Annotated in this window: 50 protein-coding genes and 1 tRNA gene (2 of these 51 running past the window's edge); 32 read left to right on the top strand and 19 right to left on the bottom strand. The window is 37.0% G+C overall.

Going from position 1 to position 57,671, the window contains the following annotated elements; translation table 11 throughout:
* Together hypF and QQS39_RS10755 are read left to right on the top strand one after the other, a co-directional pair.
* A protein-coding gene (gene hypF / locus QQS39_RS10760; protein ID WP_285804500.1) for a carbamoyltransferase HypF crosses the window boundary here: on the top strand, window positions 1-175 show its 3' portion. The gene continues 2,129 nt to the left of window position 1, outside the view; 175 of the gene's 2,304 nt are visible here — the last part of the coding sequence; its start codon lies off the left edge, out of view; it ends in the stop codon at window positions 173-175.
* A 94-nt stretch (window positions 176-269) separates the two neighbouring features.
* A complete protein-coding gene (locus tag QQS39_RS10755) occupies window positions 270-1,022 on the top strand; it encodes a MipA/OmpV family protein (protein ID WP_285804499.1) in 753 nt (250 codons plus the stop codon).
* A 103-nt stretch (window positions 1,023-1,125) separates the two neighbouring features.
* Here the strand turns inward: QQS39_RS10755 and QQS39_RS10750 are convergent, their stop codons facing one another.
* Window positions 1,126-2,010 (bottom strand): D-hexose-6-phosphate mutarotase, encoded by an 885-nt coding sequence (locus tag QQS39_RS10750; protein ID WP_151435358.1) that lies wholly within the window; start codon window positions 2,008-2,010, stop codon window positions 1,126-1,128.
* Window positions 2,011-2,124: 114 nt separating this feature from the next.
* Window positions 2,125-3,120: a glyceraldehyde-3-phosphate dehydrogenase gene (gapA, locus tag QQS39_RS10745; protein WP_023581959.1), complete on the bottom strand. Its 996-nt coding sequence runs from the start codon at window positions 3,118-3,120 to the stop codon at window positions 2,125-2,127.
* Window positions 3,121-3,463: 343 nt separating this feature from the next.
* On the opposite strand from gapA, the gene msrB reads away from it, so the two are divergent.
* Both msrB and QQS39_RS10735 read left to right on the top strand, forming a co-directional pair.
* Entirely contained in the window at window positions 3,464-3,901 is a 438-nt protein-coding gene (msrB, locus tag QQS39_RS10740; RefSeq protein ID WP_285804498.1) for a peptide-methionine (R)-S-oxide reductase MsrB, read from the top strand.
* An 81-nt stretch (window positions 3,902-3,982) separates the two neighbouring features.
* Window positions 3,983-4,264: a YeaC family protein gene (locus tag QQS39_RS10735; protein ID WP_285804497.1), complete on the top strand. Its 282-nt coding sequence runs from the start codon at window positions 3,983-3,985 to the stop codon at window positions 4,262-4,264.
* Between the two features lie 107 nt (window positions 4,265-4,371).
* Here QQS39_RS10735 and pncA read toward each other — a convergent pair whose 3' ends face one another.
* The 3 genes from pncA to sppA form a co-directional block, all read right to left on the bottom strand.
* Window positions 4,372-5,016 (bottom strand): bifunctional nicotinamidase/pyrazinamidase, encoded by a 645-nt coding sequence (gene pncA, locus QQS39_RS10730; RefSeq protein WP_285804496.1) that lies wholly within the window; start codon window positions 5,014-5,016, stop codon window positions 4,372-4,374.
* 22 nt (window positions 5,017-5,038) lie between these two features.
* Window positions 5,039-6,061: an asparaginase gene (gene ansA / locus QQS39_RS10725; protein ID WP_285804495.1), complete on the bottom strand. Its 1,023-nt coding sequence runs from the start codon at window positions 6,059-6,061 to the stop codon at window positions 5,039-5,041.
* A gap of 245 nt (window positions 6,062-6,306) precedes the next feature.
* Window positions 6,307-8,163: a signal peptide peptidase SppA gene (gene sppA / locus QQS39_RS10720; RefSeq protein ID WP_285804494.1), complete on the bottom strand. Its 1,857-nt coding sequence runs from the start codon at window positions 8,161-8,163 to the stop codon at window positions 6,307-6,309.
* A 545-nt stretch (window positions 8,164-8,708) separates the two neighbouring features.
* On the opposite strand from sppA, the gene QQS39_RS10715 reads away from it, so the two are divergent.
* The 3 genes from QQS39_RS10715 to QQS39_RS10705 are packed head-to-tail and all read left to right on the top strand — an operon-like array spanning window position 8,709 to window position 12,285.
* On the top strand, window positions 8,709-9,260 hold the full coding sequence (locus tag QQS39_RS10715) for an NAD(P)H nitroreductase (protein ID WP_151435354.1): 552 nt from the start codon (window positions 8,709-8,711) through the stop codon (window positions 9,258-9,260).
* 15 nt (window positions 9,261-9,275) lie between these two features.
* Window positions 9,276-10,319 (top strand): selenide, water dikinase SelD, encoded by a 1,044-nt coding sequence (selD, locus tag QQS39_RS10710; protein WP_196569091.1) that lies wholly within the window; start codon window positions 9,276-9,278, stop codon window positions 10,317-10,319.
* Window positions 10,320-10,323: 4 nt separating this feature from the next.
* Window positions 10,324-12,285, top strand: coding sequence for a DNA topoisomerase III (locus tag QQS39_RS10705; RefSeq protein ID WP_151435352.1), 1,962 nt, complete (start codon window positions 10,324-10,326; stop codon window positions 12,283-12,285).
* A 67-nt stretch (window positions 12,286-12,352) separates the two neighbouring features.
* Here QQS39_RS10705 and xthA read toward each other — a convergent pair whose 3' ends face one another.
* Entirely contained in the window at window positions 12,353-13,159 is an 807-nt protein-coding gene (gene xthA, locus QQS39_RS10700; protein WP_285804493.1) for an exodeoxyribonuclease III, read from the bottom strand.
* 447 nt (window positions 13,160-13,606) lie between these two features.
* On the opposite strand from xthA, the gene QQS39_RS10695 reads away from it, so the two are divergent.
* On the top strand, window positions 13,607-14,470 hold the full coding sequence (locus tag QQS39_RS10695; RefSeq protein WP_151435350.1) for a helix-turn-helix domain-containing protein: 864 nt from the start codon (window positions 13,607-13,609) through the stop codon (window positions 14,468-14,470).
* 31 nt (window positions 14,471-14,501) lie between these two features.
* Here the strand turns inward: QQS39_RS10695 and QQS39_RS10690 are convergent.
* The 3 genes from QQS39_RS10690 to QQS39_RS10680 form a co-directional block, all read right to left on the bottom strand.
* A tRNA-Tyr gene (locus tag QQS39_RS10690) sits at window positions 14,502-14,586 on the bottom strand.
* Window positions 14,587-14,841: 255 nt separating this feature from the next.
* On the bottom strand, window positions 14,842-15,690 hold the full coding sequence (gene purU, locus QQS39_RS10685) for a formyltetrahydrofolate deformylase (RefSeq protein ID WP_151435349.1): 849 nt from the start codon (window positions 15,688-15,690) through the stop codon (window positions 14,842-14,844).
* Window positions 15,691-15,728: 38 nt separating this feature from the next.
* Window positions 15,729-16,202 carry a YchJ family protein gene (locus QQS39_RS10680; protein WP_285804492.1) on the bottom strand — a complete coding sequence of 158 codons (474 nt, stop codon included), beginning with the start codon at window positions 16,200-16,202 and terminating at the stop codon, window positions 15,729-15,731.
* 149 nt (window positions 16,203-16,351) lie between these two features.
* Here QQS39_RS10680 and rssB point away from each other — a divergent pair, with 149 nt between their 5' ends.
* The 3 genes from rssB to QQS39_RS10665 all read left to right on the top strand — a co-directional run bounded on the left by rssB (window position 16,352) and on the right by QQS39_RS10665 (window position 19,735).
* Window positions 16,352-17,371, top strand: a complete 1,020-nt coding sequence (gene rssB, locus QQS39_RS10675; protein WP_285804491.1) for a two-component system response regulator RssB — start codon at window positions 16,352-16,354, stop codon at window positions 17,369-17,371.
* Window positions 17,372-17,552: 181 nt separating this feature from the next.
* Entirely contained in the window at window positions 17,553-18,461 is a 909-nt protein-coding gene (gene galU, locus QQS39_RS10670; RefSeq protein ID WP_151435346.1) for a UTP--glucose-1-phosphate uridylyltransferase GalU, read from the top strand.
* A 266-nt stretch (window positions 18,462-18,727) separates the two neighbouring features.
* On the top strand, window positions 18,728-19,735 hold the full coding sequence (locus QQS39_RS10665; RefSeq protein WP_151435345.1) for an NAD-dependent epimerase: 1,008 nt from the start codon (window positions 18,728-18,730) through the stop codon (window positions 19,733-19,735).
* Window positions 19,736-19,966: 231 nt separating this feature from the next.
* On the opposite strand, the gene hns is transcribed toward QQS39_RS10665, so the two are convergent.
* Window positions 19,967-20,371, bottom strand: a complete 405-nt coding sequence (gene hns, locus QQS39_RS10660; RefSeq protein WP_088495367.1) for a histone-like nucleoid-structuring protein H-NS — start codon at window positions 20,369-20,371, stop codon at window positions 19,967-19,969.
* A gap of 509 nt (window positions 20,372-20,880) precedes the next feature.
* On the opposite strand from hns, the gene QQS39_RS10655 reads away from it, so the two are divergent.
* Window positions 20,881-21,477: a thymidine kinase gene (locus QQS39_RS10655; protein ID WP_023581977.1), complete on the top strand. Its 597-nt coding sequence runs from the start codon at window positions 20,881-20,883 to the stop codon at window positions 21,475-21,477.
* A 1,212-nt stretch (window positions 21,478-22,689) separates the two neighbouring features.
* Here the strand turns inward: QQS39_RS10655 and adhE are convergent.
* Window positions 22,690-25,356, bottom strand: coding sequence for a bifunctional acetaldehyde-CoA/alcohol dehydrogenase (gene adhE, locus QQS39_RS10650; protein ID WP_196736300.1), 2,667 nt, complete (start codon window positions 25,354-25,356; stop codon window positions 22,690-22,692).
* Window positions 25,357-25,870: 514 nt separating this feature from the next.
* On the opposite strand from adhE, the gene QQS39_RS10645 reads away from it, so the two are divergent.
* Entirely contained in the window at window positions 25,871-26,515 is a 645-nt protein-coding gene (locus tag QQS39_RS10645; RefSeq protein WP_151435343.1) for a YchE family NAAT transporter, read from the top strand.
* Between the two features lie 131 nt (window positions 26,516-26,646).
* Here QQS39_RS10645 and QQS39_RS10640 read toward each other — a convergent pair whose 3' ends face one another.
* From QQS39_RS10640 to QQS39_RS10620, 5 genes are all read right to left on the bottom strand, one after another.
* The gene (locus QQS39_RS10640) at window positions 26,647-27,363 is read right to left on the bottom strand and encodes an ABC transporter ATP-binding protein (protein WP_285805894.1); all 717 of its coding nucleotides are present in this window, start codon (window positions 27,361-27,363) and stop codon (window positions 26,647-26,649) included.
* Window positions 27,350-28,186, bottom strand: a complete 837-nt coding sequence (locus tag QQS39_RS10635) for an ABC transporter ATP-binding protein (protein ID WP_285804490.1) — start codon at window positions 28,184-28,186, stop codon at window positions 27,350-27,352. Before QQS39_RS10635 ends, QQS39_RS10640 begins: the two co-directional genes overlap by 14 nt.
* The gene (locus QQS39_RS10630) at window positions 28,179-29,009 is read right to left on the bottom strand and encodes an ABC transporter permease (protein ID WP_196736298.1); all 831 of its coding nucleotides are present in this window, start codon (window positions 29,007-29,009) and stop codon (window positions 28,179-28,181) included. The genes QQS39_RS10635 and QQS39_RS10630 overlap by 8 nt, the downstream gene beginning before the upstream one ends.
* Window positions 29,009-30,052, bottom strand: a complete 1,044-nt coding sequence (locus QQS39_RS10625) for an ABC transporter permease (protein ID WP_285804489.1) — start codon at window positions 30,050-30,052, stop codon at window positions 29,009-29,011. Before QQS39_RS10625 ends, QQS39_RS10630 begins: the two co-directional genes overlap by 1 nt.
* A gap of 76 nt (window positions 30,053-30,128) precedes the next feature.
* Window positions 30,129-31,694 (bottom strand): ABC transporter substrate-binding protein, encoded by a 1,566-nt coding sequence (locus QQS39_RS10620; protein WP_151435338.1) that lies wholly within the window; start codon window positions 31,692-31,694, stop codon window positions 30,129-30,131.
* Window positions 31,695-32,023: 329 nt separating this feature from the next.
* Between QQS39_RS10620 and nirB the strand changes: the two genes are divergently transcribed.
* From nirB to oppF, 9 genes are all read left to right on the top strand, one after another.
* Window positions 32,024-34,570 carry a nitrite reductase large subunit NirB gene (nirB, locus tag QQS39_RS10615; protein ID WP_151435337.1) on the top strand — a complete coding sequence of 849 codons (2,547 nt, stop codon included), beginning with the start codon at window positions 32,024-32,026 and terminating at the stop codon, window positions 34,568-34,570.
* On the top strand, window positions 34,567-34,911 hold the full coding sequence (nirD, locus tag QQS39_RS10610) for a nitrite reductase small subunit NirD (protein WP_285804488.1): 345 nt from the start codon (window positions 34,567-34,569) through the stop codon (window positions 34,909-34,911). Before nirB ends, nirD begins: the two co-directional genes overlap by 4 nt.
* Window positions 34,912-34,925: 14 nt before the next feature.
* The gene (gene cysG, locus QQS39_RS10605; RefSeq protein ID WP_285804487.1) at window positions 34,926-36,308 is read left to right on the top strand and encodes a siroheme synthase CysG; all 1,383 of its coding nucleotides are present in this window, start codon (window positions 34,926-34,928) and stop codon (window positions 36,306-36,308) included.
* A gap of 664 nt (window positions 36,309-36,972) precedes the next feature.
* Entirely contained in the window at window positions 36,973-38,610 is a 1,638-nt protein-coding gene (locus QQS39_RS10600; RefSeq protein ID WP_285804486.1) for an ABC transporter substrate-binding protein, read from the top strand.
* Between the two features lie 272 nt (window positions 38,611-38,882).
* Window positions 38,883-40,520, top strand: a complete 1,638-nt coding sequence (oppA, locus tag QQS39_RS10595) for an oligopeptide ABC transporter substrate-binding protein OppA (RefSeq protein ID WP_151435333.1) — start codon at window positions 38,883-38,885, stop codon at window positions 40,518-40,520.
* A 79-nt stretch (window positions 40,521-40,599) separates the two neighbouring features.
* Complete coding sequence (oppB, locus tag QQS39_RS10590) at window positions 40,600-41,520, top strand: oligopeptide ABC transporter permease OppB (protein ID WP_072064086.1); 921 nt, start codon at window positions 40,600-40,602, stop codon at window positions 41,518-41,520.
* An 18-nt stretch (window positions 41,521-41,538) separates the two neighbouring features.
* Window positions 41,539-42,447: an oligopeptide ABC transporter permease OppC gene (oppC, locus tag QQS39_RS10585; RefSeq protein ID WP_023581989.1), complete on the top strand. Its 909-nt coding sequence runs from the start codon at window positions 41,539-41,541 to the stop codon at window positions 42,445-42,447.
* 10 nt (window positions 42,448-42,457) lie between these two features.
* Window positions 42,458-43,444: an ABC transporter ATP-binding protein gene (locus QQS39_RS10580; RefSeq protein WP_151435331.1), complete on the top strand. Its 987-nt coding sequence runs from the start codon at window positions 42,458-42,460 to the stop codon at window positions 43,442-43,444.
* A complete protein-coding gene (gene oppF / locus QQS39_RS10575; RefSeq protein WP_151435330.1) occupies window positions 43,441-44,448 on the top strand; it encodes a murein tripeptide/oligopeptide ABC transporter ATP binding protein OppF in 1,008 nt (335 codons plus the stop codon). The genes QQS39_RS10580 and oppF overlap by 4 nt, the downstream gene beginning before the upstream one ends.
* 94 nt (window positions 44,449-44,542) lie before the next feature.
* Here the strand turns inward: oppF and QQS39_RS10570 are convergent, their stop codons facing one another.
* Window positions 44,543-44,701 carry a hypothetical protein gene (locus QQS39_RS10570; RefSeq protein WP_285804485.1) on the bottom strand — a complete coding sequence of 53 codons (159 nt, stop codon included), beginning with the start codon at window positions 44,699-44,701 and terminating at the stop codon, window positions 44,543-44,545.
* Window positions 44,698-45,453 carry a T6SS immunity protein Tli3 family protein gene (locus QQS39_RS10565; RefSeq protein ID WP_285804484.1) on the bottom strand — a complete coding sequence of 252 codons (756 nt, stop codon included), beginning with the start codon at window positions 45,451-45,453 and terminating at the stop codon, window positions 44,698-44,700. The genes QQS39_RS10570 and QQS39_RS10565 overlap by 4 nt, the downstream gene beginning before the upstream one ends.
* Window positions 45,454-46,100: 647 nt before the next feature.
* Between QQS39_RS10565 and QQS39_RS10560 the strand changes: the two genes are divergently transcribed.
* From QQS39_RS10560 to QQS39_RS10525, 8 genes are all read left to right on the top strand, one after another.
* The gene (locus QQS39_RS10560) at window positions 46,101-47,000 is read left to right on the top strand and encodes an endonuclease/exonuclease/phosphatase family protein (protein ID WP_151435329.1); all 900 of its coding nucleotides are present in this window, start codon (window positions 46,101-46,103) and stop codon (window positions 46,998-47,000) included.
* A gap of 574 nt (window positions 47,001-47,574) precedes the next feature.
* Entirely contained in the window at window positions 47,575-47,913 is a 339-nt protein-coding gene (locus QQS39_RS10555) for a helix-turn-helix domain-containing protein (RefSeq protein ID WP_151435328.1), read from the top strand.
* A gap of 188 nt (window positions 47,914-48,101) precedes the next feature.
* Window positions 48,102-48,662, top strand: coding sequence for a type 1 fimbrial major subunit FimA (fimA, locus tag QQS39_RS10550; protein WP_151435327.1), 561 nt, complete (start codon window positions 48,102-48,104; stop codon window positions 48,660-48,662).
* 60 nt (window positions 48,663-48,722) lie between these two features.
* A complete protein-coding gene (locus QQS39_RS10545; protein ID WP_285804483.1) occupies window positions 48,723-49,265 on the top strand; it encodes a fimbrial protein in 543 nt (180 codons plus the stop codon).
* A 24-nt stretch (window positions 49,266-49,289) separates the two neighbouring features.
* A complete protein-coding gene (locus QQS39_RS10540) occupies window positions 49,290-49,982 on the top strand; it encodes a fimbria/pilus periplasmic chaperone (RefSeq protein WP_151435325.1) in 693 nt (230 codons plus the stop codon).
* 33 nt (window positions 49,983-50,015) lie between these two features.
* Entirely contained in the window at window positions 50,016-52,598 is a 2,583-nt protein-coding gene (locus QQS39_RS10535) for a fimbrial biogenesis usher protein (RefSeq protein WP_285804482.1), read from the top strand.
* 24 nt (window positions 52,599-52,622) lie between these two features.
* Complete coding sequence (locus QQS39_RS10530; RefSeq protein WP_285804481.1) at window positions 52,623-53,618, top strand: fimbrial protein; 996 nt, start codon at window positions 52,623-52,625, stop codon at window positions 53,616-53,618.
* A gap of 18 nt (window positions 53,619-53,636) precedes the next feature.
* Complete coding sequence (locus tag QQS39_RS10525) at window positions 53,637-54,197, top strand: fimbrial protein (protein ID WP_285804480.1); 561 nt, start codon at window positions 53,637-53,639, stop codon at window positions 54,195-54,197.
* A 73-nt stretch (window positions 54,198-54,270) separates the two neighbouring features.
* On the opposite strand, the gene QQS39_RS10520 is transcribed toward QQS39_RS10525, so the two are convergent.
* Window positions 54,271-55,428: a pyridoxal phosphate-dependent aminotransferase gene (locus QQS39_RS10520; RefSeq protein WP_151435321.1), complete on the bottom strand. Its 1,158-nt coding sequence runs from the start codon at window positions 55,426-55,428 to the stop codon at window positions 54,271-54,273.
* A 672-nt stretch (window positions 55,429-56,100) separates the two neighbouring features.
* Between QQS39_RS10520 and codB the strand changes: the two genes are divergently transcribed.
* Window positions 56,101-57,351: a cytosine permease gene (gene codB / locus QQS39_RS10515; RefSeq protein ID WP_196736284.1), complete on the top strand. Its 1,251-nt coding sequence runs from the start codon at window positions 56,101-56,103 to the stop codon at window positions 57,349-57,351.
* Window positions 57,341-57,671, top strand: the start of a protein-coding gene (locus QQS39_RS10510) for a cytosine deaminase (RefSeq protein ID WP_285804479.1). 947 nt of this gene lie beyond the right edge of the window; 331 of the gene's 1,278 nt are visible here — the first part of the coding sequence; the start codon lies at window positions 57,341-57,343; its stop codon lies beyond the right edge, outside the window. Before codB ends, QQS39_RS10510 begins: the two co-directional genes overlap by 11 nt.

Genomic DNA, 57,671 nt, shown 5'->3' with positions numbered 1-57,671 from the left:
TCAGATTGATACCATTGTACTTACGGGGGGAGTGTTAAATAACACGCTACTCAAACAGCTGTTTAAGAAAAAATTAAACAATAAAAAAGTATTAATACCTATGATGTTACCTGCTGGTGATGGCGGTATTGCATTAGGACAAGCACTGATTGCTACACATTTAATGCAAAAATAGAATAATTGTAGGTAAAATAATGCCAGTTTTAGTTAATTGTGACTGAAATAGTTTTTTGGTTGCTACTTTATTAATGACAATATGGAAAATCATCGTGAGTAATAAGAAGATTATCATTTCTTTGGCCGTTATTGCAGGATTAAGCACGCCAGCAGCATTTGCTGGAGAATGGTCAATTGGTGGTTCGGTTTTAGCACAAGTCACTCCTTATAAAGGAGCGAAATCAAAAGATTATTTATTACCAGTACCACAAGTTAACTATCAATCAGAAAATTTCTATTTCGCAACGTTAGCAGCGGGATATTACCTGTGGAATACACCGAAAGATAAACTTTCAGTTGATTTACACTACTATCCACAAGCCTTTAAACCAAGCGATAGTGACGATGAACAAATGAAAAAACTGAATCGTCGCCGTGACACAATGATGGGTGGCTTTACTTATAAACACCACGAATCATGGGGTAGCTTAAGAGCGATCGTTTCTGGTGATATGCTAGGCAAAAGTAACGGTATTATCGCTGACGCCGCTTATTTATATCCTTTCGAATTTGGTAATTGGTCTTTACAACCAGGTGCAGGTATTGTTTGGGAAAACAAAAAACAAAACCGTTATGCTTATGGAATTAGCCATGCAGAATCACAACGCAGTGGTTTAGCAGAATATACGCCAAATGATAGCTGGAGACCGTATGTAGAGCTATCAGCGAACTATAAGTTTGCTAAAAACTGGAATTTCTTTGCGATGGGACGAGTTGACCATTTGCCAAGTGAAGTGAAAGACAGCCCAATGGTAAATAAATCTGTTACTGCGATTGTGTGGACAGGTGTGACTTACACATTCTAATTAGCTCGGTTCTAACTAGAATTTAGTAAGTTCAGTAATGATAAAAAAAGCTTCGATTCAAAAACTCGAAGCTTTTTTTATTGCGCAAGATATCAGTAATACTTTATTTTTCGGCAATATTTTTACGAACACGAACGACCAGAGATAAGCGACCGGGATGAACATTATCTGGTTTTAGTGGTCGGTGGATACGAGCGGTTTCTACGCAAGCCATTTTACGATAACCACCTGCGCTCATATCTTTCATTGAACTTGCAAGCTCTGCGCCGGGGTTCCAACATACCACATCACTATGATGGTAATGATGAACCTCAATGGTGCGATCCCAGCCATCATCATGAATAAGATTAAAATCGTCAGGCTCTGTATAAAGCCTATCAGTGCGTCCATTGAAGCGTAATGAGGTTTCATCAGTGTAAACCTCTTTATCTGCCACTGTGTCAATGTAGTGGCCTCCTAAGCCGGTTACAGAGACATTATCAATATCACTCACATTAAAATAAGAGTGGAGGGCAGCCGTCGCTTCATAATCACCGTAAGATTCTAATTCAACCTCACAGGTTGCGCCTAATTTAAAGCGTGCAATAACAGTAAACTCATGAGGCCAATATTTTTGTGTCTGTTGGCTCTCTTTTAGTGTCATGGTAATGAGCACGCCGTCTTCTTGCTCTGTATGGGCGCTAAATTCCCAAGGAAGAATTCGCGCAAATCCATGGCTTGGTGTACCCGCTGAAGCAAACCAAGGCCAGCAAATAGGAATACCGCCACGAATGGCAACACCAGGAGTGAAGAGAGAGGCTTCGCTTACCCAAAATACAGGATGCTCTTGCGCGGGTTGCCAAGCAATTAAATGTGCGCCTTGAAGGCTGATAGCTGCGCGTACTTTAGGATGCGAAATAACAAGGATAGGAAGTTCACCTAATTGCCGACGACTTAAGTAAGGTGATATTTGTTCAATAATCGGCAAAGAAAAAATTTTCTCATTCATTATCTTATGACCTTATGTCACTGACTATTTCAATACAATAAACTGACTGGCTAGAAAATAAAAGAGCCACCGAAAAGGTGGCTCTAAAAGAAATCGTGACTTTCTAAACTCTAATTATTTAGAGATATGAGAAATCAGATCCAGAACTTTGTTTGAATAACCAACTTCGTTATCGTACCAAGCAACTAATTTAACAAAGTTGTCGTTCAGTGCGATACCTGCTTTAGCATCAAATACTGAAGTCAGAACTTCGCCGTTGAAGTCAGTTGAAACAACTGCATCTTCAGTGTAGCCCAGAACGCCTTTCAGTTCGCCTTCAGCTGCTGCTTTGATAGCGTCACAGATTTGAGCGTAAGTTGCTGGTTTTTCCAGACGTGCAGTCAGGTCAACAACAGAAACGTTAGGAGTAGGAACACGGAAAGACATACCAGTCAGTTTGCCGTTCAGTTCAGGGATAACTTTACCTACAGCTTTAGCAGCACCAGTTGATGATGGGATGATGTTTTGAGAAGCACCACGACCACCACGCCAGTCTTTTGCAGATGGACCATCAACAGTACGTTGAGTTGCAGTTGTTGCGTGAACAGTAGTCATCAGACCTTCAACGATACCGAAGTTGTCGTTGATAACTTTAGCTAAAGGCGCTAAGCAGTTAGTAGTACAAGATGCGTTAGAAACGATATCTTGACCTGCGTATGATTTATGGTTTACGCCCATAACGAACATTGGGGTGCTGTCTTTTGAAGGACCAGTCAGAACAACTTTTTTCGCACCAGCTTGGATGTGTTTACGAGCAGTTTCGTCTGTTAAGAACAGACCAGTTGCTTCTGCAACAACGTCAGCACCGACTTCGTTCCATTTCAGATTTGCTGGATCTCTTTCTGAAGTTACGCGGATGGTTTTACCATTAACAACGAGGTGGCCATCTTTTACTTCAACAGTACCGTTGAAACGGCCATGAGTTGAATCGTATTTCAGCATGTATGCCATGTAGTCTGCGTCTAACAGATCGTTAATACCTACGATTTCGATATCTGAACGTTCTTGAGCAGCACGGAAAACGATGCGGCCGATACGACCAAAACCATTAATACCTACTTTGATAGTCATATGTATTCCACCAGCTTTAATTTAGTGAATTAAAAAGTTGCTTCTAAAGTTACCAAAACCGCGCCAATCGTCAAGCGGAATCGTGTCAATAATTGCAAAAAATCAATTAAAAAAACACTTTTCGCTTAAAGATTGGTCGTTTTAGCTAAATGTTACGCTGTGTATTATCGGGATCAACGCCGATAAATGAAGTTACCTTTGCTCCGTTATGTGAAATTCATCACATTTCAAAAACTAAAGATTACTCTTGATGATTTTAGACTATATTTTCCAGATTTGTTGTTAAATCTTTGTTATCATTCACTGTTGTTTTAAAAAGCATTTTTCTGGGCAAGAGGTCGATATGGCAGATAATGAAAAGAAAGTGAATATTTCAAGTAATAACAATCACCTTGATTTATCAACACTCAACGAAATGCAACGTTATGTGACGCAACAGCAAGGTACAGAACCTCCGTTTAGTGGTAAATTATTACACAATCGTCAAACAGGGATTTATCACTGTTTGTGTTGTTCTGCTCCTCTGTTTTATTCAGAAACAAAATTTGATGCAGGATGTGGTTGGCCAAGCTTTTATCAACCTGTTAGTGATAATACGATTCGCTATATTGATGATTTTTCTCATAATATGAAAAGAACTGAAATCCGTTGTCAGCAATGTGATGCACATTTAGGGCATGTTTTTAATGATGGCCCAGCTCCAACAGGGGAGCGTTATTGTGTTAATTCAGCCTCTCTTTCATTTACGAATAGTGAAACAGGCGAAAAACAAGCCGGTTAATCTTGTTAAATTAACAAAATAATAACAACTGAAAAAACGATTCAGCCATTTCAAATGATTATTTAGCTTATGGAGCAATCAATGGAAGTTAATGAACTTATTTCGATGGTGACCCCTGAAATTTACCAGCGTATATCAACGGCAGTTGAACTAGGCAAATGGCCTGATGGCGTTGCATTGACTGATGAGCAAAAAGAACATTGCATGCAGATTGTTTTATTATGGCAGGCGAAAAATAACCACACACCTGAGCATATGACAGTAGGCACTAATGGACAAATTACCATGAAGAGCAAACAAGAATTAAAAGCTCAGTTTCAATCTGAACGTCTAGCAACGTTAACGCCAATCGATGATGAATAAAACCTGTGTAGAATGGATAGAATAAATATAAAAAGGGGCTATTTATTAACCGAGCAGGTTAAAAATAGTCCCTTTTCCATTTTATAAAGATAAAGAAAATAACGAACCTATTGATTGTTACGATTAAGCCAATGTGCTGAATCAATTAACGCTGCGCCTTTTGCTCTCATTTCTTCTAATGCTTTTTCGCTATCGTCATCTTGAATATTGACACCGCGACAACCGTCTGTAACAACTGAAACCTGATATCCTAATAACAATGCATCTAGCACTGTAAATTTGACACAGTAATCTGTAGCAATTCCTAAAATATAAAGATGTTTTATATTTAATGTTTGTAAAAGTGTATGCAAGCCTGTTTGGTATTCGTGGTCGTTATCAAAAAAAGCACTATAACTATCAATAAGGTGGTTTTGCCCTTTGTAAATAATATGATTAATGAGTGCTTGATTTAATTCTGGATGAAATGCAGCGCCATAAGAATTTTGTACACAATGTACTGGCCACCAAACTTGTGGTAAGCCATTTAGTGTGCCGATCTCTCCCACAACAGTGCCTGAATTTTCAGCAAAGCTAAGATGATCGGCTGGATGCCAGTCTAAGCTGGCAATAATCGGATTTTTAGATTGATTGAAACTATAAATAAGTTGGTTGGCTGTTTGTATAACTATGTCGCTTTCATTAACAGCTAATGCACCACCTGTACAAAAATCGTTTTGTATATCAACCAATAACAGTGCAGAATTTTTCACCACTTTTACCTTTAGATTAAACTTAGTCGTTATCGTTTAATGTCATTTCACCACGTAGGTTTTGTTGCATTAGTCGGCAAATTTCAGTGTAATTATATTGTTGGCTAAGGAGATAATGCAGTTTAGTTAATGTTGCTTCAAATGTCATATCAAAGCCACTGATCACACCTACTTCCGCTAATGCTTGACCTGTTGCATAACCTTCCATATTGACTCGGCCAGAAATACATTGTGTCAGGTTGATAACAACAATACCACGCTCTGTTGCTTCACGTAGGGTCGAAAGTAGTGCAGGGTGTGAGGGTGCATTACCGACACCATAAGAGCGCAATATTAAGGCTTTCACAGGTTGCATCAGAATATTTTTAACGATTTCATCGGAAAGACCCGGATAAATTGTAACAACACCGATAGGCTGAGGCGTAATATTATGTGCAGTAAATTCACCATTTCTTTTTGGAAAGGAATTAATTTTAAATTGTTTAATATTAATTCCCGCTTCTAACAGTGGCGCGCTATTCGGTGATGCAAAGGCATTAAAGCCATCAGCATGTGCTTTTACGGTGCGGTTTCCGCGATACAGTGTGTTATTGAAAAATAGCGCTACTTCATTAATAGGATGATGTGCGGCGAGATAAAGCGCATTTAATAGGTTTGTTTGCCCATCAGACCGTAAGGCTTCTAAGGGAATTTGAGAGCCAGTAACGATAATCGGCTTGCTAAGATTCTCAAACATAAAAGAGAGTGCAGAAGCGGTAAATGCCATGGTATCAGTACCATGAAGAATAACGAATCCATCATAGTTGTGATAATTTTCACTAATATCATCAGCGATGGATTGCCAATCTTCAGGGGTAATATTTGAAGAGTCGATCAGTGGAAGATGCTCTTTGATTGTGAAATCAGGCATTTCTTCGCGATGGAACTCTGGCATTTTGGCTAATTGACGTTGCAAATGCCCTGATACAGGAATATAGCCGTGTTCAGAATGTTGCATACCAATAGTGCCACCCGTGTATACAACGTAGATTGATTTCTTTTGCATCAGACAAAACACTCTTATTAGGCTGTGAGAAATACCTGATTATAGGGAGTTTACAGAATAAAAAAAGGAAAGGATGCTAAAAAAAGAAAATAGAGATCAATGAATATCTGCTTTAAATCATTGTGTTAAAAATAGGATTGATAAGAATGAGTAAAAAATAATCGTTAGTATATTATGCCAAATAAAGTTAGGAAAAAAAGAGAAAAACACCTGCCCTGAAAGAGCAGGTGTTGAGACAGAAACGGTTATTGAATATCACCACAAGATAAGCAATACGTATAACGGTTTAGCGGATCATTCATATTGCGGTAAAACTCTGTTTGTGATTTTACTTCTCTTAAAATAGGGGCTGGTAAATAAGCTTGTAATGGATCAGGGATAATGGCTTTTGCATTATTTGATAAGCTCATGATTATCTGTTCAGAGAGACTTAATTCTGGCTTCATCCAATCAATAACTGGCTCTTTAATTTTTGCCATTTTAGCAACAGCATCAATAGCGTCATCAAAATCACCAAACTCATCGACTAAGCCCACATTTTTTGCATCTATTCCTACCCATACACGACCTTGTGCAATACGATCGACTTGTGCAGGTGTTTTCTTTCGAGATTCCGCAACTAAATTAATAAATGTTTTATAGCCACTCTCAATATTTAATTGTAAAAGCTCGGCAAATTCTTCAGGTAACTTATTGGTGACAGATAATCCTGCTAAAGGTGAAGTTGTGACACCATCGGTATAAACACCAATAGACTCTAGGCTATTTTCAAAGGTATTAATAACACCGAAAATACCAATAGAACCCGTTAATGTTGAAGGACTAGCAATAATCTTATTTGCAGGTGTGGAGATCCAATATCCCCCCGATGCAGCTAATCCTCCCATTGAGACAACCACATGTTTTTTCTGTTGTTTAAAGGCTTCAACTTCACTACGAATTTGTTCTGATGCTGAAACACTTCCGCCGGGGCTATTTACACGTAATACAAGCGCTCGGATATTAGGATCTAAACGTGCTTGGCGAATTTGATTTGCAATAGTGGCACCGCCCGCAGAGCCTGGAATGCTTTCACCGTCAATAATGGCACCTTGAACAACGACTACGGCAATATTACCTTCATCGTTTGCAGGTAATGATGAAGTTAACGTATCGGCATAATCATAAATACTGATATTGTTAAATTGGTTGCTCTCATTATCCCACTGAAAGGCTTCTGTCATATCAGCTTCAAATTGAGCGTATGAGCTTACAGAATCCACTAATTTACGATTTAGCGCATAAGTTGCGTTATCCCCATCTGCATTACGTAGCTGTGCAATCATCTCTTTTGCACCTGGGAAAACATCTTCTGTGGTAATGCTACGGTTTTCTGCTACTTGGGTTAAATAAGTAGACCACAGTGCATTAACTAAACGTAATGAAGCTTCTCGAGATTCCGCAGACATGTCATTACGCATTAACGGCTCCACCGCAGATTTATACGTTCCTACGCGGAAAATATGAGTACTTACTTTTAAATTTTCTAACAGTGTTTTGTAATAGAGATTTTGAAAGCCAAAACCATAAATACCCACTGCACCTTGAGGTGTGAGATAAATTTTATCTGCATAAGAAGCGAGATAATATTGTGGCTGACTGTAATAGCCACTCACTGCAAAAATGGGTTTACCTGTCTTTTTAAATTCACTCAGTGCTTTACCAATATAATTTAGCGAAGGCTGATCTGCACCTGCAAATTCATCAAGTTTAAGCACCATGCCTTTAATTTTCGGATCTTGAGCGGCGAGGCGTAGTGTATCGACGACTTCAAATAATGAATTTTCTTGAAGCTGGCTACTCGAAACGCCTAAAAGCTCCCGTCCAACTTCTCCTAAAGGATTTTGGGTTGCAGTTTGGTCAACAATCACACCTTTAAGATCAACAAGAAGTGCGCCTTCATAATCCATCGGTTTTTGTGCTTCTTTGCTAATTAAGAAAATACCAATGACCAGAAAGAGAAGGAAAAAGAAAATAACGTTTAAGATTAATTTCCTGATAAAGTTAACGGCTTGCCAACTGAATTTTAATATTGCGCCGATTAACTCCATAATTTTATTCATATTATCTCCACATCATGTAAAGCTAAAATTTAATCCTAAACAGTCATGCTAGAATTACTGGTAAGCAGGCTACATTCACATAATCTCATACTATTAAAACAAAAAATGTTGTTAGCAATAGAGAGAATAACAATAACAATGAAAGAATATTCTAATATAGCTCTTATTGAATGTCTGTCATTGATTTTTAGGAAACCACGAATGATAACTTTTTACTTAAGGTGTTATTAAGCCAATATTTATCTTTTGTAAAAATAGCTCAATAAATTCATACAAACAGGCATTAAAGTAATATAGAAAATTGTCGAGTTAAAAAGAAAAATAGGATCAAAATCAGCGTAAATTAACTGAGTAAGCTAAGATTAATCATTTTATGAACAATAAATTACGATTAAATAACCACACAGCTGATTTTTAGAAAAATTCCCGCCTAAATTTGCGGATGGTGGTAATATAACGGTTTGTTATACTGCGAATTGATAAGAACTGTCCATCCCCATAAGAATGGGATCTTGCTAAAATAAAATGCTGACAGGAGAATAAAAATGGATGCATTAACACTGCTTTTGAACCGCCGTTCAGCTTCTCGACTGACTACTCCAGCCCCCGATAATGAAGCCCTCAATGCTATTTTACAAGCCGGTATGCGTGCGCCTGATCATGGTGCGCTTAAGCCGTGGCATTTCGTTGTGATGCAAAATGAAGGTATTGAACGTTTTAGCCAATTACTTCATAAAGCGGCAGTTGTGGGTAATTTAGGGCCAGAAGTTGAAGAAAAAGCAAAAAATGCACCTTTTCGCGCCCCATTGATCATCACTGTTATTGCGCAAGTGAAAGATCATCCTAAAGTTCCTGAATGGGAACAAGTTGTTGCAGCCGGTTGTTGCGTACAAGCAATGCAAATGGCCGCTGTTGCTCAAGGATTTGGGGGAATTTGGCGTTCAGGTTCTTGGACTCATGATGCGGTTGTAAGAGAAGGGCTTGGCTGTGGTGAACACGACCAGATTATTGGTTTCCTTTATTTAGGCACGCCAGCTCTGAAAGCGCCAATGACGGTTTCTCCTGCTGACTTAACTGATTTTGTGACTTATTTTTAAAAAGGATGGCATGTTATGTCTGAAGCAATTCGTTTAACACAATACAGTCATGGTGCAGGTTGTGGTTGTAAAATCTCGCCAAAAGTTTTAGAAACCATTTTACATAGCGAACAAGCTAAATTTCATGATCCTCACCTACTCGTAGGCAATGAAACCAAAGATGATGCTGCTGTTTATGATTTAGGAAATGGTACAGGTATTATCAGCACCACTGATTTCTTTATGCCAATCGTTGATAATCCTTATGATTTTGGACGTATCGCTGCAACGAATGCAATTAGCGATATTTTTGCAATGGGTGGAAAACCTATTATGGCAATCGCTATTTTAGGCTGGCCTATTAATAAACTGGCACCAGAAATTGCGCGTGAAGTCATTGAAGGTGGTCGAGCAGCTTGCCAAGAAGCTGGTATTTCACTGGCTGGTGGTCACTCAATTGATGCGCCAGAACCTATTTTTGGTCTTGCCGTAACCGGTGTTGTGCCTGTAAGCAAAGTAAAGAAAAACAGTGAAGCTAAAGCAGGGTGTCAGCTCTTTTTAACTAAACCTTTGGGTATCGGTGTATTAACAACGGCTGAGAAAAAAGGTCTGCTAAAACCAGAACATCAAGGATTAGCGACAGAAATTATGTGCCGTATGAATAAAGCCGGGTCTGATTTTTCTGATATCGAAGGCGTCACTGCAATGACGGACGTTACAGGATTCGGTTTATTAGGGCATTTAAGCGAAATCTGTGATGGCTCTGGTGTACAAGCCACGATTCATTTCTCACAAGTTCCAAGATTGCCAGAAGTAGAGTCTTATATTGAACAAGGCTGTGTTCCTGGTGGTACAGGTCGTAACTTTGAAAGTTATGGTCATTTAATCGGTGAGATCACTGAAATGCAACGTAAATTACTCTGTGATCCGCAAACATCAGGTGGCTTATTATTAGCAGTATTGCCTGAAGCGGTTGAACAAGTGAAAGAAGTTGCTTCACGTTTTGATATTGAATTAACGTCTATTGGTGAGCTAACTACGCCAGTAGCTGGAAAAGCGTTGATTGAAGTGACTAACTAACGTAATGAGATTATTTATTGCAGAAAAACCCAGCCTTGCTCGCGCTATTGCTGACGTATTGCCAAAGCCCCATAAACGGGGCGATGGCTTTATTCTTTGTGGTGATAACCAGTATGTGACGTGGTGTGTTGGTCACTTACTTGAACAAGCTGAGCCGGATGCATACGACCCGCGGTACGCCCGCTGGTCGTTAGATGATTTGCCCATTATTCCTGAAAAATGGCAACTCAAGCCCCGAGCTGATGTTAAAAAGCAGCTAGAAACCATCAAAACACTACTTAAGCAGGCAAAAGAAGTGATCCACGCGGGGGACCCCGATCGCGAAGGTCAGCTCTTAGTCGATGAAGTGCTTAACTATTTAAATATCAGTGAAGAGCAAAGAAAACAGGCGCGTCGTTGCTTAATTAATGACTTAAACCCAGCCGCAGTGACGCGAGCTATTGATAAGCTACGTTATAACCATGAATTTGTCCCATTGTGCGTATCTGCTTTGGCGCGAGCAAGAGCAGACTGGCTTTATGGTATTAACATGACTCGAGCTTATACGCTTTTAGGTCAACGCAATGGCTACCAAGGTGTATTATCAGTAGGGCGAGTACAAACGCCAGTATTAGGCTTAGTGGTCCGTCGTGATGAAGAAATTGAAAACTTCGTGCCTAAAGATTTCTTTGAAGTGAAAGCACATGTTGTCACACCTGCTGATGAACGCTTTACCGCGATTTGGCAACCAAGTGAACATTGTGAACCTTGGCAAGATGAAGAAGGGCGGTTATTACATCGTAAACTTGCAGAGCATGTTGTTGAACGAATCAAAGACAAACCTGCAAATGTAACGGATTATCAAGATAAGCAAGAATCTGAAATAGCACCACTTCCTTTTTCACTTTCCGCATTACAAATTGAAGCGGCAAAACGCTTTGGTTTAAGCGCACAACAAGTTTTAGATACGTGCCAGCGCCTATATGAAACACATAAACTAATCACTTATCCGCGTTCTGACAGCCGTTATCTACCTGATGAACATTTTGCGGGTCGTCATGCCGTTATTAATGCGATTAGCACACATGATGCAAGCCTATTGCCGCAAGATACTCTCGATATTGATAAAAAGAATCGTTGTTGGGATGACAAAAAAGTTGATGCTCACCATGCGATTATTCCAACGGCAAAAACGGGTAATATCTCATTAAGTGAAAATGAGAAAAATATTTATTATCTCGTGGCGCGCCAATATCTAATGCAATTTATGCCTGATGCTGTTTATCGTAAATGCGTTATTGAACTTGATATTGAGAATGGCAAGTTTATTGCTAAAGCGCGTTTTTTAGCGCAAGCAGGATGGCGAATATTATTAGGTGCGAAAGAACAAGATGATGAAAATGACGGTTCTGCATTGCCAATAGTGGCGAAGGGTGATGAATTGCTGTGTGAAAAGGGCGAGATTGTTGAAAAGCAAACGCAGCCTCCAAGACCTTTTACTGATGCAACATTGCTTTCTGCTATGACCGGAATTGCACGCTTTGTTCAAGATAAAGAACTTAAGAAAATCCTAAGAGCAACGGATGGATTAGGTACTGAAGCGACAAGAGCGGGAATTATTGAGCTGTTATTTAAGCGTGGCTTTTTGCAAAAGAAAGGGCGAGCCATTAATTCAACGCCAGCCGGTAGAGCATTAATTCATGTATTGCCAGATATGGCAACTTTACCGGATATGACTGCACATTGGGAATCGATACTCACGCAAATTAGTGAGAAGCAATTTAAATATCAAGATTTTATGATGCCATTAAATAACACCTTGATAGAGTTGATTACTCAAGCGAAACGTCGTCCGAATATTCAAGCTTTTAGAAATCTTCCCGCACCCGCGCATAATAAAAAGCGCAAAACAGCAACTAAAGGAAATCACAAAGCAAGCGCCACAAAAAATAAAGCGCAGAGTAAAGAAACAACGACGGATAATTAAGCTCCAATAAAAAGCACTTCCTCTATTATTTAGGGAAGTGCTTTTATTGAATTAAAATTTTATCTGATTAGATTTTAAATTCAGCCCAAACTGGCGCGTGATCAGAGGGTTTTTCCATTCCACGGATCTCGTAATCAATTCCTGTTGAAATACAATTATCCGCTAAGCAGCGACTTGCCAAAAGTAAGTCAATGCGTAAGCCTCGGTTATCGTCGAACCCTTTAGAACGATAGTCAAACCACGAGAATTGATCATTAGCTTCAGGATGTTGTTGGCGGAAGGTATCCGTTAATCCCCAACCCATTAAAGTTGCCAGCCATTCCCGCTCTTCGGGTAGGAAAGAACACTTACCTGTTTTTAACCAACGTTTCATATTATTTTCGCCAATACCAATATCTTTATCTGTTGGGCTAATATTTAAATCACCCATAATCAGTACTGGAGAGGTCGGTTGTAAGCTGGTGGTTAGATAATTTTGCAGATCAGCATAGAATTTTTCTTTGGCTGGAAATTTAGTTTCATGATCACGGCTTTCACCTTGAGGAAAATAACCATTCATAACGGTTAATAAGCCTGCTGGTGTTTCGATATCTGCCATGATCATTCGACGTTGAGCATCATCGTCATCACCAGGAAAGCCTTTACGTACTGCGACAGGTTTTTCTTTTGTGAGTAAGGCAACCCCATAATGCCCTTTTTGACCATGATAGAAAACATGGTAACCCAAGGCACCCACAGTATCTAATGGAAACATATCATCATGAACTTTCGTTTCTTGAAGCCCAATAACATCTGGCTGGTGTTTTTCTATGATAGCTTCAAGTTGGTGAGGACGAGCGCGTAAACCGTTAATATTGAAAGAGACAAATTTCATGTGACTGTAACCATTTATATATTGAATAATAGGATGTCTTATACTAGCAGGATCGCAAAATGAATGTAAGCAAATCACAGAAATGATGGCACAGCTTATCAAGAGAAAGATAAAATTAGATAAAAATAAAAGCCATTAAATAGAGTGTGCTAATTTAATAAAAATAATTAATTGTATAACAAAAAATATTAATTAAACAAACTAGAAACATAAACTAATCTTTGATAGAAGAATATAAGTATTATTATTCTTTATATGTGAAGAATGATGACATAATAAAAATAATATTGTAGTTATAAATTGTATTCATTAAAAGGAGGTAAAAAAATATTTATATAAAACTACTTTTATATAAAGTTAATTTTTAAATTAATTAATCACTATTTTATTTACATTAAATGAATCAATAAAATTATTTTATTCTACACAGCAAAGGAATGGTGAATTATGTTTTTTTCTCGTAAGTTAGAAGCCTTTATGGCCGTAGTCGAAAATGGCTCGTTAAGTAAAGCAGCGCGGGTAATGAACCGCACAACGCCTCCCGTCGCTAAATCTATCAAAGACTTTGAAGCCGTGTTAGGAAAGCGTTTATTTAAGCGAGAGAAGTTTGGTATGAGTTTAACTCAAGAAGGTTTAGAGCTTTATAATGATTTGAAATCGCTCTATCTTCAGGAAAAAGAGATAACTAAAAAACATATATCGGGGATTATAAATAATAGCATTCATGTTTATTATGATTGGGGGAAAAGTCAGTATTTAACTCAGTTTTATCAAGCAGCAAATAAAAATTATTCCCATATAAATATAATGCGATTTTCAAGAGAGAACTTTGAAGAAATACCCGACTATGATGGTAATACATTAATATTAAGCTCTGAAAAAATTATTAGTGAGAAATTTAGTCTTCTTCATAAAATAGAAAATAAACACTTGGGTATTTGTTGCCAAAAAACACTCGTGAATAGTGTGAATAATAATATTGATAGGCTTTTAAGTGAAAATATTTGGTTATGTGATCCGGCATTATACAAAACAGCTAAGATAAAAAAATTAGAGAGTGAAATTGGGGATAGAGGAAAAACCGTGTGTGTCAGAATAATGGATGATCTTAATTGCTGTTTACGTTTTATTCAAACGCATCATTCTCTTTTACTAACAGATGAAAGCCCATTGAAAAGTGAGTATGAAGCAGACTTATGCTTTATACCATTAACTCAACCTGAAATACGATATAGCTGTTATATCTATAAATCTAAGTATCATTCAAGTGTATTGAATCGATTTCTGGATCTGATTGATAAAATGGAATAAAAGGAATTTTTGGAGTGATGCTAAGAGGAGATGGTGGTGGGAGAAGGATTCGAACCTTCGAAGTCTGTGACGGCAGATTTACAGTCTGCTCCCTTTGGCCGCTTGGGTATCCCACCAACATTAAATTGTTCTGCTGTCCGTGACAGCGGGCGCAATAATACCAAATACCTGAGATCTGTAAAGCGCTATTTTACTAAAAATAGACTGACTGCTGTAAAATTGTGCGTATCGTTCAAGCTTTATGCGCTATCGTATTGATTTTAAGCAATATCATCTCTTTTAATAAGAGATAAAAAATAAACCGCGATATGCAATATATCGCGGTTTACCTTTAAATAGTCACACGGTTTGCGTTATGAGTAACAAAAAACTTATAAAATGATTGTTCTGTTACCATAAACGAAGACACGTTGTGAAAGCACCCAATATAAAGCATGGCTAAGAACATTCTTTTCAACATCTCGACCTGCTCTCATCATATCTTCAGCAGAAAACGTATGGTCAACATTAATCACATTTTGAGTGATGATAGGACCTTCATCTAAATTATCATTTACGTAGTGTGCTGTTGCACCAATAATTTTAACACCACGCTCATAAGCCTGATGGTAAGGACGAGCGCCAATAAAGGCAGGTAAGAAAGAGTGGTGAATATTGATAATTTGATTTGGGAAGTTCTGTACAAATGCCGGTGTTAATACACGCATGTATTTTGCGAGTACCACATAATCAGGTTTGTATTGATTAATTTGTGCAATTAACTTTTCATCATGCTGATCACGGGTTAAGCCTTCATGGCTAACAAGATGGAAAGGAATATCAAATTGTTCTACTAAATGTTTTAACGTATCGTGATTACCAATGACTGCGGCAATTTCAACATCCAAATCACCAAATGCACTTTTCATTAATAAGTCACCCAAGCAATGTGCTTCTTTTGTCACCATAATAACAATGCGACGACGGCCTGCGGTGTTTAATTCGCGCTTGGAGCCTTGTGGTAAGGCATCATCTAAATCGGCAAGAAAGGTTTCATCATTAAAGATACCTTCAAGCTCTGTGCGCATAAAAAAGCGACCTGTACGATGATCAACAAACTCACTATTTTGAACAATATTTAACTGATGTTTGTAGCAAATATTTGTGATTTTAGCGATAAGCCCTTTTGCATCAGGGCAAATAGTACGCAGTATTTTTTTTTGTGTATTTTGGTGTTGCATGTATGGATAAATCCTTTCTTTTACTTCTGTGTTTGCAGTTATTTGATGTTATTTTCACAACATTTTTTGTATTTACGCCCTGAACCACAAGGGCAGGGATCGTTTCGTCCCACTTTCGGTTTTACACCGTCAATATAAAACCAACAGTCATCTATTTTTAGAAAACGAGAGCGTTCATGTAAGTACTGTTTATCATCGGCATTTCTTTCAATAAAGCAAGCCGAGAATTCAACATAAGCCTCATTTTTATTTGTGCTTGCTTGTGCTGAGATAACATTAAGACCAAGCCATTGTGTATTGGGAAAGCCTGAAACTAATTCATCATGCAAGGAGGCAACACGACAAGAGGGGTGCCACGTCTTTATTAAGTAATCAGCATTATGTTTAACAAATGCGCTATAACGCGAACGCATCAATGCTTCAGCTGTTGGCGCATTTTTTTGACCTAAATGGTAAGGTTCACAGCAACTAGAGTAGAATAATTGACTATTGCAGGGGCATAAACTTGACAAAATAATGTCCTAATTCACGTTATCAGTATGACGATTACCCATAGATTGAAAAAAGTAACGATTGGGAATAATTAACGTCAATGTTGAACTAAACTAATAATGTAGCGCTAATTAATCTGCATGTGAAATGATAGTTACCGGAGTCACCAATGAACAAAGCCTTAGTGGGTAAAAAAATTTTAATAATTGATGATGAGGTCGTTTTTCGCACCATGCTGACGGAATATTTCTCACATGAGAAGGCTTGCGTTTATACAACAGATAACGGTAGCCAAGCATTATCTTTATTAGAAGGGGGATTGCTTCCTGATCTTATTTTGTGTGATATCCGTATGCCAGTAATGAATGGTCCCACTTTTTTGTGTCATCTTGAACAACGTAAATTGGCTATTCCTGTTATTGCTATTTCATGTACAGATAATATGGCTGAAATAGATGATATGTTGCGTTTAGGGGCGCAAGAGATTTTTCTTAAGCCAATAACACATCTTGATAAATTAAAACAAAAAGTCATTGAAGTATTATGCCCTGGCTTTTTTGAATCAGTGTTAATAGAAGGTATACATTTAGAACCGCTTTGGAATAGCTTACGAAAAGATACCCATTATATTCAGTCGTTCATAAAACAGATGCAACCTCAAGTTAAGCAGGTTGTTGCGGGATATTGTGTTAATTATCGTCAATTAAATGATATCACTAAAATGGGTTTGTTATTTGATATTGCGGCTTTATCCGAAGATCAAATTATTTTCTATTGTGTCGATATATCGAGAGATGATGAAAACGGGCTTTTGGTCGCTTTACTCTTACGGGTTGTTTTTAATGACGTATTAAAGTCATCAGAAAAAATACGATCTTTACCAAGTATGTATAATATGTTGAATAAATTAAATAAAATGCTTAATGAGATTGGAGTGAAAGGACAATTTCCCATCACGCTAGGATATTACCATACGCAGAAAAAAAATATATTATTGGCATCAGCAGGATTACGAGCCGAAATAAAAACAGAAAGTAAAAAATTTGAATTAAATAGCGGTGTCCCTTTAGGTTCATTGCAACTTTTATATATTAACCAAGTAAAATGCGAGGGAACAAATTGGCAATGTAAAATTTGGGATAACACAAATCAGATTAAATTAATGTTTTCCCCTATCTATAAAAGTTAAATGTAGATTAAATAAAAATAGAATATCGTGCATATATTAAACATAAATGAAGAACTATCTCAATTAACGGGTAGCGCTCTGTTTATCCTTAGATATTAGCTGGTATACTCTGGCGATTATTTTTTTAATTGTACCCATTCATATTTGAAAGTAGAACGGTACGAATTGCAGGAGAAGTATAATGTCATCAGCAGTGCGTAAAGTTAGAAAAGCGGTTATCCCTGTTGCTGGATTAGGAACAAGAATGCTACCTGCAACCAAGGCAATTCCAAAAGAGATGTTGCCTGTGGTTGATAAGCCTCTTATTCAATATGTAGTGAATGAATGTATCGCAGCAGGCATTAATGAAATTGTACTTGTTACACACTCATCTAAAAATTCAATTGAAAACCATTTTGATACAAGTTTTGAATTAGAAGCGATTTTAGAAAAACGAGTTAAACGCCAGTTATTAGAAGAAGTACAAGGCATTTGTCCAAGCCATGTCACTATTATGCAAACTCGTCAGGGAATAGCAAAAGGATTAGGCCATGCCATTTTATGTGCTAAGCCATTAATTGGTGATGAACCTTTCGCTGTTATCCTGCCTGATGTTATTTTAGATAGATACAGTGCTGATTTAACGAAAGTTAATTTAAAAGAAATGCTTTCTCACTTTGAACGTTCAGGCGCAAGTCAAATTCTTGTTGAACCTGTTCCTGAAGATGAAGTCTCTAATTATGGCATTGTTGATTGCATGGGCGAAAGTTTATGCCCAGGAGATAGCAAACCAATTACTCGTGTTGTTGAAAAACCTAAGAAAGAAGAAGCACCGTCGAATTTATCTATCGTAGGGCGTTATGTGTTATCTGAAAGTATTTGGCCACTATTAGCGAAAACCGCACCTGGCGCTGGAGATGAAATTCAGTTAACTGATGCGATTGCAATGCTGATTGAAAAAGAAGCTGTTGAAGCTTATCACCTACAAGGGAAAAGCCACGATTGTGGTAATAAATTAGGGTATATGAAAGCTTTCGTAGAGTATGGAATACAGCACGAAGAGTTCGGTGAAGACTTTGCACAATGGCTAAAATCATTAAAGATACAGTGAAATAAAGCCGATTAATAATCATTTATATGGTCAATCTCATTGTATATCCTCCGTAAATGAATGATGCATAATAGGTGGATATTTTACGGGAAAAGCTAGATAAAGTGATTGTTAGAGATTAAGGTATGGCTCAATGCATTTAGCATTGAGCCATGTTGATTCTGTAATGTATAACTATGTTAAGCGTTATGATGTTTAATCTAGGTGATATTAAGCATGATAGCGTTGACATGAAAAATAAATTATTGGGTTATTTGAGTAATAATATGAAAATATTGGTAACAGGTGCTGCGGGTTTTATTGGCTATCATATGAGCCAGCGTTTAATCGAAATGGGTTATCATGTTGTCGGAATAGATAACCTGAATGATTATTATGATGTGCGATTAAAAGAAGCTCGATTAGCTAAATTACAACAGCTAGAAAAATTTCATTTTGAGAAACTTGATATCGTTGACTCAGCAAAAGTGGCTCAATTATTTGCATCACACCAATTTGACCGAGTTATTCACTTAGCCGCCCAACCGGGTGTTCGCTATTCAATTGAAAACCCAATGGCATATATTGATGCGAATATTGTTGGTCATATTAATATATTAGAAGGATGTCGCCATAATAAAGTCGGACATCTTATCTATTCCTCTTCAAGCTCCGTTTATGGTTTAAATCAGAAACAGCCTTTCTCAACAGAAGATAGTGTTGATCACCCAGTTTCATTATATGCAGCAACAAAGAAAGCCAATGAGTTAATGTCTCATAGCTATTCACATTTATATCAATTACCGACAACAGGATTACGTTTCTTCACGGTATATGGTCCTTGGGGACGTCCTGATATGGCATTATTTAAATTTACTAAGGCAATGCTAGCTGGCGAACCTATTGATGTTTATAACAGTGGAAATATGACGCGTGATTTCACTTATGTCGATGATATTGTGGGATCTGTTGTTCGATTAGTTAATGTTATACCAGAAGCAGATGAAAACTGGACAGTAGAGAAAGGTGAAACGTCTTCAAGTTCTGCCCCTTATAAGATCTATAATGTGGGTAATGGGCAACCAACCAAATTGATGGCATTCATTGAAGCGATAGAAAAGTCATTAAATATAAAAGCTAAATTGAATTTAATGCCAATGCAAGATGGTGATGTTCTTTCTACTTGTGCTGATTGCCAAGACTTGTTTGAGACAATAGGTTTCTCGCCGAATACCGAAGTAGAATATGGCGTAAAACAGTTTGTTGATTGGTATTTAAGTTATTATAAAAATTAATAATATTAGTTTAATTGGATCAAAGAAAAAAGGAGCTATAAAAGCTCCTTTTTCATTATAAATAAAAATAAATAACGCAGTTATTACATTTTTTATTTTTGCTTACCCACATCTAATACAAACTACATCAGCACATATTAAAATTAAACGCTTGTTTAATTAAATGGGGCAAACAAGAAAATACCCTTTTAAATAATTAAAAGGGTATTTCAAATAGAGTATTGACTTAAATTACAGCAGGAAATCGTCTAATGATTTGCCTTCTTCATCAATAGCACGTTTGATTACAGCTGGTGTACGACCTTGGCCTGTCCAAGTTTTAGTTTCACCATTTTCATCAACGTAAGAGTATTTAGCAGGGCGAGCTGCACGTTTAGCACGGCCTGTTTTATTAACAGCACTTGCTTCAAGTAAGTCTGTTGGATCAATACCAGCTTCTTCTAGCATTTCACGGTATTTTTGTAATTTTTGAACACGTTCTTCTTCAGCTGCTTTTTCTAATGAGAATTCTTCACGACGCTCATTAACGACAACTTCGAGTTTCTCCAGCATTTCTTCTAAAGTTTCTAAAGAAGTTTCTCTTGCTTGTGCACGGAGAGTACGGATGTTATTTAATATTTTTAAAGATTCGCTCATTTTCCTGGTCTCAAATAAATGTTGTTGGCTGATGTAATACTAATAATAGATTGCTATTTAAATTTCTGCAATACCTAAATACAAACCTTACGTAAAATTTCTTTTTTTTAAACTAATATCTCAACGAAAAAAATAATAAAAGTTGAGGCATCTTTAGTCAATAAAGGAAATATTAGTAAGGAAATGCATCTTTTAACTGATGATAGCGCTAATGCTAAAGAATAGAAAGCTTTGTTCATTTTTTTATAATAACGGACTTTTTTCTAAAAATGGAATCGGACTAACTTTCATACTTTAATAAAGGTATATCAAGGGGTGTTTTAATATGTTAAGTACTTATTAAAGCTATTTATTTTTTAAGCAAAAATTAGCATTAACAACGAACTTCATCTTTCGGTGGTATATCTAGAATAGAAATAAAGGTAATAAATACTTGTTATGGATAACTTGTAGATTGTTTATGTTAGACTGTCGCTCGTGAAAATAAACACTATTTAAGGAGTGAGCTGATGGCTCAACTTTACTTTTATTATTCAGCCATGAACGCTGGAAAATCAACATCTTTATTGCAATCCTCTTATAACTATAATGAACGAGGAATGCGTACTTTGATTTTCACTGCGGCTATTGATACACGCTTTGCAAAAGGAAAGATTAGTTCAAGGATAGGATTAAGTGCGGATGCATTACTCTTTAGTGATGATATGAATATTCGTGACGTTATTGTTGCTGAGCATAACAAACAGCCTATTCACTGTGTATTGATTGATGAATGCCAATTTTTAAGTAAGGCACATGTCGAACAACTTTGTGAAATAACGGATACCTATGATATTCCCGTTCTCACTTATGGGCTAAGAACGGATTTTAGAGGTGAGTTATTTACAGGCAGTGCTTATTTATTAGCATGGGCTGATAAACTAGTAGAACTTAAAACAGTATGTTACTGCGGTAGAAAGGCAAATAAAGTATTACGCTTAGATGATAAAGGAAATGTACTGAGTGATGGTGCCCAAGTTGAAATAGGTGGAAATGAAAAATATGTTTCAGTCTGCCGCAAGCATTATACACAGGCAACGCTAAAAGGGTGTATTGAACAAGAGTAACCTTTTCAATTTCCCTCTTTTACTAATTTGTCAGAGTAAAAGAGGGGGATGAAATAAGAATTCAAATAAAGTGTTATATAACGTAATACTAAAAAATATTTATATGTTTTTAAATTTTAGCCAATTTCTTGGCTTTTTTTATATCAAATTGCGGTGAGTTTGATTTTCTTCTGTGAAGATATGTTATTTTTTGAAAGGAAAATTTATCTATTTCATCGATTTCATTATCATTAATCAAAAAAGACATAATCAAATATACGTAAGGTGTTTGTTTTGTGATGTCGATATTGTTTTTTACAAATGAAAAGAGAGATAGACATTTGATGCATTTATATTATTCATAGTTTAATAAAATTGAATAAAGATAGTCATAAAATACAAAAAAATATTTCTTTTATCTATGGTTTGTATAATGAAACATTTATATCGGGTTTTATCGATGCTGATTATAAGATGCTTAAGTTGTCATTGAATAAATAAAACACTTCACTTTATGCCTGCCAATACGGATAAATTGGCTCCTTTTATACTCCTAAAGGAGTAATTTTTAAGTAGAATGCACAAATAGCGACCTTTATTACGTTAGCAAGCTAACAAGCCTCATTTTGATAATATTTTATTGAAACTATGTTTTTTATAAATCCAATGCAGCTAGAGATATAAAATATTTATATCTCTATATTTTGATCACTAATTAATAATCAAAACGATGAAGCCTATTTATTTTTATCGGATAAGAAGAAAAATACGATTGCAAATCGTAAAGCGAATACGATGGTTTCAAAGAACATTTCGCGATAGTCATTTTATGAAGTAAACAAGGTAAGAATGAAATAATTAAACCAACTAATGAAAGAGGAGAGGAGTTTGATACGCTCTATAATCGCCCATAAGCCATTTTTTATAATAGGGTAATGCCAATGTGTGATTTAAGAGGTAAGTTGCTCAGCACCTTTTTCAGAGCCAATTATGAATACATAAGGGAATACACTATTTTTATAGTAAGGATCAAACTTATTAACTAAGTGTAAACACTTATCATTTATGACTGAATAGTGACTTCTCTCGCTTTATTTCCTAATCTCAGAAATCAGTAGCAAAATGCATATAACCAAGTGATCAGCCATAAAAAAACCCAGCCATAGGGCTGGGTTTCTATTTAAGAGCAAATAACCGAAATATTGAGGATCACATTAACACAGTGTGTTTCGATTATTTTTTACTACTTTTTTTAGCTGGTTTTGTTTCTTCTTTTACTTCAACAACAGGATGTTCATTAAATTCACGACCGTAGTAAGAATCTAATAACAGTTGTTTCAGTTCAGAGATCAGTGGGTAACGAGGGTTAGCACCAGTACACTGATCGTCAAACGCATCTTCAGATAATTTATCAACTCTTGCTAAGAAATCACTTTCTTGGACGCCAGCTTCACGAATAGAAGATGGAATACCTAATGAAGATTTCATTTCTTCTAACCAAGCTAACAATTTCTCAATTTTAGCCGCAGTACGGTCACCCGGTGCTGAAAGTTCTAAGTGATCAGCAATTTCTGCATAACGACGACGAGCTTGAGGGCGATCATATTGGCTAAATGCAGTTTGTTTAGTTGGGTTATCATTAGCGTTATAACGAATAACGTTTGAAATTAATAACGCATTAGCTAAACCGTGAGGAATATGGAACTCAGAGCCTAATTTATGCGCCATTGAGTGACAAACACCCAAGAATGCGTTAGCAAAAGCAATACCAGCAATCGTTGCCGCATTATGAACACGTTCACGAGCAACAGGATTTTTAGCGCCTTCATGATAACTTGCAGGCAGATATTCCTTCAGTAATTTTAATGCTTGCAGTGCTTGTCCATCAGAATATTCGTTCGCTAAGACAGAAACGTAGGCTTCTAATGCGTGAGTTACAGCGTCTAAACCACCAAATGCACACAGAGATTTAGGCATATTCATAACAAGGTTTGCATCAACGATAGCCATATCTGGTGTTAATGCATAGTCTGCTAATGGATATTTTTGACCTGTTTCGTCATCAGTAACTACCGCAAATGGTGTTACTTCGGAGCCAGTACCTGATGTTGTTGTGATAGCAACCATTTGTGCTTTCACACCCATTTTTGGGAATTTGTAAATACGTTTACGGATATCCATAAAGCGTAATGCTAATTCTTCAAAGTGGGTTTCTGGGTGTTCATACATAACCCACATGATTTTTGCTGCATCCATTGGTGAACCACCACCTAATGCGATGATCACGTCTGGTTTAAAGCTATTCATCTGTTCTGCGCCTTTACGCACAACACTTAATGTTGGGTCTGCTTCAACTTCAAAAAAGACTTCTGTTTCAACACCAAATTTTTTCAGTACACGAGCGACTTCATCAACATAACCATTGTTGAATAAGAAACTATCGGTCACGATAAAGGCGCGTTTTTTACCGTCTGTCGCAATCTCTTCTAGTGCGATAGGTAAACAACCACGGCGGAAGTAAATAGATTTAGGGAGTTTATGCCACAACATATTTTCTGCTCTTTTCGCCACGGTTTTAGTGTTGATAAGGTGTTTGGGCCCTACGTTTTCAGAGATGGAGTTACCACCCCATGAACCACAACCTAATGTTAGAGAAGGAGCAAGTTTAAAGTTGTATAAGTCACCAATACCACCTTGAGATGCTGGAGTATTGATTAAAATACGAGATGTTTTCATCTTGTCGCCGAAGTAGGCAACATGCTCAGGGCAGTTATCTTGGTCTGTATATAAGCAAGAAGTGTGACCAATACCACCCATCTCAACTAATTTTTCCGCTTTTAGAACGGCATCCTCAAACGATTGAGCATGGTACATGGCTAATAGTGGAGATAATTTCTCGTGAGCAAAAGGTTCTGCTTCTGTTGTTTCTTTTACTTCACCAATTAAAATTTTGGTATTTACAGGTACTTCAATGCCAGCCATTTCAGCAATTTTTGTTGCAGGTTGACCCACAATCGCTGCGTTTAAGTTGCCATCTTTTAAGATGATGTCTTGAACTGCTTTTAATTCTTTACCTGTTAGCATGTAACCGCCGTGAGTTGAGAAACGCTCACGAACTTGTTTATAAATGCTATCAACGACGATAACAGATTGCTCTGATGCACAAATTACGCCGTTATCGAAAGTTTTAGACATTAAGATTGAAGCCACTGCACGTTTGATATCAGCAGAATCATCAATAACAACAGGTGTATTACCTGCACCAACACCGATAGCGGGCTTACCAGAACTATACGCAGCTTTAACCATGCCTGGACCACCTGTCGCTAAGATCAGGTTAATATCATCATGGTGCATTAATGCGTTAGATAGGGCAACAGAAGGCTCATCAATCCAACCGATAATGTCTTTTGGTGCGCCAGCAGCGATAGCGGCATTCAAGACGATTTCAGCAGCACGATTTGTTGCTTCTTTTGCACGAGGGTGCGGAGAGAAAATAATACCATTACGCGTTTTTAAGCTGATTAATGCTTTAAAAATCGCAGTAGAAGTTGGGTTAGTTGTTGGTACGATACCACAGATGATCCCAATAGGTTCAGCAATGGTCATTGTGCCGTAAGTCAGATCTTCAGATAAGATCCCGCAGGTTTTTTCGTCTTTATACGCATTGTAGATATACTCAGAAGCAAAGTGGTTTTTAATCACTTTATCTTCAACGATACCCATACCAGACTCTTTTACAGCTAATTTTGCAAGAGGAATACGGGCATCAGCGGCAGCTAATGCAGCAGCACGGAAAATAGCATCAACTTGTTCTTGAGAGAAGTTAGCAAATTCACGTTGAGCTTTTTTTACACGAGCAACCAAATCATTGAGTTCAGTAACGTTAGTTACAGACATAAAGAGACTCCTGATAAAATGTTAAATTTTTTAAGCAAATTAGCCGTTTTCATCATAACTAATAAGGATAGCCTAGATAGATGACAATGTGCTCATTTTAGTAATAATTATTAGAAGCCATAATTTGCTTAAAAAACTTAAAAAAAACAATAATAAAGGTAAATATATTTTCGAAGTAATCCTATTTCTTCGAATGATAACAGCTTACCATCTTTCTAATTAATTAACGTGATATATATCACAAAATTAGTAAGCTGACACCTTTCAGCATGGCTTTTTATGAGAATGATTCTTATATGTAATAAATATTCAACAATTTTTTTGTCGTATGCTTTATTTAGATATAAAATTAAACCACTAGGTTTTGATCAGTTTGCAAGAGAATATTTTAGGTAAAAACTTGTTAACTAATAGAATTAACTGGTTTATTGATTTAAAGTAACGCGCATTTTTTAGAGTTACTCTATCTTTTATAGAATAATTCGCATGTTTACTAGCCAAGAAGGGGCTTTTCATGGGGTCACTGCTGGATTTATCCGGTTATATTAAATTTTTTGTCGGTCTTTTTGCGATTGTAAACCCAATTGGTATTTTGCCTGTCTTTATTAGTATGACGAGTTATCAAACTGATGCCGGGCGTAACAAAACAAACTTAATTGCGAATGGCTCCGTTGCAATTATTTTAGTTTCTTCTCTGTTAATCGGTGATTCTATACTGAATATTTTCGGTATTTCTATCGACTCGTTTCGTATAGCAGGGGGAATGCTGATTGTTACTATTGCAATGACAATGATAAATGGGCGTTTAGGGGAAGATAAACAAAACAATCAAGAACGAAACGAATCCGCGGTTCGTAATAGTGTTGCTGTTGTACCTTTAGCATTGCCATTAATGGCAGGACCAGGGGCAATCAGTTCTTGTATTGTGTGGAGCTCTCGTTGGGAAGGTTTTACTAACTTTTTAGGATTAGCCGCAACCAGTATCTTTTTTGCATTTTGTTGTTGGTTATTGTTTCGTAGTGCAACACTCTTAGTGAAATATTTAGGGCAAACTGGCATTAACGTGGTTACTCGTATAATGGGCTTATTATTAATGTCGTTAGGTATTGAATTTATTGTGACTGGGTTACGTTCTATTTTCCCAGGCTTATTAGTTTAAACACAGCGCAGAACAATTAAAAAATGGTACTACTAAAACAGTACTATTAAAAAGAGCAGTATTAACAACGCAATACTGCTCAGATCTTTTCTTCTATTTATTCTCTTTTCTTCTGTTTATTCTCTTTTATGTCAATCAAGACGATGTATCCCTTTTGATAACGCATCTCGATCATAATGTTGTGTGAGCTCCCCATTTTCCATTAATGCAGCTCTATCCGACATATGTGCAATAACATCTGCATCATGACTTACTAATAAATATGTCATATTATGCTCTTTTTTCAGTGTGTTAAGCAGATTTAAAATCTCAGCTTGTACTGACATATCGAGTGCTGAAGTTGGCTCGTCTAAAAGCAATAATTTTGGTTGTAATAAAATGGCTCTTGCAATGGCAATACGTTGACGCTGACCACCAGAAAGTTGATGAGGATAACGACTTGTCACATCTGCGGGCAAACCAACTTGGGCTAATGCTTGTTCAATGGTATTTTTATCAAAAGGAATTTGATGGATTTTTAACGGCTCAGAAAATGCACGTTCAATACGGTGTTGAGGGTGCAAAGAAGCGTAGGGATCTTGAAACACCATTTGTATATTACGGCGTAATGCCCCTTGGAAACGTTGTTGAGGTTTAATAGTTTGCCCTAAAAGCGATATATTACCTTGCCAATGGGGCAACAACCCAGCAATCACTCGTAAAACAGTCGATTTACCGCAACCAGAACGACCTATTAAGCTAAAGGTTTCACCTTGTTGAATATGTAAATTAATGCCTTTTACAACGTCCTTTGCTTGTTTACCTTGTTCAAATTGAACATGTAAATCATGAATATCAATTAGCATGATGCAGCCCCTTGAAATTAAGCGTTCTATCTAATACAGGCAATTGAGTGCCATAAGTGCTTGCGTTAGGTCTGCATGTCCAAAGTGTACGAGTATAAGGATGTGTGGCAGTCGGTAGCGCCTTCGCACTGAGTTCGTCAACTTGTTCGCCTTGGTACATCACCATGACACGTTCACAATATTCGGCAACAAGGGGCAAATCATGGCTAATTAGCAATAAGCCCATATGACGTTGCTCACACTGTGTGGTGATCAGCTCAAGGATTTGATGACGTAATTGTGCATCAAGCGCAGAAGTCGGTTCATCAGCTATTAAAATCGTTGGATTATTAATAAGTGCAATCGCTATCATTGCACGTTGCCCCATTCCCCCTGATAATTCACCGGGATAGCGATAAATATTCTGTTCAGGTAAGCCGACAGACAGCAGTGTATCAATAATAAGTTGGCGTCTATCTTGGCGCGAAAGTTTTTGATGCTGTTTTACGGTTTCTTCTACTTGTTGATAAATGGTTTTTACAGGATTTAAGGCGTAACGAGGATCTTGTAATACCATTGAAATAGTATTACCTCGAATATTATTCCATTGGCGAGAGGAAAAACCCAATAGATTATCTCCCTGCAAATTGAGTTTATCTGCGCTGACTTTTCCCGGCTGACGAACTAATCCCATTAATGCACGAGCGGTCATTGATTTGCCAGAACCTGATTCGCCGACAACCGCTAAACGCTCTTGCCCTAAAGTAAAAGAGACATTATTGACCACTCTTGCCTTTGGAAAATCAATACAGAGGTTATTTACCTCAATTAATGGTGCTTTATTCATGGGTATCTCCCAATACATCGCGTAATCCATCACCCAATAAATTAAATGCTAGACTGCTGATCAAAATTGCCGTACCCGGAATAGCGGCAACCCACCATTGATCAAAAATAACAGGCATACCTTCTGAGATCATTGCTCCCCATTCCGCCATTGGTGGCCGAGCGCCTAATCCAAGAAAGCCCAATCCTGCTGCCGCGAGGATAATCACCGCTAAGTTCAGCGCTAAACGTACAATCGCTGAAGGTAAACACAGGGGTAAGATATGCCCCCATAACAATCGGATACCCTTAATTCCCATCATTTCAGCCGCAGCGAGATAATCACTATTACGTAAATGTTGAATTTCACTGCGCGATTGTCGTGCATAAGCAGGCCATGCGGTTAAAGCCAGCGCTAATGCCCCATTTAACAGACCCGGACCTAACATTGCGACAAAGGCAAAAGCGAGAATAAGAGAAGGCATTGACATCACAATATCGGTGAAGCGCATTAAAATACGTTCAGTCCAACCGCCGTAATATCCCGATAAAATCCCAATCAATAATCCTAAAGGTAACGTAATAAGCGCCACCAGCCCCACTAAACCTAGCATGGGGCGAGTACCGTAGATCAGGCGAGAAAGAATATCTCGCCCATAATTATCGGTGCCTAGCCAATGTTGAGCATTGGGTGCTAATAAACGTTGGGCAGCATGTTGCCAATTTGGATCATAAGGAGCCAACCAAGGTGCAAAAATCGCAATAATTAACAGTAAAATAAGCAACGATAAACCGATAAATGCGGAAGGCGAGCGCGCTATTTTTCTTAAAAATGAGGATGACATTAGCGGAGCCTCGGATCAGTTAAACGAATAACAATATCGGTCACATTATTAATAAAGACAAAGCACAAACCGATAATTAAAGTACCGCCCATAATGGCTGTGGTATCCCCTGCAAAAAGCGCTGTTGTGAGATATCGACCAATTCCCGGCCAAGAAAAGACGGTTTCTGTCAATACAGCCCCTTCTAGCATACCCGTGTAAGACAGGGCGATAATAGTCATTAAAACACCACGAATATTAGGCAGTACGTGATAAAAAAGAATACGTAACTCGCCAATGCCTTTCGCTCTTGCTAACGTGACATACTCTTTATTCATTTCGTTTAAACATGCCGAGCGAGTTAAGCGAGTGATAGAAGCAAGGGCAAAATAAGCTAATAGGGAAACGGGCAAAATCAGGTGTGATAACGCATTAAAAAAAGCCTCTTTATCGCCAGCTAATAATGTATCAATTAATGCAAAACCTGTTACGGGTTCAATGGTGAATTGATAGATATCGTCTAATCGCCCGGGGCCTGCAGTCCATTGTAATGTGGCATAGAAAATCAAGAGTAAAATCAAACCTAACCAGAAAATAGGAACTGAACTGCCTAATAACGTTAGAATTCGCAAAATAAAATCGAGGGGTGTTCCCACAAACCGCGCACATAAAACACCGAATAAAATACCGAGACTGGCACCAATCAACAATGCAACAGTTGCTAATTCCAATGTAGCGGGGAAGGTCGCTAACAAATCATTAAGAACAGGCTGACCTGTTGATGTCGCTGTACCTAAATGTCCTTGCAACAGTGCTTTCACATAGTGAAAAAACTGCATGTAGATAGGTAAATCCAGCCCTAACTCATGTTTTACTTGGTTATAGGTTTCAAGGCTTGCGTGATCACCGACAATTTGTAAGACAGGATCGACAGGTGAAAGTACAGAAAGCGTAAAAGTGATAACAAGAAGCCCTAAAAGCGTCAGCACCAGTGTCAATATACCTTGAGCAAAGGTAATTAACTGACCTTTAAGACGAAAAGATAACGTCATAGCAGTATTCATACAGCAATAGCCTAGTGAAATGACAAAAATAGACCCTCCACAGTAACATGACTGTGGAGGGTTTCTGAAAAAAAGATTACTTAGTTACTTTGTCATAATAAACCATATCTGCATTTAGACCTTGCGCATAACCTTTGATGTTATCGCGCATAACGATTTGGTTTTTACCTTGGTCGATAAACACATAAGGCGAGCTACGCTGTAACTCTTTTTGCATTTCAGTATAGAGGGATTGACGTTTTGTCTTGTCCGCTTCATTAAGTGCCGCCAATGTTTGCTGGCTTAATTCAGGAATTTTCCAGCCATTTAACCAAGCAACAGTATTGGATTGTCCGTCGTTATAAGCAAAGGCACTGGCGTTTGAGTGTGCATCAAAATAATCAGGGATCCAAAAGCGGATAGCTGCTTGATGTTGTTTAGCGCGCACACGGCTATACACTTGACTACCTGCCGCAGGCAATAAATCGACTTGTACACCAGCTTGAGCAAAGCTTGCTTGGATGGATTGCGCCACCGTGATGTAAGGAACTTTGTTCTCAACATCTAATGTAAAGCGTGCATTGGTGATCCCCGCTTTGGCTAAAATTTCTTTAGCTTTTGCTGGATCAAAAGTGAATGGATTATCTTCTAATGCGCCCGGTAAACCTACAGGTAAGAAGCTTTGGTGAATAAAATACTGACCACGCATTAAATCTTCAGTAATACCTTTGTAGTCAATTAAATAACGAGATGCTTCCCAAAATGCGGGGTTACTCAGTGCAGGGTTTCCGCTGTCGGTATTAAAAGCCATATAAACTTGTTCAGCAGAAGGAATATTTAAAATTTGAATACCTGCTTTGCCTGCTAAAGCTGCGGTTTGATCCGTACCCAGTTCACGCGCAATATCTGCATCGCCTTTTTCAATCAATAAGCGACGTGATGCCGGATCAGGCACGTTTTTAATAATAATATTCGCCATCTTAGGTGCGCCAGTCGGTGACAGAGGGTTAGCCTCTAACACAATGGCTTGACGTGGTTGATAAGCGCGCATTTTGTATGCACCACTTCCTGCTGAGTTCATTTTCAGCCAGCTATTACCAAAATCATTATTTTTAATATGAGCAGAAACTAGTTTTTCATCAACGATAGAAGCAATTGGGGTTGAAAGGATATTTAGCACAACATTAGGGCTAACATCGGCTGTCCAACGTACTTCCAATTCGTTATCACTGATTTTTTTGAGTAACGAATTAATGTTATCTGTTTTCCAACCCAATACATTTAGAATAAAGGCTGGTGATTTATTCATGATGATCGCACGCTGATAAGAGAAGATAATATCTTCAGGACGCACAGCGTTACCTGATGCAAATTTTGCCTCGGGTTTAATTTTAAATACGATCGTTTTTTGTTCAGGATTTGCTTGCCAACTTTCAACCAAAATCGGTTCATTAATTTCTGGATTATCACGATTAGGTTGAACAATACGTTGATATAAACTCGGTACAGTTTGAATACTCGATAGCTCATTACTTTCAGCAGGATCAAGACTGACTAAATCATCAAGCCCTTGTACCACAATTAATGTATTAGCAGGAGTTGCTGCAAATGCCGGTACGGAAAGGGCACCCACAACCAATAATGATAATAATTTTGCTTTCATGAGACGCTCCCTGAAATGGTGTAGCTAAAGTCGTTATGTCAATAACTTATTAGTTATTACTTTGTGAAATTAACTTAGGCAAAACGTGACCAATGCGCAAAGTTTTAATTACGCTTATATATAACTCTTCGTTATAAGGTGGTCATAATTAATTATGGTAGAAGAATAATTAACCGCAAGAACAGGATGATGAAATACTCCTTTAGTAGTAACTCATTGACTATTAAGTTGTATTAGCTGAATTGATTAAGCTGTATTTGATATTCATCAATATATCTTATGAGTAGTTTCGTATTTTAGCCTTAGAAATCTTTAAATTTGAGGCAAAAATGAGCAAGAAAACACTCGCAATCATCGGTAACGGTATGGTGGGGCACCGTTATATCGAAGAACTGATTGATAAAGGTGGCAATGAAGAATTTAATATTGTCGTCTTTTGTGAAGAACCTCGCGTTGCATACGATAGAGTCCATCTCTCCTCTTATTTCTCCCATCACACCGCAGAAGAACTCTCTTTAGTTAAACAAGGCTATTACGAAAAACACCAAATAGAAGTATTAATGGGTGAACGCGTGATAACCATTAATCGTGACGAAAAAGTGGTACACACTAATACAGGGCGTTGTGTTAGTTACGATAAATTAGTGATGGCAACAGGCTCTTATCCATGGGTTCCGCCAATTAAGGGAAATAACTCACCAGATTGCTTTGTCTATCGGACTATTGAAGATTTAAATGCTATTGAATCTTGCGCACGTATTAGTCGTAAAGGGGCGGTGATTGGTGGAGGGCTTTTAGGTCTAGAAGCTGCTGGCGCACTCAAAAGTTTAGGTATCGAAACTCACGTTATCGAGTTTGCACCCACATTAATGGCAGAACAGCTTGATACATTAGGGGGAGAGCAACTTAAGCGAAAAATAGAGCGTATGGGAGTGAAAGTGCATACCTCTAAAAATACACAAGAAATATTATCGACAGGAGAAAACGCACGTAAAACACTGCAATTTGCAGATGGTACTTCTCTTGAAGTGGACTTTATTGTGTTCTCTACAGGTATTCGTCCGAAAGATAAATTAGCTCGTCAATGTGATCTAGCTATTGCCCCACGAGGCGGTATTGTCATCAATGATTATTGCCAAACAACCGATCCTGATATTTACGCCATTGGTGAATGTGCATCTTGGCAAAATAAAACCTTCGGCTTAGTGGCGCCGGGTTACAAAATGGCACAAGTTGCCGTCGATAATTTATTAGGTCATCACTCTGTCTTTCAGGGGGCTGATTTAAGTGCAAAACTAAAACTGCTAGGTGTTGATGTGGGCGGTATTGGTGATGCTCATGGTCGTCAAGAAGGATGCCGTAGTTATATTTATCTTGATGAAGGCAAAGAAATTTATAAACGCCTGATTGTTAGTGAAGATAATAAATACCTATTGGGTGCCGTATTAGTAGGCGATACCGAAGATTATGGCAATCTCTTGCAACTATCACTAAACACCATTGAATTACCCGAGCATCCAGACGCCTTAATTTTGCCGACACATGCAGGAAGTAAGCCAGCAATAGGTGTAGATTCCTTACCTGAAACGGCACAAATCTGCTCTTGTTTTGATGTAACAAAAGGCGACATTATTCAAGCCATTGAACGAGGGTGTCATACGGTCGCTGCGATTAAAGCAGAAACCAAAGCAGGTACGGGATGTGGTGGTTGTATTCCTCTTGTGACCCAAGTTTTAAATGCAGAATTAGCAAAACAAGGCATTGAAGTTAATCACCATCTTTGTGAGCATTTTCACTATTCTCGCCAAGAGCTTTATCATCTTATTCGCGTAGAAGGGCTGAAAAGTTTTGATGAACTGCTGCAAAAACACGGTCAAGGTTATGGTTGTGAAGTATGTAAACCAACCGTGGGTTCATTGCTTGCTTCATGTTGGAATGATTATATCTTGCGTGATGATTTAGTTTCTCTACAAGATACTAACGACAACTTCCTCGCGAATATGCAAAAAGATGGGACTTATTCCATTATTCCTCGTTCTCCTGGTGGAGAAATTACCCCCGCAGGCATTATTGCGATTGGGCAAATTGCTCAAGAATACAATTTGTATACCAAAATTACTGGCTCGCAACGCATGGCAATGTTCGGTGCGCATAAACAGGATTTGCCCGCGATTTGGGAAAAACTGATTGCGGCAGGTTTTGAAACAGGTCATGCCTATGCGAAAGCGCTGCGTATGGTAAAAACGTGTGTAGGCAGTAGTTGGTGTCGTTTTGGCGTTGGTGACAGCGTCGGTTTGGGTGTTGCATTAGAGCATCGTTATAAAGGTATTAGAACACCTCATAAGATGAAATTTGGCGTTTCAGGTTGCACCCGTGAATGTTCTGAAGCTCAAGGAAAAGACGTGGGTATTATCGCCACAGATAAAGGCTGGAACCTCTATTTTGGTGGAAATGGTGGTATGAAACCACGTCATGGAGATCTATTTGCTTCAGATCTCGATGAAGAAACTTTAGTGCATTATATCGACCGCTTTATGATGTTTTATATTCGCACTGCCGATAAGCTGCAACGCACTTCAGTGTGGCTAGATAATCTAGAAGGCGGTATTGAATATTTACGTGATGTCATTATTAACGACAAATTAGGCTTAAATGTACAGTTAGAAAAAGAACTGAAAGCCTTACAAGAACGTGCCGCTTGTGAATGGAAAGAAACGGTTGATTCTCCAAAAGCATTAAAACGCTTTGCCCACTTTATTAATAATCCAATGCCTGATCCGACAGTGCAAACGGTAAAAGAACGATTTCAACATCGCCCCGCACGTTTACACGAACGTATTGATATCAAACTGGTCACTGAGGAGGCGCAATCATGAGCCAATGGATAGCGGTTTGCCAATTAGATGACATTACGCCAGGAACAGGTGTTTGTGCGCTGGTGGAACAAGATCATGTTGCCATATTTCGCCCTTACTCTGATGCACGTTTATATGCGTTAAGCAATATAGATCCCTTTGCACATTCTAGTGTTCTGTCTCGAGGGCTGATTGCTGAACATGAAAATGAGTTGTATATCGTCAGCCCATTAAAAAAACAGCATTTTCGTTTAACGGACGGTTTTTGCCTTGAGGATGAGAATTTCTCGATCACTCATTTTGATGTCAAGGTTGAAGGAAATACTGTCAGTGTACGCAGCCGTAATAAATCATCTCAATAAATAGGGGAATGAATATGGATTACTTTCCAATATTCTGTCAGCTCAAAGATAAACCTTGTTTATTAGTAGGAGGCGGTGAGATTGCTGAACGTAAAGCCCGATTGCTTATGGAGGCAGGCGCGATTATTTCTGTTATCGCACCTTCGTTTACAGGGCAATTTATGCAGTGGCATTCTGAGCAAAAACTAAACTGCATCATGGGTGTATTTACTGCGGATCATCTATCGGGTAAATGGCTTGTTATTGCTGCAACAGATAATGAGCAAGTGAATCAACAGGTTTTTCAATCCGCGACAGAGAAACAGATATTTTGTAATGTCGTTGATTCACCAGAGCAAGCCAGCTTTATTATGCCTTCTGTTATCGATCGTTCACCTATTGTAGTGGCGATTTCATCGGGCGGAAAAGCGCCTGTGCTAGCGCGTATTTTGCGAGAAAAAATTGAACAACTGCTCCCTAATTATCTTGGTGCGTTAGCGCAACTCGCTGGAACGTTACGTGAGCAAATAAAACAGCGTTTTTCATCGATGAGTGCCAGACGTTATTTTTGGGAGCAATTTTTCGAGGATAAATCACTACAAGCTGAAATAGAAGCGCAAAGAGACGACGGTATTAAGCAACGCATTAGCGCACTATTATCTGAAAATCAGCAACCTAAAGGCAGTGTTGTTTTAGTCGGAGCAGGGCCAGGCGATGCTGGGCTAATGACCATTAAAGGTTTACAGCAGTGTCAGCAAGCTGATGTGGTGGTTTATGATAGATTAGTGTCTGATGAGGTCATGGCATTAGTCCGCAGAGACGCACAACGTATTTATGTTGGTAAGCAAGCAGGTTTTCACTGTGTTCCTCAAGATGAAATCAATCAAATTTTAATCAAAGAAGCCACAGCAGGAAAACGCGTGGTGAGATTAAAAGGAGGCGATCCCTTTATTTTTGGTCGAGGCAGTGAGGAGCTAGAAGCCTTGATTGAACATCATATTCCATTTTCTGTGATCCCCGGAATTACGGCGGCATCAGGTTGTACCACTTATGCGGGGATCCCTTTAACGCATCGAGATTATGCGCAAAGTGTCCGTTTTATTACGGGACATGGCAAAGGGTTAAATGAAGCCCAGTGGCAATGTATTGCGCAAAAGAATCAGACCTTGGTGTTTTATATGGGATTAAGTAAAGCGCCGTATATTCAGCAAATGTTACTTAGCCAAAACATGTGCGCGACTATGCCCGTTGCCATTATCGAAAAGGGAACGTTAACAACACAAAAAGTGATTGTTGGTCAATTACGCCAACTGGCAGAAATGGCAGAAACAATGGAAAGCCCTGCACTGATTATTGTGGGAGAGGTTGTCAAACTGAATGATAAGCTACAATGGTTTCAATCAAAATCAGCTAAATAGCTGAAAAGAATTGATGATATCATCTTAAAATTAAACACCTCTTTAATATTCTATATGTATATTAAAGAGGTTTTTTTTATCTGACATTTTATCTAACACATAGAAATATAAATAAAAAATTGTTTAATAACATTTCAATTAAACATATAGATTAAAATTTAAAAACAAATAATAAAGTTGAATATTTAATAATCTATAAATATTTTTAGCCCAGAATTGTTATTCACTCTAAAGATGAATTTATTGTTATTTTTAATTAATTTCAAAAAGAAATTTTTTACAAATAAAGCATCATAAAGTTCTGCAAGTCGGATAAAATCCATCCTAAATATATTAATTTTGTGAGCTAAGTAGGTTTTCTATCTATAAAACTTGCATGATGTTAATTTAATGTTTATTTGTTGTTTTGCTTCTCTTGATATGTATTTTTTATTTTCTCAGGATAGAACTCTAGGTGGCTCAATAAAGTTAAGTGATAAGAATACCGCATTAATTGACAAAATTTACGATAAGTGTAAAAAAGAAGAGTATTAGTATCATTTTTATCTCGTTAATATTTTTAAACGTTTGAGAGCCACAAATATTACAATCAAAATTTAACAACGATACATATCGTTAATTGAGCGACCCCGCTATAAATTATTGTTTATTAGGAGAGGTACCCATGAAAAATAAAGTTACGTTAAAAACAGTGTTTCCACTCAGTATTATGTCACTTGTATTAACCTCCTTTTTTTCTCATGCCGTCACTCTTCCTGAAGGGACTATTCTGGCCCAAAAACAGAATATCGTGATTAATAACGGTACTGAAGTTTCATCACTTGATCCGCACAAAGTAGAAGGCGCTCCAGAAACAAATATTATTTTAAATTTATTAGAGGGGCTGACCTATGTGGGGCCTAATGGTGAAAGCATGCCCGGTGTTGCACAACGCTGGGAAACTGATGATAACAAGGTGTGGAGATTCTATTTGCGAGAAGACGCAAAGTGGAGTGATGGCACACCCGTTACAGCCGAAGACTTTGTTTATAGCTGGCGTCGAGTCGTCGATCCTAAAACAGGCTCGCCTTATGCCAGTTATCTTGAATATGCTTATGTTGAAAATGTTGCAGATATTCTTAGCGGTAAAAAATCCCCTGAAACATTAGGTGTAAAAGCGATAGACGCGCACACTTTGCAAGTCAATTTAACCAAGCCAATTCCTTATTTAGTCGATATGGTCAGTCACACTCCGTTAAAGCCAGTTAAAAAAGAGATTGTTGAAAAATATGGCGTGAATTGGACTCGTCCTGAAAATTTTGTCGGTAATGGCGCTTATGTTATTGAAAATTGGGTCGTGAATGAAAAGGTGACTTTAAAACGAAATCCACTTTATTGGGATAATAAAAACACCATTATTGAGCAAGCCACATTTTTACCAATTAGTTCAGAAACCAGTGATATAAATCGCTATCGTAGCGGTGAAATAGATATCACTAATAGCGCTATTCCGCCTGTTCTGTATAAAAAAATGAAACAAGAGCAGCCAGAGAATTTACATGTCACACCGTATTTATGTACTTTCTATTATGAATTAAATAATAAAAAAGCCCCTTTTGATGATCCTCGTGTTCGAGAAGCTGTGAAACTAACGCTTGATAGAGAAGTTATTGCTGAAAAAATAATGGGGCAAGGGCAAATACCCGCTTATTCTTTTACTCCGTCTTTTATTGGCAACGGTAATTTTAAGCCACCAAAATGGGCTTATTGGACACAACAGCAACGTAATGAAAGGGCGCGTGAATTATTAAAAGAAGCAGGATTTGATAGCCAAAATCCTCTGACTTTTACTTTGCTCTACAATACCTCAGATCAAAATAAACAGCAGGCAATAGCGACTGCATCAATGTGGAAAAAAAGTATTGGTGCAAATGTGACGTTGCAAAACCAAGAATGGAAAACGGCATTAGAAAGCCGTAACCAAGGAAATTACCAAGTCGCGAGAGCAACGTGGTGCGCAGATTACAATGAACCTACCTCGTTTTTAAATTCGTTTCTTTCTACAAGTAGTCTCAATACCGTTTTTTATGAAAATAATGACTACGACGATGCATTAAATAATGCCTCAATGGCCGTTGATAAAGTGGCTCGCCATCAACTCTATCAGCGTGCTGAAGCCTTGCTAGACAAGGATTCAGCGATAGTACCTGTCTATTATCGTGTTAGTGTTAGATTAGTTAGTCCAAAAGTGGGCGGATTTATGGGCAAAGACCCCTTTGATTATACGGACTTAAAGCGCTATTTTATAAAGGCAGATAACTAAAACTGGTAAATTATCGAAATTCTATAGTTATGTGTGATTTAAATTATTAAAAGTGACTTAAAAAGTAGTTAACCAATAAAAAGCTACACAAAAAAGCTAGCGGCATAAAAAAATTATAATGCTATCAGGCAATTAAGCACTGATAACAAATAAACAAGATTGATTTATTTTTTTGTAAAAACAATAAGTTGTGTAAACCGTTCTAAAACACAACTGAACATCACAGAATGGTTGTCTAACAACCAGCTTACTAACTGGGAGTATTGTATAAGATGAGTAATTTAACTAAAAAGAGTGCGTTGGCGATTGCAATAAGCGCAATCTTTGGATTGTCAGCACTAACAGCTAATGCTGCTGTTGTTCCAGACGGGGTAAAATTAGCTGAAAAACAAGAGCTTGTCCGTAATAATGGCTCTGAACCACAATCACTTGATCCGCATAAAATCGAAGGTGTACCTGAATCTGCATTAGCGCGTGATCTTTTCGAAGGCGTGACTATTGTTGGTCCAGATGGTGAAATTTTACCTGGCTCTGCAACTAGCTGGGAAAATAAAGATTTTACTGTTTGGACATTCAAAATTCGTGAAGGCGCTAAATGGTCAAATGGTGACCCTGTTACAGCACAAGATTTCGTTTATAGCTGGCAACGTTTAGCGGATCCTAATACTGCATCTCCTTATGAAAGCTATCTGCAATATGCACATATTGTAAATATTGACGATATTATTGCAGGTAAGAAAAAAGCCACAGAATTAGGTGTTAAGGCATTAGATAACAACACATTAGAAATCACTTTATCCGAAGCAGTGCCTTATTTACCAAAATTATTAGCTCACTCCTCCATGTCACCTGTTAACCAAAAAGTAATTGAAAAGTTTGGTGAAAAATGGACACAACCTGCTAACTTCGTCGGTAACGGCGCTTATAATTTAAAAGACTGGACAGTCAACGAACGTATTGTTTTAGAACGTAGCCCAACGTATTGGGATAACAAAAGTACTGTTATTGATAAAGTCACCTTCTTACCTATCTCATCAGAAGTCACTGACGTAAACCGCTATCGTGCGGGTGAAATTGATATGACATATAGCAATTTACCGATCGAACTTTTCCAAAAACTGAAAAAAGAGATCCCAGATGAATTGCGTATAAGCCCATATTTATGTACTTATTATTATGAAATTAATAATGAGAAAGCACCGTTTAACGATCCTCGTGTTCGTGAAGCGCTGAAACTGTCAATGGACAGAGATATCATCACTTATAAAGTAAAAAACCAAGGTGATATTCCCGCTTACGGCTTTACTCCTCCATTTACAGATGGAATTAAAGAGAGCAAACCAGAATGGTTTGCGACTTGGACACAAGAACAGCGCAATGAGAAAGCACGTCAATTGTTAGAAGAGGCGGGCTATAACAAAGCAAACCCACTGAAATTTAAACTGCTGTACAATACTTCTGATCTTCATAAAAAAGTGGCAATTGCTGCTTCTTCAATTTGGAAGAAAAACCTAGGTGCCGATGTCTCTCTTGAAAACCAAGAGTGGAAAACGTTCTTAGATACACGTCACCAAGGAACTTATGATGTTGCGCGTGCGGGTTGGTGTGCAGATTATAACGAACCTTCTTCATTCCTGAACATGATGCTGTCTTACAGCAGTAATAATACTGTTCACTATAAAAACACAGAGTTTGACGCATTGATCAAAGAATCTTTACGTGTGAAATCTGATGACGAACGTGCCGCTATTTATCAAAAAGCTGAAGGCGTATTAGATAAAGATTCGGCCATTGTTCCACTTTACTACTATGTAAACACCCGTTTAGTTAAACCTTATGTGGGTGGTTATTCAGGTAAAGATCCATTAGATAATTTACATACTAAAGACTTGTACATTATTGCTAAGTAATCGGGCGAGACCTTGTCTTTTTTAAGGCAAGGTCTTTTTATCGTCACGCCTGAATAGGTTTGTGTTATAGGAACGGGCAATGCTCAAATTTATTTTTCGTCGCTTTTTAGAAGCGATACCGACTCTATTTATTCTAATAACGATTTCGTTTTTTATGATGCGTTTAGCACCTGGTAGCCCTTTTACAGGGGAAAGGAAACTTCCACCAGAGGTTATGGCAAATATTGAAGCGAAATATCACTTAAACGATCCCATTTATAAACAATACTTCGATTATTTAATTCAATTATCGAAAGGGGATTTAGGACCTTCTTTTAAATATAAAGACTACAGTGTAAACACCTTAGTCGGTAAAGCATTCCCTGTTTCAGCTAAATTAGGGTTGTCGGCATTTATTTTTGCTGTGATTTTAGGTGTGGGGGCAGGCGTGATAGCCGCACTGAATCAAAATACCAAATGGGATTATACCGTCATGACCTTTGCCATGACGGGCGTTGTAATACCGAGTTTCGTTGTCGCACCACTGCTGGTACTTATTTTTGCTATTACCTTAAGGTGGTTACCGGCAGGGGGCTGGAATGGTGGTGCAGTGCAATATATGTTGTTACCAATGATTGCACTGTCGCTTTCTTATATTGCCAGTATCTCGCGTATTACCCGTAGTTCTATGATTGAAGTATTACACTCAAACTTTATCAGAACGGCAAAAGCGAAAGGCTTGCCGATGAAAAGAATTGTACTGCGTCATGCTTTAAAACCTGCGCTACTACCTGTTATTTCTTATATGGGACCTGCATTCGTCGGTATTATTACTGGCTCCATGGTTATTGAAACCATTTTTGGATTGCCGGGTATCGGACAATTATTCGTTAATGGTGCTTTAAACCGAGATTACTCATTGGTATTAAGTTTAACCATTATCGTCGGTGCATTAACGATTTTATTTAATGCGATTGTCGATATTTTATATGCCGTTATTGACCCGAAAATTCGTTATTAATAGATACTGGAGCGCGTTATGTTATCACTGAAGGAAAACAGCGAAGCTCTGGGGAATTTCTCGGAGCAGCTAGATATTGAAGGCCGTAGTTTATGGCAAGACGCTCGTCGTCGTTTTATGCACAATAAAGCGGCCATCACGAGCCTTGTACTACTTTTCTTTATTTTATTATTTGTTATTTTTGCCCCAATGTTATCGCCTTTTGTTTATGACGATACCGACTGGGAAATGATGTCAATGGCACCTGATTTTGCCTCTTCTCACTATTTTGGTACAGACTCCTCTGGGCGTGACTTATTAGTCCGTGTTGCGATTGGTGGACGTATTTCATTAATGGTCGGTATTGCGGCTGCCTTTGTTGCTGTTATTGTTGGTACGCTGTATGGCGCAATGGCGGGCTATATTGGTGGACGTGTTGACTCTGTGATGATGCGTTTACTAGAAATCTTAAACTCATTTCCATTTATGTTCTTTGTTATCTTATTGGTGACATTCTTTGGTCAAAATATCTTACTGATTTTCGTTGCGATCGGGATGGTATCTTGGCTCGATATGGCGCGTATTGTAAGAGGACAAACCTTAAGTCTAAAACGTAAAGAGTTTATTGAAGCTGCATTAGTTTGTGGTGTGTCATCACGCAATATCGTGTTAAGACATATCGTACCTAACGTACTGGGTGTCGTTGTGGTTTATGCCTCTTTATTAGTCCCTAGTATGATTTTATTTGAATCCTTCTTAAGCTTCTTAGGTTTAGGAACGCAAGAGCCATTAAGTAGTTGGGGAGCGCTATTAAGTGATGGTGCAAACTCAATGGAAGTTTCTCCTTGGTTGTTACTTTTCCCGGCTTCGTTCTTAGTTGTCACACTGTTTTGCTTTAACTTTATCGGTGACGGCTTACGTGACGCATTAGACCCGAAAGATCGTTAAGGAGAACAAAATGACAAATACAACAAACAAGTCGTTATTAAGTGTTAAAGATCTCTGTGTGACTTTCGGTACACCGGATGGTGATGTAACCGCAGTTAATAAACTCAACTTTGAATTAGCTGCTGGTGAAACCCTAGGCATCGTCGGTGAGTCTGGCTCCGGTAAATCCCAAACGGCATTCGCATTAATGGGATTATTAGCGAAGAATGGTCGCACAGCGGGTAGTGCAAACTTTAGTGGTCGTGAGATCTTAAATCTTCGCCAAAGCGAATTAAATAAAATGCGTGCTGAAGAAATATCTATGATATTTCAAGATCCAATGACTTCATTAAATCCGTATATGAAAGTCGGTGCGCAGCTTATTGAAGTACTAATGTTGCATAAAGGCATGAGCAAAAATGATGCTTATGCGGAATCAGTACGCATGTTAGATGCGGTAAAAATGCCAGAAGCCCATAAACGAATGAGTATGTATCCTCATGAGTTTTCAGGCGGCATGCGCCAACGTGTAATGATTGCTATGGCATTGCTTTGTAAACCAAAACTTTTAATTGCTGATGAACCGACAACCGCACTTGATGTGACAGTTCAAGCACAAATCATGACCTTACTCAATGAGCTTAAGAATGATTTAAACACCGCAATTATTATGATCACCCATGACTTGGGGGTTGTTGCGGGTATTTGCGATAAAGTATTGGTAATGTACGCAGGGCGTACCATGGAGTACGGTAAAGCGCGTGATATCTTCTATCAACCATCACATCCATATTCTATCGGATTATTACAGGCTGTTCCTCGCTTAGACGGTGAAGACGAGCGACTAGCAACCATTCCGGGAAATCCGCCTAATTTATTACGTTTACCAAAAGGCTGCCCATTCCAACCTCGTTGCCAGTATGCAACAGAGCAATGTTTAACGAGTGAACCTCAATTGGAGCAATTTGCACAAGGGCGATTACGTGCCTGTTTTAAAGCGGTGGAGGAATTGGTATGACGCAAGCCACATTACAAGATAGAAAAGTTATTCTAGAAGTGAATGACTTAAAAGTTTATTTCGATGTTCAAGATAATAAACAGTGGTTCTGGCAAGCTAAAAAAAGCCTCAAAGCCGTTGATGGTGTCACATTGCGTTTATATGAAGGTGAAACATTAGGGGTTGTTGGTGAATCTGGTTGCGGTAAATCGACATTTGCGCGCGCCATTATCGGGTTAGTCAAAGCCTCTGGGGGTACAGTCACTTGGTTAGGTAATGATTTACTGGGAATGGGGAATAAGCAATGGCGCGATATTCGCCAAGATATCCAGATGATTTTCCAAGATCCGCTGGCTTCCTTAAACCCAAGAATGACGATTGGCGATATCATTGCTGAACCTCTAAAAACCTATCACCCTAAAATGAAACAGGCGCAGGTAGTTGAAAAAGTTAAAGCAATGATGATGCGAGTCGGATTATTGCCAAACTTAATCAACCGCTACCCACACGAATTCTCAGGTGGACAATGCCAACGTATCGGTATTGCTCGCGCGTTAATTCTAGAACCTAAATTAGTGATTTGTGACGAACCCGTTTCAGCATTAGACGTATCAATTCAGGCTCAAGTGGTTAACTTACTGAAAGATATTCAAAAAGAGATGGGATTATCTTTAATCTTTATTGCCCACGATCTGGCCGTGGTGAAACATATTTCAGATCGTGTATTGGTAATGTATTTAGGGCATGCCGTGGAGTTAGGAACGTATGATGAAGTTTATCATCATCCATTACACCCTTATACTAAAGCGTTGATGTCAGCAGTGCCTATTCCTGATCCTGATAAAGAGCGCAATAAGCATATTGATTTATTAGAAGGAGAATTGCCTTCTCCGATTAATCCGCCATCAGGGTGTATATTCCGTACACGTTGCCCGCTGGCAGATGAAGAATGTGCCAAAACACGTCCTTTATTAGAAGGAAGCTTCCGCCATGCAGTCTCTTGCTTAAAAGTGGACCCGCTTTAATGTAATTAAATAGTGTGAATAAGATAAGAAGCCCGTTTGAATAAATTCAAGCGGGCTTCTTACTTTTTATAGCTAGAATATCGGACATTTATTGTTATTTTTTCTTTAATGGATCTTCGATAATACCGGGTAAATGAGGTTTAGCATGGATTTCTGCTCCGATATTGGCTGCGTGGGTAATAGAACGCCATTCTTCGCTACCATCAAAGCATTCCTTTGGTTTTAACCAACGAGTTGGTTTGCTGTTATTCATAATTTCTCTGCCTGTGAAATAGGGTAAATAGAAGGGGCGCTACAATCAAAGCGGGTTTGCCCTGAAGGGGTTTTCAGTGCTGGAGAAGGGAATTCTTTATCCCCGAGGCTACTATGGACATAATTTGAACGAGTGGCTTCAAAATAAAATTTTCGCCACCAAGGTTTTGCCAATTGATCGTTTGCTTCTCGGCGACTGACAGCCGTTTCACCTAAATAAAATCCCTTATCGGTTACGATAATATCGAAAAAAGAGGAGTAGTAACCGGGATGATCAGTATGAATACCAAAACCACCATTTGTTGGTCTAAAGTTTTCCCCACCATCAAGGGTGACAAGAATGGCGTTAACACAGCCCCATTTCGTTCCTGCACATTGATCTGTTTTTCGGCTCAGTACTGCAGGGAAGACTAAGGCATCATCGCGCTCAGTTGCCCAGATTAGGCGACCTTGGTATAAGCAAGCTGATCCATATAATATTTCTTGATGGATATTATTTTTTGTATTGTTGTAATAGGTGATCCCTTCTCGCCTTTCATTATATTTTTCCAAGGTAAAAAAACGATGGTCATCAATACGATAAATGACAGTGGGTGGACCATAACTTTTAATCTCTTCGGTCATTAAACGTTGTTGTTCGGCTTTATCTTGCGCTTCTTTAATGGCAGCTTTTTCTTTTAATGATAAACAGCCCGTTAATAGGGTGGCACTTAAAATAAACAGTAAGGGAAATTTAAGTTGATGTAATAACATGGGTTATCCTTATTAAGATGATGCCGTTTCACTTGTATTAGCATTTGAAAATATCTTATTACTGCAAAATTAATCACGTTATCCATCAGAAGTTGTGATTTATAATCATTATACTAATTCAATAATATTGCTATCCTTGTTTGTTGAATATTGCAACTTAGCCATGTTTCAGGAAAATATAAAAAAAATCTTATTTATTCAATGCTCTAGACAATGAAACTTATTTATTATCTTGAAGTTGAAACTATATTATTAGTTTATAGTCGGTGTTATGGCAAGCAAAACGCTGATTATCAATGTGTTGATTTTTATTATTAAGGCAAAATTCACAAAAATAAATTTTAATCCAAGTAATAATACGTAATTAACTTAATGATGTTAATTTTTAGTATATTAAAGTAATGAAAATAGCTAATGCTATTATATTCCTTTATTTTTAATAATAAATTAAAAACAACATTAAGTATTTATAACGTGATGACATATTATTTGAAAGTTTAATAAAGCGGCTACTCTTTTATAGCACTATTGGGTTGATTTTTTGTATCACGAAATAACTTTGTGGTTTGTGTCACTGTGTCATATTTTCAGTGTGATAGTTTATTGTTGACCATTCATCGGCATTTTGTTTATTTTTCGGGGAAATTATGAAAAAAAGCACAATATCTATCTTAGTTAGCACCGGTGTATTACTGTCATCAATTGCAGTAGCAAATACCACTGGCTCAGAAATCCTTGCTGTACAATCAGGCGGTACACCCAATAAGGTGTACCAAAGTAATAAACCGACACTGAAAGTAGCTACTTATAATATCGGTAAAAATGAAGTTTCAGCAGATGTCACCAATTTTGACAAGCTTAATCAAGCAATCAAAAATATCGATGCTGATGTCATTGTTGTTACTGAAGTCGATAATAAAACAGCACGTAGTAAAAATATTAACCAGCTTGAAACGTTGGCAAAAGCCAATAATATGCAGTTTGCTTTTGGTAAAGCGCTCGATTTTGATGGTGGGCAATATGGCGTTGGTATTTTATCAAAATATAAAATTGATAAATCACAGGTCGTTAATCTCCCTTCAGGTAATGCAGAGCAACGTATTGTTTTGTTATCACAAATTACGAAACCAGGATTTGATTCTCCTATTATTATTATGGGAACACACCTTGATTGGCAAAAAGATCCCACTATTCGTATTGGTCAAGTAAGACATATTTTAGATGCTGCAATTGGTGATACAGAGACTGGCTTTGATAATATTTCAACATCAATAAAAATATTGGCTGGTGATTTTAACTCTACCGCCAATGAGCAGCCAATCCAAGAAATTAACTATTTTTGGAACCCTGTTGAAAAACCAAATAGTGATAAGCGGACATGGCCGGCAATTAATCCAGCCATAGATATTGACCATATCTTTACGTTTAAAGGACAAGTTTGGGATATCAAAAATATGACAATCCCTCAAGATTCAGCGACATTTAAATGGTCAGATGCCAGTGATCATTTGCCCGTTATTGCCGAGTTAGAACTGCAAGAGCAGTAATAAATAACGATATACAAAAACACCCCAAAGTTGATGTTCAACTTTTGGGGTGTAGTACATTTATTCAGATTTTTATTCAGTTTTTTTTTATTTTTGCACCCACTAAATTGTCTTATTTTTAACCAATCTGTGTAAATAAATTGATTTTTATTAAATAAATCTCATTTAAATCCAATAATCACTAGTCAGATATAAAGAATATTTTTATAGTGACCGACTTCAAAAAAGTAATAACAGACTAAACAGTAATCACCACACCTTTCTTCATATTTTACTTCGCTAAGTAGCAACATGCTGAACGAGTAAATCTTCATATTTAATCACTGTTACCTTTAGCATTTTATGTTTTTTTTAGACAGTACATGGTATGGTAACAGAATTTTATATTGACTTAAAACGACTATCGAAAAATGACAATGTATAAACGTCAGCACTTAAGCAGAATTTTATATATTTGTTTACACTTTATAAGTGTTTAATTATTGATTGATTAATATGTCAGATAATTATGGATATTTGATTTTATTAATCTTGTCACGTAAATTAATTAAAAATAAATTTGGGGAAGAAAGTTTTGGATATAAATATTTTTTCATTAAACTACGATTATATAAGTGAAAGAAAGATGCTCCAATATTCTATTGGCTATGAACTTTCTTTACTAAGACAACGTAATTCAATGACAGGTTCTGAATTAGGAAAAAGAATAAATATCTCACAACAACAAATATCTCGTTATGAAAGAGGTCTAAATAAAGTACCAGTTGATATATTAATTTATGTATTAAGTATATTTGATGTTTCAATTGGCGAATTTTTTGAAAAGGTTTCGAAACGAATTATTACATTAAAATATAAAATAAAGTATGAAACTGATCATAATTTCCCTTTTTTAGAAAATTGTCCTCAATGACAATAATGTTTTACTTGTACCACGATTATACACTGCTAATTTTATATAAATATTTTTGATTAATGCTGTTAATTAAAATAATACTTATTAAGTATAAGATACTAATCAATTAGTAATCAATGCTATTTCTATTCTTCGGATTTTAAGTGAAACCGTTGTATACCTGTAATATAAAAAAGGAAAAGTAAATGTTTAAAAAAAATACGCTAATTAAAACTGTATTAGCAGTGTCTATTTTATCTGCTAGTAGTTTAGCAACAGCTGCGACAGTAGTTAATGGTGGTAAAATTAATTTCACTGGTCAAATTGTGAATGCAGCTTGCGCTGTTAGTGCTAAATCAATGAACCAAACAATTAATATTGGTCAATATAGAACCGCACAGTTTGATGTTGTAGGTAAAACAGTTGGAGATACTAATTTCTCTATTGATTTAGCAGACTGTGATACGACAGTAGCAAAAAACGCATCAGCATCATTTTCTGGTGTTAGCGACGCTAATGATAAGACAATATTAGCGGTTAGTAATATCACTACAGGTGGTTCAGGTGCAGCAACTGGTGTTGGTATTGAGCTAATTGACCATACAGGAAAAGTCTTAACACCAGACGGTTCTGTTTTTTCTACAGCGAAACAACTTATTAATGGAGCTAATACTTTAGATTTCGTCGCACGTTATAAATCAACATTAGACACTGTTACTCCAGGTCATGCTGATGCTAACGTCACTTTCAAAATGCAATACGACTAATTCTTATTAGCTATTTAGAGGTATGGTTTGAATAAGCCATACCTCTATATCGAGGAAAATATGAAATATAGTTTTATATATTTTATTGTCCTATCTTTTTTTACCTCTTTCTACTCTCAAGCTTATGGCGTGAATAAAAAATTTATTGAAGATGGGATCTTTTATATTAGGGGTGGAATTGTAGAGCCTGCGTGTGTTGTATCAACTGAAAGTGAAAACCAAACCATTGATATGGGTGTTGTAAGTAGTAATAAATTTCATCAGGTAGGAAGTCGTTCTATTCAAATACCTTTTTTTATTAAATTGACTGATTGTAATAAAAATATAAGTGATAAAGTTAGTTTGATTATTTTAGGAAATGAAAATAGCAAGGATAAAAGATTATTCAATATCACAGAGCAGGTAAACTCAGCTTCCGGTGTTGGTATTGCATTATACGATGATGAAAACGAAATTATAAAACCTAACGTTGTTGGCGAATATAAATTTTTCGAAGAAAATGAATCAAGATTAAAATTTAAAGCAAGTTATTTAGCGACAGAAGAACATGTTAAAGGCGGCAAAGCAGATGCTGTCGTTTGGTTTGTTTTAAATTATAACTAATTAGGTCTATCACTAGAGGTTAATATGTATTTAGCATATAGAAACTATATTGTTTTATTTTTTATTTTTTGCTATTCATCTTTATCTTATGCGGGAGGTGTTGCATTAGCGGCCACTAGAATTATTTATCCATTAGAGGCTAAGCAAACATCAATTACTCTTAGTAATACAGATAATAAATTACGTTTTTTAATTCAATCGTGGGTTGATAATAGCGATGATAAAAAGAGTAATGATTTTATCATTACACCTCCTCTTTTTGTTAGTAAGCCTAATAGTGAAAATACATTAAGAATAATCTATGCGGGAAAAGAACTGCCGAAAGATAGAGAAAGCTTATTTTGGTTAAATACAAAGTCAATACCTGAAATTGAAAGAGAGCAAATTAAAGATAAAAATGTACTTCAATTGGCAGTGTTATCCAGAATAAAAATATTTGTAAGACCTGATGGCTTACAATTTAATTTAGATGATATTCCTAATAGCTTAGAGTTTAAATTCTCTGGGCATGATATGGCAATTAAAAATCCATCACCTTATTACGTGACTTTAGTGAATTTACACTTAGGTGATGAAAAATTAAGCAGCGTAATGGTTCCTCCTATGGAAACGGTCAACGTAAGAATTAATAATCAGAATCATAATAAAATTTCTTATCAAACAATGAATGATTATGGTGCAAGTACTCCAGTAATAATAAAAACAATTGCAAAATAAATCAGTTAAATATGACAATATAAGGTTTTTCTTATGCTGAAATCTAGAACTATAATCTTTAATATTTATATTATATTAGGGTCAGTATATTCAAGTTTTTCTTATGCAGATAGTTTTTTTAATCCTAGCTTAATTTCTAGTGTAGAGGGTGAGGTTGCTGATTTATCAAGATTTGATAAAGGGCAAGGACAGCCAGAGGGAACTTATTCAGTAGAAATATATATTAATAATGAATATGTCTCTACAAAAAACATTCTTTTTTATGAAAGTGAAGGTGCTTCAGATGATACAGGGCTATTACCTTGTTTAAAAGCTGATGATTTAACGGCATTCGGTGTAAATCTTACTCATAAAAAAGAAGATATAAATAATGCTTGCATCGATCTCTTAAGTGAAATAGAAAAATCCAGTGTTCGTTTTGATTTTGAACGTCAAAAATTATTTTTAAGTATTCCACAAATAATGTTTAAAAATAATATTCGTGGTTATATCCCACCAGAAAAATGGGATAATGGAATAAATGCTATTTTGTTAAATTATAATTTTACGGGTAGAAATAATAAAAATGATAAAGACGGATCAAATAATAACAATTATTTTTTAAATTTAACACCTGGTATTAATATAGGATCATGGCGTTTTAGGAATGAAAGCTCTTGGATTTATTCTAGAGGACAAAACGATCAAAATAAATGGCGTAATATTAGAACATATGCACAAAAGCCGATTATTTCATTAAAGGCCGATTTGACGGTAGGTGATTCATTTTCTAATGGTTCTATCTTTGATAGCCTTGGTTTTAGAGGTGCTAAATTAGAATCTGATGATAATATGCTACCTGATAGCATGCGTGGATTTGCTCCGACAATTAAGGGAATTGCAAATAGCAATGCCATTGTGACTGTGAAACAAAATGGCTTTGTGATTTATCAGATTTCTGTGCCACCTGGCGCTTTTGAAATAAAAGACCTTTATGCAACTTCAAGTAGCGGTAATTTAGATGTTACAGTTGAAGAAAATAATGGGAAGATTACCCAATTTGTTGTGCCATATTCCAATGTGCCTATTTTACAAAGAGAAGGTCGATTAAAATATGAGCTTATCGCGGGTGAATTTAGAAGCGGTTCAGGCAACCAAGATAAGCCTAATTTTGGCCAATTTAGTTTAATTTATGGTTTACCTTATAATACAACTCTTTATGGTGGTAGTCAGTTCTCAAATAATTATCAATCATATGCTATTGGACTGGGCGGGAATTTAGGAAACCTAGGGGCAATCTCGGCAGATCTTATACAAGCAAATAGCATATTACCTAATGAAGAACATAAGAAAGGGCAATCTGTTCGATTACTCTATGCCAAGTCAATAAATGAGATCGGCACTAATTTCCAGATCATGGGGTATCGATATTCAACTCAAGGCTATTATACGCTAAATGAAGTTAGCTATAAAAGAATGAAAGGGTATGAAATAAGACACCCCGATGGGTTATTTGAAGGTAAGGATCAACTCTCTGATTACCATGATTTGAACTATTCTAAAAAAGGGCGTTTTCAAATTAATATTAGTCAAAAAATAACTAATAATAGCTCTTTATATATTTTAGGTTCTTATCAGAATTATTGGAGAACATCTGAAACTGAACAGTTATGGCAAATTGGATATAGTGGAGATATTAAAAGGATTAACTATAATCTTAGTTTATCAAAAATAAAATCTCCGGGTATGAGTGAAGACAATAAAAATATTGCCTTCAATATTTCCATTCCTATTGATGATCTGTTTAACTCCCATAAAGTTAATGATTTAAAATCTAATAAGAACAGTATGTATGCTGTTTATTCAATGAATAGAAGTAATGATAATGTATTAATACAACAAGCAGGTTTAACGGGAACACTACTTGAAGACAATAATTTAAATTATAATATTCAACAAGGATATGCTCACAATGGTGGAGGATATTCTGGAATGGTTTACGGTAATTATAAAGGAAAATATGCTAATGTCGGAACGGGCTATAATTATAGTAATGATTGGCATGAGTTAAATTATAGTTTAAATGGCGGTATTGTTGCTCACTCTGGTGGTATTACATTAAGCCAACCTTTAGGTGATACAAATATTCTTATCAAGGCTAATAATGCAAATAATATAAAAGTGGAGAATGCAAACGGAGTACTTACGAATAACCAAGGGTATGCCGTTTTACCTTATGCCTCTACTTATAAAAATAATCGGGTTTCATTAGATGTAAATTCATTAGGTGAGAATGTTGAATTAGAAAATTCGATTCTAAATGTTGTTCCTACAAAAGGCGCATTGGTGCAAGCTGAATTTAAAACAAATATCGGCTATCGAGCAATGGTAACTCTAACAAAACAGGGTGGTTCTGCGATCCCATTTGGAGCGATCGTTGTCGATGAGGCGCGTTCTGCTAGTGGAATTGTAGGTGATGATGGTCGTGTGTTTATTTCTGGGTTAGCACCAGTTGGTAAATTAAAAGCCAAATGGGGACAAACAGAAGATAAGCAATGTTTATTTAATTATAAAATTGACGAGACATCATCTAAAGAAAAAGGGATCTATTTTATATCTTCAACTTGCCAACATTAAAAATAGCAACTTAGTGAGTCTATTATGATTAGAGTATTATTATTTGCAGTAATTGCAATTACGTCAAATAGTGCATTTGCCGTTTCTTGTGTGAGTGGTTGTAATGTCAGTGAATATTCAACCTTAAGTGGGCAATTATCAAAATCTGAAAATAGAATTGGTATGACCAAAGATGCCTCTGAAATTATTTTAACTAATTTAGCGAGGCTAAAATGGAATAGCGGACAAGCTCAAACATGGGCAACGTATTTAAATGGAAATATACCTTCGTCTAATACAAGTAGTGGAAGTTGGAACTACTCAAAAATAGATGACTATATTTCTGTTGCATTGAGTGTTGTAAATAATTGTAGAACACTATACGTGCCTTATAATGTTTCAACATTAGATAATGTTTGTGGTGTTCGAAGCTATACTGATGGCGAAGAAACCGCAGTCGCAACAAGGAAATATCAAACCAGAATAAGAATTGATAAAGCAATAATTAGTGGAACGTATGTAAATAATATTTTTGTTGGTGAGTTTGGTTTTTGTCAACCACAAAATTGTTCAACTAAACAAGTTGTTATTTCCAAATTATATTTAAACCTGTCAATGACCGTACCTCAATCTTGTACTATTAATTCTGGTCAAGTGGTTAATATTGATTTTGATAATATACCGGCTTCAGGTTTTAAAGAAGCAGGTAAAAAAGCGGAAGGTGTTAGTTCAATTTCTCGTAACTTAAGTATTAAATGTGACAATATGGATGCAAGCGCAGATTTAACTATGCGACTACAAGCTGATTCCGTTAAAGGCAATGCTATTGTCTCTAATAATAAAAGTGTTGGATTTGTTGTTGCGAGTTCGTCTGGATCAGAATTAACACCAAATAATATATCAAGTTTTATTCCATTTAAACTTAATGGAAACTCTGATGCTAATGTCACTATTAGTGTTTATCCTGTCAGTACTGATGGGAACACACCAAATGAAGGCTCTGTAACTTCAAGTGGTTTTTTGCGTGTTGATTTTCCCTAATCTCTATAGGCTCACATTATGAATGAGTTATCGTATTTCTATAAAAAAATAGCACAAGTTATGTTGTTATGGATATCCTTATTCTTTATTGCTTTTACTTTTGTCATTAAAAATGCAAATGCAGAATTAGCGAACGTCAATATTATTATCAAGGCGAATATTGTTGCGAATACTTGTAGAGTTAGCCCTGATTCAATAAATAAATTTGTTGATTTAGGTAAATGGGCAACGAAAGATTTTAAACAAAATAATATGACAGATCCTATTAAATTTACACTTAATCTAACGGATTGTAGTGTGGTAACGAAAGGCGTTAAGGTGACATTTAACGGTGATGTTAATGGCACTGATAATAGTTTGTTTAAACTGGTGGGAAATAATGCTGCAACTAATGTTGGTATTGCCATTTTAGATAAAAATAAAAGCAAAGTGTTGCCTGGTAAAGGAAGCATCATGTACCCAACTGATATGAATAATACTATCACACTTGACTTTTATGCTTACTATCAGGCTATTAATGAATTGGTAACGAGTGGAAGTGCTAATAGTGAAGTTGTGTTCACATTAGAATATCTTTAAATAATAAAGGGAACAGAAATGCTCCCTTTGTTTTACAACGCAGATCCTATTTTATAGCAATCTTATTATCAGATTAAATCCAACCTTTAGCTCTAAAGGCTTTTAATGTAGAAACAAAATAGCTCATCTCTTCTGGTGTCCCTAACGTTAAACGACTCCAGCCCAAAGCGGGTGGAAATTCACGACCAACCATAATGTTCGCGTCTTTCATTCTATTTTGATAGGTTTTTACATCGCCTTTCACTTTATGGAATATAAAGTTCGCATGAGAAGGTGCATATTCAATATTTAGCTCTTTTAAGACATCAATTACCATTTGGCGAGAAACATCAATCGATTTGCGGCTATATTCCACATAGGCTTTATCTTTTAATGAAGCTAATGCAGCCACTGCACCCGCAGTGTTGGTATTATCAATAGAAACAAACACATCAACATCGGCAATAACTTCAGGTACGGCAACACCATAACCGACACGTAGCCCAGCTAAAGCATAAATTTTAGAGAAAGTACGAGTCACAATCAGGTTTTTATAACCCGCTTCAACTAATGCAATAGCACTGGTAAATTCAGGCGTTGAAACAAACTCGGCATAAGCTTCATCAATAATAAAAAAGACATTCTCTTTTGCTGATTTTACCCAGTTCGTTAAAGCAGCAGTTGGCGTTAACATCGCGGTTGGATTATTAGGATTACATAAATACACCATGCTGATGCCATCAAACTCTTGCGCTTTTTTCTGCATGGTTACTAAATCGAAAGCTAAAGTATTATCAACGGGTACTTTAACGATTTTTACACCTAAAGGTTCTGCATAAAGCTCGGCATAATTAAAAGTAGGATCAGGCACAATAAGCTGAACGGCTTTACCTTCTTTTTGACCTTTATTAGCGACATATTGAACTGCTGCTTGAATTGTCTCAGATGAGCCATTTCCCAAAGTGATATGTTTATCTGAAAGTTTAAATTCGTTACCCAGCTCGCTAATTAATGCACTACGCGCATCGTCGGGATATCTAAAAGCATTGGGTAAAGCATCAATAATTGCCTGTTTTGCTTTTTGCGACATACCAAGTGAATTTTCATTAAAATTTAGCAATAACGGATTTTCTGCATTAAAAACCAATTTATTTTTTAGTGTTTCATTGGCATAAGCAGAGCTAACAAATGAACTTAATGAAAGACCACCAATCACTAAGCTTGATGAAGTTAAAAATGACCGACGATTCATGTTATGTTTCCCAAGTAAATTATTCTATGTTTTATTAGTTCTCATAGATTACTAAAAAAAAGATAGAAGTAAATAAATATGATAAAAAAATAATTATTTATTCATCTCTTGCTGTGGGGAAAGAGACTATTGTCGTACTTAATCTTGCTAAGCTTGAGGATGAGAAAGGGGTGTTAATTGATTGTTTACATGATGAGTATTTGAATTTCGAGTACTTGAATGATGAGTATTATTAGGCTTTACCACAGCGCCAATTCTTTCATTACATATTTTTGCTGCATAAATATTCTTATGCCATAAAAAGCTATCTCGTCGAAATGCTAAATCGACACCTTTTTTATTTTTATTATGTAACATAAGATTTTTTTAAATTTTTATTTTTATATAAAAATAATTTGATAATCACTTGTGTAAAATGAAGGGAAATACAGATATTTAAATTTTCATAAATATTTCTAAATAAAATGCCTTAATAAAGTTCACTCAAGATAATCAGGTAAATTCAAGCAATATAACGATTTTTCTCCTATTTTTGTGAGGAATATCAACTCTCCTTAAATAAAGCTTTCCATTAATTATAATAAACAGACAACGAAAACGTTTGCATAATATTTTTATGTCGATAGAATTCGTCAGATTTTTTTGGCCTGGTGAAATTAATAGGGGGTTAAAGTGTCTCAGGACAACAATTATAGTCAGGGCCCTGTGCCCATATCCGCAAGAAAGGGTGGATTGGCGTTAACCTTTGTGATGTTGGGATTAACGTTTTTTTCAGCCAGTATGTGGACTGGCGGCGCTCTTGGTACTGGTCTTTCCTTTAATGATTTCTTCCTCGCAGTTCTAATTGGTAATCTTCTTCTTGGTATCTACACCGCATTTCTTGGTTTTATTGGTTCAAAAACAGGTCTTACTACTCATCTTCTCGCGCGTTACTCTTTCGGTATTAAAGGTTCTTGGCTTCCCTCATTTTTACTCGGTGGTACTCAGGTTGGTTGGTTTGGTGTGGGTGTGGCAATGTTTGCCATTCCGGTAGGAAAAGCCACTGGTATTGATATTAATCTCCTCATCGCCGTTTCCGGCATTTTAATGACCATCACTGTATTCTTCGGCATTTCTGCTCTCACCATTCTCTCTATCATTGCTGTTCCAGCTATCGCTATCCTTGGCAGTTACTCTGTTTATCTTGCTATACATGATATGGGCGGGCTTTCAACGTTAATGGACGTTAAACCCGCTCAGTCATTAGATTTCAATTTGGCGCTGGCAATGGTAGTCGGATCGTTTATTAGTGCGGGAACGCTTACGGCTGACTTTGTTCGCTTTGGACGAAACCCTAAAGTCGCAGTGGTAGTCGCAATTATTGCCTTCTTCTTAGGTAATACATTGATGTTTGTCTTTGGTGCTGCTGGTGCCGCCTCACTGGGAATGGCAGATATTTCGGATGTGATGATTGCGCAAGGATTATTACTTCCAGCGATTATCGTGCTCGGCTTAAATATTTGGACAACCAATGATAATGCGTTATATGCCTCTGGATTAGGCTTTGCCAATATTACAGGCTTATCAAGTAAAAAGCTTTCAGTGATAAATGGCATTGTCGGTACACTGTGTGCATTATGGCTCTATAATAACTTTGTAGGCTGGTTAACCTTTTTATCTGCTGCGATCCCACCTGTTGGTGGCGTTATTATTGCAGATTATCTGATGAACAAAGCACGCTATAACACCTTTAATGCTGCCACGATGCAATCGGTTAACTGGGTAGCGTTACTGGCAGTTGCAATTGGTATTATGGCAGGGCACTGGTTACCAGGCATCGTACCTGTTAATGCAGTATTAGGCGGTGCAATTAGTTATGCTGTGTTAAATCCAATATTAAATCGTCGTACAGCTCGACAAGCGGAGATAAGTCATGCTGGGTAAGAATATCGAACAAATTAATCATGCTCGTCTAGTTGGAAAAGACGGTTTGTGGCGTATTACGCTTAAGAACAATAAAATTGAAACGATAGAGCCACAACCTGAAAATAATTTTCATCCTGAAGCATTAGATGCGCAAGGTGGTTTAGTTCACGCTCCTTTTGTTGAACCTCATATTCATTTAGATACAACTCAAACCGCAGGGCAACCGAATTGGAATCAATCGGGAACGTTATTTGAAGGTATTGAGCGTTGGGCAGAAAGAAAAGCGTTGTTAACTCATGACGATGTTAAACAACGCGCATGGCAAACGCTTCAATGGC

The organism is Proteus appendicitidis, from assembly GCF_030271835.1.
GTDB classification, from domain to species: Bacteria; Pseudomonadota; Gammaproteobacteria; order Enterobacterales; family Enterobacteriaceae; genus Proteus; species Proteus appendicitidis.
This window is presented reverse-complemented; position numbering and strand designations above follow the sequence as displayed.

Excerpts from the sequence above, each read along its gene's own strand:
- QQS39_RS10750 (WP_151435358.1), bottom strand. The coding sequence starts at position 2,010 with ATGAATGAGAAAATTTTTTCTTTGCCGATTATTGAACAAATATCACCT.
- gapA (WP_023581959.1), bottom strand. The coding sequence starts at position 3,120 with ATGACTATCAAAGTAGGTATTAATGGTTTTGGTCGTATCGGCCGCATC.
- msrB (WP_285804498.1), top strand. The coding sequence starts at position 3,464 with ATGGCAGATAATGAAAAGAAAGTGAATATTTCAAGTAATAACAATCAC.
- QQS39_RS10735 (WP_285804497.1), top strand. The coding sequence starts at position 3,983 with ATGGAAGTTAATGAACTTATTTCGATGGTGACCCCTGAAATTTACCAG.
- ansA (WP_285804495.1), bottom strand. The coding sequence starts at position 6,061 with ATGCAAAAGAAATCAATCTACGTTGTATACACGGGTGGCACTATTGGT.
- sppA (WP_285804494.1), bottom strand. The coding sequence starts at position 8,163 with ATGAATAAAATTATGGAGTTAATCGGCGCAATATTAAAATTCAGTTGG.
- QQS39_RS10715 (WP_151435354.1), top strand. The coding sequence starts at position 8,709 with ATGGATGCATTAACACTGCTTTTGAACCGCCGTTCAGCTTCTCGACTG.
- selD (WP_196569091.1), top strand. The coding sequence starts at position 9,276 with ATGTCTGAAGCAATTCGTTTAACACAATACAGTCATGGTGCAGGTTGT.
- QQS39_RS10705 (WP_151435352.1), top strand. The coding sequence starts at position 10,324 with ATGAGATTATTTATTGCAGAAAAACCCAGCCTTGCTCGCGCTATTGCT.
- xthA (WP_285804493.1), bottom strand. The coding sequence starts at position 13,159 with ATGAAATTTGTCTCTTTCAATATTAACGGTTTACGCGCTCGTCCTCAC.
- QQS39_RS10695 (WP_151435350.1), top strand. The coding sequence starts at position 13,607 with ATGTTTTTTTCTCGTAAGTTAGAAGCCTTTATGGCCGTAGTCGAAAAT.
- purU (WP_151435349.1), bottom strand. The coding sequence starts at position 15,690 with ATGCAACACCAAAATACACAAAAAAAAATACTGCGTACTATTTGCCCT.
- rssB (WP_285804491.1), top strand. The coding sequence starts at position 16,352 with ATGAACAAAGCCTTAGTGGGTAAAAAAATTTTAATAATTGATGATGAG.
- galU (WP_151435346.1), top strand. The coding sequence starts at position 17,553 with ATGTCATCAGCAGTGCGTAAAGTTAGAAAAGCGGTTATCCCTGTTGCT.
- QQS39_RS10665 (WP_151435345.1), top strand. The coding sequence starts at position 18,728 with ATGAAAATATTGGTAACAGGTGCTGCGGGTTTTATTGGCTATCATATG.
- hns (WP_088495367.1), bottom strand. The coding sequence starts at position 20,371 with ATGAGCGAATCTTTAAAAATATTAAATAACATCCGTACTCTCCGTGCA.
- QQS39_RS10655 (WP_023581977.1), top strand. The coding sequence starts at position 20,881 with ATGGCTCAACTTTACTTTTATTATTCAGCCATGAACGCTGGAAAATCA.
- adhE (WP_196736300.1), bottom strand. The coding sequence starts at position 25,356 with ATGTCTGTAACTAACGTTACTGAACTCAATGATTTGGTTGCTCGTGTA.
- QQS39_RS10645 (WP_151435343.1), top strand. The coding sequence starts at position 25,871 with ATGGGGTCACTGCTGGATTTATCCGGTTATATTAAATTTTTTGTCGGT.
- QQS39_RS10635 (WP_285804490.1), bottom strand. The coding sequence starts at position 28,186 with ATGAATAAAGCACCATTAATTGAGGTAAATAACCTCTGTATTGATTTT.
- QQS39_RS10630 (WP_196736298.1), bottom strand. The coding sequence starts at position 29,009 with ATGTCATCCTCATTTTTAAGAAAAATAGCGCGCTCGCCTTCCGCATTT.
- QQS39_RS10625 (WP_285804489.1), bottom strand. The coding sequence starts at position 30,052 with ATGAATACTGCTATGACGTTATCTTTTCGTCTTAAAGGTCAGTTAATT.
- QQS39_RS10620 (WP_151435338.1), bottom strand. The coding sequence starts at position 31,694 with ATGAAAGCAAAATTATTATCATTATTGGTTGTGGGTGCCCTTTCCGTA.
- nirB (WP_151435337.1), top strand. The coding sequence starts at position 32,024 with ATGAGCAAGAAAACACTCGCAATCATCGGTAACGGTATGGTGGGGCAC.
- nirD (WP_285804488.1), top strand. The coding sequence starts at position 34,567 with ATGAGCCAATGGATAGCGGTTTGCCAATTAGATGACATTACGCCAGGA.
- cysG (WP_285804487.1), top strand. The coding sequence starts at position 34,926 with ATGGATTACTTTCCAATATTCTGTCAGCTCAAAGATAAACCTTGTTTA.
- QQS39_RS10600 (WP_285804486.1), top strand. The coding sequence starts at position 36,973 with ATGAAAAATAAAGTTACGTTAAAAACAGTGTTTCCACTCAGTATTATG.
- oppA (WP_151435333.1), top strand. The coding sequence starts at position 38,883 with ATGAGTAATTTAACTAAAAAGAGTGCGTTGGCGATTGCAATAAGCGCA.
- oppB (WP_072064086.1), top strand. The coding sequence starts at position 40,600 with ATGCTCAAATTTATTTTTCGTCGCTTTTTAGAAGCGATACCGACTCTA.
- oppC (WP_023581989.1), top strand. The coding sequence starts at position 41,539 with ATGTTATCACTGAAGGAAAACAGCGAAGCTCTGGGGAATTTCTCGGAG.
- QQS39_RS10580 (WP_151435331.1), top strand. The coding sequence starts at position 42,458 with ATGACAAATACAACAAACAAGTCGTTATTAAGTGTTAAAGATCTCTGT.
- oppF (WP_151435330.1), top strand. The coding sequence starts at position 43,441 with ATGACGCAAGCCACATTACAAGATAGAAAAGTTATTCTAGAAGTGAAT.
- QQS39_RS10570 (WP_285804485.1), bottom strand. The coding sequence starts at position 44,701 with ATGAATAACAGCAAACCAACTCGTTGGTTAAAACCAAAGGAATGCTTT.
- QQS39_RS10565 (WP_285804484.1), bottom strand. The coding sequence starts at position 45,453 with ATGTTATTACATCAACTTAAATTTCCCTTACTGTTTATTTTAAGTGCC.
- QQS39_RS10560 (WP_151435329.1), top strand. The coding sequence starts at position 46,101 with ATGAAAAAAAGCACAATATCTATCTTAGTTAGCACCGGTGTATTACTG.
- fimA (WP_151435327.1), top strand. The coding sequence starts at position 48,102 with ATGTTTAAAAAAAATACGCTAATTAAAACTGTATTAGCAGTGTCTATT.
- QQS39_RS10545 (WP_285804483.1), top strand. The coding sequence starts at position 48,723 with ATGAAATATAGTTTTATATATTTTATTGTCCTATCTTTTTTTACCTCT.
- QQS39_RS10540 (WP_151435325.1), top strand. The coding sequence starts at position 49,290 with ATGTATTTAGCATATAGAAACTATATTGTTTTATTTTTTATTTTTTGC.
- QQS39_RS10535 (WP_285804482.1), top strand. The coding sequence starts at position 50,016 with ATGCTGAAATCTAGAACTATAATCTTTAATATTTATATTATATTAGGG.
- QQS39_RS10530 (WP_285804481.1), top strand. The coding sequence starts at position 52,623 with ATGATTAGAGTATTATTATTTGCAGTAATTGCAATTACGTCAAATAGT.
- QQS39_RS10525 (WP_285804480.1), top strand. The coding sequence starts at position 53,637 with ATGAATGAGTTATCGTATTTCTATAAAAAAATAGCACAAGTTATGTTG.
- QQS39_RS10520 (WP_151435321.1), bottom strand. The coding sequence starts at position 55,428 with ATGAATCGTCGGTCATTTTTAACTTCATCAAGCTTAGTGATTGGTGGT.